Below are 57,528 nucleotides of genomic sequence, written 5' to 3' on the forward strand. Positions count from 1 at the left end.
GCTTCCGTGCCATCTTCTCGCACCTGGCGCTGGCCGACGAGCCACAGCATCCCGCCAATGACATGCAGCGCGACCGCTTCCTCGAATTCATCGCCACCGCCAAGGAGCACGGCCTGCAACCGGAGCTGGTGCACCTCGCCAATTCCGCTGCGGCACTGACCCGTCCGGACCTCGCCTTCGACATGGTGCGTCCCGGCATTGCGCTGTACGGGCTTTCACCCGTCCCCGAGATCTCCGACTTCGGCCTGCGCCCGGCCATGACCTTCCGGTCCCGCGTCGTCCTGGTCAAAGACGTCGCCGCCGGTGAGGGCGTCTCCTACGGGCATACCTGGATCGCCGACCGCGACACCACCGTCGCCCTCATCCCCGCCGGGTACGCCGACGGCGTCCCGCGCAATCTGAGCGGCCGCATCTCGGTGTGGGTGGGCGGCGCCCGCCGCCCGAACCGCGGCCGCATCTGCATGGATCAACTCGTCGTCGACCTCGGCGACAATGCGGCCGGCGTCCGCGAGGGCGACCTCGCCGTCCTCTTCGGTGAGGGCCCCGAGGTTCCGACCGCGCAGGAATGGGCAGAACTATTGGGCACGATCAACTACGAGATCGTGTGCGGACCACGCGGCCGCGTGACCCGCGACTACATCGGAGGCGGGCGATGACCGACAGCCGCGGGCATCGCATGCTCCCCACCGTCGAGGACACCGAAGCCCTCGGCCGCGAACTCGCCGACCAGTTGCAGGCCGGTGACCTGGTCATCCTGGACGGACCCCTGGGCGCCGGCAAGACCGCCCTCACCCGCGGCATCGCCTCCGGGCTCGGTGTCGAAGGACGGGTCAGCTCACCGACTTTCATCATCGCCCGGCAGCATCGCGCCGGTGAGCATCCGGGCGCGGTGGGCCTGGTGCACGTGGACGCTTACCGGCTCGGCGGCAACCTCGACGAACTCGACGCCCTCGACCTCGACACCGATTTCGATCACGCGGTCGTCGTCATCGAATGGGGTCTCGGTGTCGCCGAACGTCTGGCGGACCGCCACCTCCGCGTCCAGCTGCGCCGCGAACCCGAATCGGATGTGCGCACCGCGGACTGGGAGTGGGTCGCCGCCAACTAGCAGGTGAGGCGCTGCCCACAGGACGGGCAGCACGACATCGAGTGGCCTCGACCACCCGGTATTGTTGACTCAATCATGCTAATTCTGGCTGTCGACACCGCGACTCCGGCCGTTACGGCGGGACTGGTGGAACTGGAACCGGCGGACGCTGAGTCAACGGCACCCCGCATCACCACGATCACCTCCAAGGTGACCGTGGATGCTCGCGCGCACAACGAGGTGCTGACCCCGCAGATCCTGGCCTGCCTCGCCGAATCCGGCCGCTCCCGAACTGAAATCGACGCGGTCGTCGCGGGCGTCGGACCCGGACCGTTCACCGGGCTGCGCGTGGGCATGGCCACCGCCGCCGCATTCGGTGACGCCCTCGGCATTCCCGTGTACGGCGTCTGCAGCCTCGACGCGATCGCCGCCGACACCGAAAGCTATCTGCGCGACCGCACCGAACCGGTCGAGCTGCTCGTCGTCACCGACGCGCGCCGCCGCGAGGTGTACTGGGCGCGTTACAGCACCGTGGCCACGGCCACCACCATCGCGGACACCGTCAGCGGCTCCGGCGCCCACGCGCTCGTGCGTATCGACGGCCCCGAGGTGTGTAAGCCCGCCGATCTGGACCAGGGCACCGCCACCTACATCGCCGGGTCCGCCTCGCACGTCGACTATTTCGACCTGCCCGTGCTGCCCGTGGAAACCCCGTCCCCTGCCGGCCTGGTGCGCTGCGCCGCCGCCGAACTGCTCGCGGGCGCCGAACCACAGCCGCTGGTCCCGCTCTACCTGCGCCGCCCCGACGCGGTCGAGAAGAGCTACGCGCAGGTGGGCCGATGACCATCCGCATCGAACCGATGCGGCCGGCCGACGTCACGCGCTGCGCGGAACTCGAAAAGCTGCTCTTCCCCGAGGACGATCCCTGGCACGAGGTTTCGTTCCTCTCCGAACTCTCCGGACCGCACAACCGGTACATCACCGCGCGCGACAACGAGAACCGCATGCTCGGTTATGCCGGCATCGCCTTGCTAGGCGACGCCGCGAACCCGGAAGCCGAGATCCACACCATCGGCGTCGACCCGAGCTTCCATCGCGGCGGCATCGGCACCCTGCTGCTGGAAGCCCTGCTGCGCGAGGCCGGCCGGCGCGGCGGGCCGGTGTTCCTCGAGGTCCGCACCGACAACGCACCCGCCATCACGCTGTACGAGAAGCACGGCTTCCACATCATCGGCCTGCGCAAGAACTACTACCAGCCCAGCGGCGCCGACGCGTACACCATGCGGCGGCCCGCCATGGCCGGATTCCCGCAGCACACCGGCGGATCCGCGAGCGAATCCGCCGGCCACGGATCGGACGCCGGGTCGTCCAAGGACACCGAGGTCTTGTCATGATCGTCATGGGTATCGAAAGCTCCTGCGACGAAACAGGAGTCGGCATCGTCCGGTCACTGCCGGACGGGACCTACGAACTGCTCGCCGACGAGGTCGCCTCCAGCGTCGACCAGCACGCCCGCTTCGGCGGTGTGGTGCCGGAGATCGCGTCGCGCGCGCATCTCGAGGCCATCGTGCCCGCCATGCGAAGGGCCTTGGCGGCAGCGGGAATCAGCAAGCCGGACGCCCTCGCGGTCACCATCGGACCCGGCCTCGCTGGTGCGCTGCTGGTCGGCGTGGCCGCGGCGAAAGCCTATGCGGCGGCGTGGGACATCCCCTTCTACGCGCTGAATCACCTGGGCGGGCACGTCGCCGTCGACACCCTCGAGCACGGGCCGATGCCGCCGGCGGTGGCATTGCTGGTGTCCGGCGGGCACACCCATCTGCTGCAGGTCACCGATCTCGCGCAGCCCATCGTCGAACTCGGCAGCACCGTCGACGATGCCGCCGGTGAGGCGTTCGACAAGGTGGCCCGGCTGCTCGGCCTCGGCTATCCCGGCGGCCCGGTGCTGGACAACCTTGCGGCGGACGGCGATCCGAACGCCATCGCCTTCCCGCGCGGCATGACCGGTCCCCGCGACGCGCGCTACGACTTCTCCTTCTCCGGCCTCAAGACCGCGGTCGCCCGCTATGTCGAAGCGGCGCAACGCGAAGGCCGCGACCTCCCGATCCCGGATATCGCCGCGTCCTTCCAGGAGGCGGTCGCCGATGTGCTCACCATGAAGGCGGTGCGCGCGGCGCAGGACATCGGGGTCGACACCATCGTGCTGGGCGGCGGCGCCACCGCCAATTCCCGCATCCGCTCTCTCGCCGAGGAACGCTGCACCGCGGCCGGTCTCACCCTCCGCGTGCCGAAACCGCGCCTGTGCACCGACAACGGCGTCATGATCGCCACCCTCGGCGCGCATGTGATCGCGGGCGGCGCACGCCCTTCCGAACTCACCGTCGCCACCGACCCGGGCCTGCCCGTCTCCACCAGCCGGCTCTGAGCCGCGATTCCCGGTTTTCCGGGACGGGGTTCGGCCGGTCCGGAGTGGTGTGCTGGTCAGTCGGTCGGGTGCGCCATCGTCGTGGGGCCCGTGCCGGAACCGGAATTGTTGCGGGGCAGGGCCGAATTGGTGGTCCCGGGGGCGCTCGGATCGGGTTCCGTCGTCGGCGCCAGCGTGGAGCCCAGGAGCGGGCCCAGCAGCCGCGGCAGGTCCGCGGGGAAGGGGATCTGGGGTAGGTCCGGATCCGGGCGCAGCGGCGGCGCCTGCGGCGTGGTGGTGAGCGAGGTCTGCGGCACCGCGGAGGGCCCTGGCTGGCCGCTCTGCGGACCGGAGGAGGGCGAGACCGGGTTGTGGGTGGCGGTGGTGATTCCGCCCGGCAGCGGGACGACGGGAGCCGAAGTCATCGGTTGCTGGGTACCCGTGGTGCTGGGGGAGTAGTTGGTTTCCTGATGCGCCGGCACCAGTTCCTTCACGCCGTAACCGACGATCAGCCCGACCACCACGATCGCGCCCGCCAAAGTGCCCGCCAGCTTGGTGAAGGTACCGACCGGCGCATCCGAATTCAGGCTGATCACCGGGAACGCCGACTGCGACGGCGAATCCGCCACCAGCGCAGCGCCTTTCGCGATCGCCGCCTCCGGCTCCGGCACGGTGAAGACCGGCACGTCCAGCTGCCGCTCCAGCCCCACCACCACGGCCGGCACGTTCGCGCCGCCGCCGATGACGGCCACGGCCTCCGGGAACTTGGGCGAGCGCGCGAACACCCCGCGCGCGAACACCGCGAGTTCGCGCAGCAGATCCGAGATCAGCTCCTCGAAATCCACCCGGGTGAGTTTCAGCGGCTGCCCGGCCACATGGTCGATGGTGACCGCGGGCGCGATGGACAGATGCTCCTTGGCCGCGCGGCTGCGGTTGAGCAGCATGCCCCGGTTGGGCCGGGTGCCGCGGCGGGCCAGGTGGCAGTCCAGCAGATGCTGCAGGATCAGTTCGTCCACCGCGGTGCCGCTGATGGCGGTGGTGCGCTCGGAACGCAGCACGGTCTCGTCGGCGTGATCGGCGACCGTGACCGTGGTGCCGGTGGCGCCGATATCCAGCACGGCGACCGTGTCGTAACGGTCCAGCAGGCCGGTGTGCCGCAGAAAGGCAAGGGCCGCGGTGCTTTCCGGGATGAGACGCACATCGCGGCGTTGTCGGCCGATCGCGGACCGGATGATCTGGGCCTGTTCCCGGTCGCGGTAGGCGACCGCGATATCGGCGGGCGCGCCGGTTTCCGGATCGTGCCGGGCCGCCGCCATGGCCACCGGATGCGCGCCGTGCGGATGCACGATGTCGCGGGGAATCTGGGTGGTCATCAATTCGATGGAGGATGCCACGAGATCGCCGAGATCGGAGTGGGCCGTATCGGCGGTGACCACCCGGTAGTCGAAGTTCTGGGCGCCATTGGGCGCAGTGACGACCGTCGCCGAGCACACCACCTCGTTCCCGGCGGAGATGCCGAGGGATGTTCGCATGTTCACCTCCCTTCGAGCGGATGGTCCTGGTGGAGACGACCATCTCGAACGGACTGCGGAAGCGGCCATTGGGTTGTGGTCGATTCCGAGCTACGGATCCTGCCGGGCCCCTGTCCGATGGGGCATCGGGGCCGGCCACTGATCACTTGCGGTCTTGCTCTCTTCTCGAGACCGTGCGGCGGTGACCGCACAGAAAGCGGGGTGAAGCGTTTGTGTAACTGTCGACGGTGCACATGACGGGGCCGATGTGGTCCTGCCGCGTGGCCGTCGTCAATGGTGTCACAATCCGTTATCCGAACGTTACAGATTTTCGTATTTCTATGGAAGCCCTCAGATTCCCTGCCCGTTCGCTCGGCGAGTCGCGTTGTCCAGCGGCATTGCACCCCCAGCCAGCGCTGTTGCAGATGTAAGTGCATTCTGGGTAGCAGTGCCCGCCCTTGAGCGCTGGCACTCCCGTGTATAGAGTGCTAGTTGGCACTGGTTGTGTGCTCAGGTGCCAGCAATTGACTACTGAGCAGGGGTCCCGGCACCCGCGACGACGGGGCTCAGGAACAGGGTCGGCAAGACTGAAACCGTGAGCTCGGGGCAACCCGCCCCGGGCGAGAAGATCCCCTGAAAGTGGAGGGCTCAACGTGGCGAGCGTGAACATCAAGCCGCTCGAGGACAAGATCCTCGTCCAGGCCAACGAGGCCGAGACGACGACTGCCTCCGGCCTGGTCATCCCCGACACGGCGAAGGAGAAGCCCCAGGAGGGCACCGTCATCGCCGTGGGTCCGGGCCGGGTGGCCGAGGACGGCGAGAAGCGGATTCCGCTGGACGTCAAGGAAGGCGACGTCGTCATCTATAGCAAGTACGGCGGCACCGAGATCAAGTACAACGGCCAGGAGTACCTGATCCTGTCGGCCCGCGACCTGCTGGCTGTCGTAGCCAAGTAAGCCGTCAGGCAACGTGTTCCGCCCCGGTGTCGCGCCGCTGCTCATACAGCTGACCGACCCGGGGCGGAGTCCGTTCCGCCGCAACCACTTCAGGAGTAGGTAAATGCCAAAGCAGATCGAGTTCGACGAGAAGGCTCGCCGGGCCATGGAGCGCGGCGTCGACAAGCTCGCCGACGCCGTCAAGGTCACCCTCGGCCCGCGCGGCCGGCACGTGGTGCTGGCCAAGGCCTTCGGCGGCCCGACCGTCACCAACGACGGTGTCACCATCGCCCGCGAGATCGATCTCGAGGACCCGTTCGAGAACCTGGGCGCGCAGCTGGTCAAGAGCGTCGCCACCAAGACCAACGACGTCGCCGGCGACGGCACCACCACCGCCACCGTGCTGGCGCAGGCCCTCATCAAGGGCGGCCTGAAGAACATCGCCGCCGGCGCCAACCCGATGGTGCTGGGCAAGGGCATCAGCAAGGCCGCCGAGGCCGTCGCCGCCGCCCTGCACGCCGCCGCCACCCCCGTCAACGGCGAGAAGGCCATCGCGCAGGTCGCGACCGTGTCCTCGCGTGACGAGGAGATCGGCGCGCTCGTCGCCCAGGCGCTGACCAAGGTCGGCAAGGACGGCGTCGTCACCATCGAGGAGTCCTCGAGCCTGCAGACCGAGGTGGTCATCACCGAGGGCGTGCAGTTCGACAAGGGCTACCTGTCCCCGTACTTCGTCACCGACCAGGAGACCATGCAGGCCGTCCTGGAGGACGCCTGGATCCTGCTGAACCGGGACAAGATCAGCTCGCTGCCCGAACTGCTCCCGCTGCTGGAGAAGATCGCGGAATCCGGCAAGCCGGTCGTGATCATCGCCGAGGACGTCGACGGCGAAGCGCTCTCCACCCTGGTGGTCAACGCGCTGCGCAAGACCCTCAAGGTCGTCGCGGTCAAGGCGCCGTTCTTCGGCGACCGCCGCAAGGCGTTCCTGGACGATCTGGCCATCGTCACCGGCGGCACCGTGATCAACCCCGAGCTGGGCATCACCCTGCGCGAGGCCGGCGTGGACGTGCTGGGCAAGGCCCGTCGCGTGGTGGTCACCAAGGACGAGACCACCATCGTCGAGGGCGCCGGCACCCAGGACGCCATCGACGGCCGGGTCTCGCAGCTGCGCAAGGAGATCGAGAACACCGACTCCGACTGGGACCGCGAGAAGCTGGAAGAGCGGCTGGCCAAGCTGGCCGGCGGCGTCGCCGTCATCAAGGTCGGCGCGGCCACCGAGACCGAGCTCAAGGAGCGCAAGTACCGCGTCGAGGACGCGGTCGCTTCCGCCAAGGCCGCGGTCGCCGAGGGCATCGTCCCCGGTGGCGGCACCGCCCTGGTGCAGGCCGCGGCCACCCTGGTCGAGCTGCGCGACTCGCTGTCGGGCGACGAGGCCGTGGGCGTCGAGGTCGTGCGGCAGGCGCTGACCTCCCCGCTGTACTGGATCGCCTCCAACGCCGGCGTCGACGGCGCGGTCGTGGTCGCCAAGGTCACCGAGGGCAAGGACGGCTTCAACGCCGCCACCCTCACCTACGGTGACCTGGTCACCGAGGGCGTCATCGACCCGGTCAAGGTCACCCGCTCCGCGGTGGAGAACGCCACCTCCGTGGCCCGGATGGTGCTCACCACCGAGTCCGCCGTGGTCGACAAGCCCGCCCAGGAACCGGCCGGCCACGACCACCACGGCCACTCGCACTGAGCGATTCGGCTCGGCACGGCAGTTGGAACAGGCCCCCGGACAGCAACAGCTGTCCGGGGGCTTTGCCGTACGGGAGCGAAATGCGCTGTGCCCCGGATGGTTCCACTGCACCGGCTGCCCGGCTGGCTCGGCGATACGGCCGGGTCGCCCGGACGCGCGCGCACACGCTGGCCGGGAGCTCCCGGAGCGGAGATCGCGCAGACTCGTGTGGCCTCGGGTCAGGTCAGGCAGAGGCTGGTCAGGAGGGCTTCGGCTTCGGCGGGGTCGAGTTCGCGGACGAGGTCGGCGGAAGCCTGGAGGGCCTGGTGGGCGATGCCGTACATGTTGGCCGGATTCCAGTTGAAGTGAATGCCTTTGGGCTCCACGACCAGGACACGCCTGCCGTTGTGGAGGGGTAGTTCGAGGGGGGAGCCGGAGCCGGGCATGAAGAGGGCGCCGGGGAAGGTGAAGTTGAAGCGCTGGTGGTCGAGGAGGGCGCGGGCCTCGAATTCCTCTTGTGTCAGCGCGTGATTGCGGGCGTAGCGGACCACGGCCGGATCCACGGGCTCGGCGTCGAGGTAGCCGGGTCCGGTATGTCGCAGCAGCGCGTCCTGGATCAGGGCGTAGGCGTGGTAGAGGCGGTCGCGGACGCCGGTGAGGCGGAATTCGAAGGCGCGGCGGTTCTTCGGATCCAGTACCAGCAGTTCCAGATCGTCGTGCAGCGTGAAGATCTCGCGCAGGAACCAGGGCACCAGGTGCGCGTCCTCGAGGTCGTCGAGGCGCTCGATGATCTCCGGGTTTGCCCGCCACCGCTTGCGGGTCTCCTTGGAGCGGCTGAGCATGGTCATGGTCGCCATGAAGGTGAGTTGCCCTGCCGCGCGGACCAGTTCGTCCGGTTGCTCGGCCAGTGCGTCCAGCACCTCGCGGAACAGGTCCATGGTGGCGTCGATGGCGGCGCCCGGATCGGCCCCGTTCTCGACCAGCGTGCCGCACATGAGCGCGAGCACCGAGCTGTGGAACAGATCCCCGCCGGGCAGGAGATTGCGCAATTCGACCACGCCCGCGGTCATTTCGGCCACCGATTCCACGGCCAGCAGTTCGGATACCTCGGCCCCCGCCGCGGGCGGCAGGTACAGCCCGCGCCCGCCGGTGATCGCCTCCAACTCGTGCGGAGCCGTCGGCCCCTTCACGAACTCGCGCAGCGCTTGCAACGCCATGAGATCCTCGTTCCCCCAACCCAACCCGATCGCGTACGCAGACGGTAGCAGTCCGCCCCGACAAGGGGTCGACCGAAATATTGGGGGCTCGGCGCGCGAAACGCGAGAAGAATTTGGACGTTTGCGCCCAATCCGACGGAGCGAACTGGGCGGGCGTCCTGGATCGCGGGTATGCGAATCAGTCGTGAACTGCGCGGGTGCTACGTCCGTTTCCGGTGTGGAGCGGGGGACGGCTGTGGTGGATCGCTGTCGGCGGAGCCTGGTCTGCTGCTACGGCGGCGAGTATGCGATCGCGCAGTGCGGGCGGTGGCGCTGCGGCCACCGACGACGCGCACAGGGCGAGAGCTTCTCGGGTCTGCTGCACTTCCTGGGTGAAGTCCGCGCGCAGTACCGGGTCGCCGGTATCCAGTAGCTCTTGCACTGCGCGCTGATCTTCGTCGCCGATCGATCCGAGCGCGACACAGTGCGCGAGATCGATCTGGCTTTCGTTCATCTCACGTCACTCCCAAACTTTTCTTGAGTCGTGTCAGTCCATCACGTATACGGGACTTAACGGTAGGTAACCCTACGCCCAGGTAAGCCGCTACCTCGGCATACGTCCGCCCGCCGAAATAGGCGAGCGAGATCGCTTCCCGCTGAGTCTCGGTCAAGGTGGCCAGCCCCTGCAGCACCGCCTGCTGTTCCAGCCGTCGTCCGACTTCTTCGGTGACCTCATCGAATTCGTTACCGAGGGTGCTGGTTCCGTAGGCGACCTCGCGCTGAGCATGTGCCTGCTCGGCCCGGACCCGGTCGACCGCACGCCGATGGGCGAGCGTCATCAACCAGGTGACCGCCGACCCCTTGGCGGGGTCGAAATTGGCGGCCGTGCGCCATATCTGGAGGTAGACCTCCTGAGTGGTCTCCTCGGCATAGCCGGGATCATGTAGCACGCGTAGGACCAGGCCGAAGACCCGCGCACTGGTGCGGTCGTACAGTTCGGCGAAAGCCTGCTGATCCTGATCACCGCAGCGTTCGAGAAGTGCGGCGAGTTCGAGGCTTTCGGCTGCGCGCGCCGTCACTACAGAGTCCGCGCGCCCGTCCCGAGAACTCTGGAACGAGTCGCCCTCTGCAGCCGGCGGCCGCGCTGTCACAACGCTCCGTTCTGTGTCATCGGCCACGAGGGTAGCCTGCCGCTATAACCTCCTCTCGGTGGGGGGTATCGGCAAATCCGCTGTCGCACAATGTTTTTCCGTTTTGTACCGACACGCCGTAATCGTGACCTTGTGGACACGCCGTGACACGCCGGGGTTTTCGGGAAACGCCGTTCCGACGGACACAAGCTTCTGGCCATGTCGTGCGAAGCCTCATCAGGTGATGCCCGCGGGGCGCCGCGCATCGGTCGGTACACGCCACCGCGCATCGGTTCGGATCGTCGCGGTGGCGGGCGCGTACAGCGCTTACCAGCCACAACCGGCTCTCCGTCCAGCAGTGGCCGGTTGTTTGCTAGAGATTCGGCGCGCCGCGGCGCGCGGATGGGAGGAATTCTGAACTCACAGCACCGCGCCGCATCAGTGACATCGCAGGTAGACACCCGTCACGCAAGTGCGCGCGGGGCGGCACCGGCCGCCGCCCGGGATGCCCGGCAATGCCGGTTCCATCCCGTGAAGCCGCGATTCGTCCGCGGGCGGGCTAGGCCACCACCCGGCGCCGGCTGCGGCGCGCGTGCATCTCCCGCTCGGTCTCGGACATCCCGCCCCAGATTCCGTAGGGCTCGCTCACCTTGAGCGCGTGTGAGCGGCACTGCAACAGCACGGGGCACGACTTGCAGACCTCTTTGGCGCGTAGCTCGCGCTGGGCCCGTGCGCGGCCGCGCTCGCCGTCCGGGTGGAAGAAGACGGACGAGTCCTGTCCCCGGCAGGACCCGCGCATCTGCCAATCCCAGACATCGGCGTTCGGACCAGGGAGGTGGGTTGGCATAGGCATGGTGAACTCCTGGTGGTGCGAGCTCGTCGGCATTGTCGAGCGGTGCTGGTGGCATTCAGTGGGCCGCATCGCCGCGTGGCGATCGCACTCCGCAGGCTCCGCAATTTCGAGCGGCGCCAACGGTGGCGATGTCGTACGTTAGGTCGGAGAACGAAATCGAGTCAATAGTTTGTCCTCCCGCGATCCGAATGCCGATCCTTTAGAGAATTAACATTTCCTCTATTTACAAATCGGCTCGCCTATGGTGATACTGTTCGGTTGCCCAGCTGGTCGGCTCGCTCGCCGAGGCGGATCGGACTTGTCAAAGACCCTGGTGGGACTGCATTTTCCCGCACGAATGCGAGCAATCCAAGCTATGCACGCATCGCGATGTCAGTGATCTCAGCCATTGGACAACCCGCCGTGAGTAGGGTAGAGATGGCCGCATCGAGGCCGTCAGGTTAATAGCGCGAAACGCCATACGAATTCCTAACGGGCGTGCTGGGCGATAGCGAAGACAGATTTACGGAGTGGAAACACAAAGACACTTGCGAATGCTGAAGAGTTGCTAGGTATCCATGCTATGGCGCCCATCCGGCGCCCGCACCGTACTGGCTACAGTGCGGCGGTGCCTGTGCTCGAAGTGAACTCCGTGCTCTCCGCCGTCGCCTTCGGCAATGCCCCCGGCGATGCTGCCATCGGATTGCCGGCCGCCACCGACGCCACCGGATCCTGGCTGCGAGCAGTCGCACTGAGTGGCGTCGGGCACTATGCGGCAGCCCGCTCCGAGCTCCGCCGCGCCCGCCGCGGCACCACCGATCCGGCGCTGCTCTCGCTCGCCCACAGCACCGAGGGTTCCCTGCTCCGCCAGCTCGGCTGGCACGCGCACGCCGCCGTCGCCGACGGTCGCGCCGCCGCCCTGGTCCTGCCGCCGACTGCGGCGCCCGACTCCGCTCCCGCCTCGACCCCCGCGGAAATCCTTCGCGCCGAGGCCGTTTGCGACGCGTTGACCGGACTGGCCGCGGACGCGCTCGGCACGCTGCGCCCCGCGCTCGCCGCGCGACTGCTGCACCGTTGCCGCACGCACCTGGACATTCATCTCCGGGATGTCGAGTCCGCTTGGCGCCCGCGCATTCGATTGCACTGGGTGTCCGCTGAAACTGCGCTGTCGGCTCCCGGCGCGAATCTGATCTCCGCTCCGGCCGATTCGATCTCCGCCCGGGCCGCCCTCGATCCGGGGGCCGCCAACCGTGTTCCGGCGCAGCCTGATTCCGGACGGAATCATCCTGAAGTCGTACTACTTCAGGATGATCCTGCGCCGCTGCAGGAAGATCCGGCGCTCGCGCACGCCGCGGCGGCGCTGGCGCTCGCCGAAAGTTCGCCCTCCCAGCGGCATCGCGTCAAATCCCGGCTGCTGCTGGCCGCCGCGAGCGCCGCCGCGGGGGACCTCGACCGGTCCCGTGCACTGGCAACCGAAGTCGCCGCGCAATGCCGTGCGCTCGAACTGCTGCCGTTGCGGTGGGCTTGCGCCATGCTCCGCTCCGGCATCGATCCGGCAGGTGACGGCGCCGCCGAAGCCGCCGAGTGCGCTCGATTGCTGACGATGCGCGGCGGGCGATTGCGTTCTCCCGGCGACCTTCTGGCCCGACCCTGAACGTTCTCAGGGAAGTCCCTGAGTCCTCCCAGAGAGTGACCCCCGTATCGGGTGTCACAAATGTGATAGCCGCTATTGTTGGACCGTTCCGCCCCTCCGCGGAAGCACCGTCTCTCGCACCGCGGTGCCACTCGTAACGCCAGGAACAGCTCTGACGATGAACAACACGGGTGAGGAGTTGGATCCCGCCATCGTCGCTGCCGCAGCGCAGGGCGATCGGACTGCTCTAGCCCAGGTACTGGAGAGCATCCGCCCCCTTGTGGTGCGGTATTGCCGTGCGCGGATCGGATCGGCCGAACGGGGTCAGCTCTCCGCGGACGACGTCGCGCAGGAGGTTTGTCTGGCCGTCATGACAGCCCTGCCTCGGTATCAGGATCAGGGCAGACCGTTCATGGCTTTCGTGTACGGCATCGCTTCCCACAAAGTCGCCGACGCTCACAGAAATTCCGCCCGTAACAAGGCGGACGCCATGGCCGAAGTACCGGATGTCATATCCACCGACCAAGGGCCGGAGCAGCGAGCTCTCGAATCCGAAACGAGCCGGCAGATGAACGCTCTGCTGGCAACGCTTCCGGAGAAGCATCGGGAGATCCTCATCCTGCGCTTGGTCATGGGTTTGTCGGCCGAAGAAACCGCAACCGCTGTGGGCAGTACAGCGGGGGCTATACGAGTCGCCCAGCACAGGGCACTCGCGAAACTCAAGTCTCAAGTGGCGAGGGCAGGTGAAATGTATGGCTAGGGATGGCGAGCGCGGTCGGGGCGACTGGAAGGCGCGATCTGGATCGCAAAACAGCGGTCCCTATGCCGAGGCGTCCGGTGACACCGGGCCGGTGGACATCGCGGCGGTGCGCCGCGATGACGCGTTGATCGATGCGATTGCCGGTGACGGCCCCGTGCAGACGGGGACCACCGAGGAGTATCAGCTCGCGGCATTGCTCGCGAACTGGCGCGCGGAGATCATGGCCGAGCCGTTGCCGGCCGGACCGGACCTGGATGCCATTGTCGCAGCGGTCAATCAAGAGATAGGCGCCCGGCAAGCGCGTATCGGTGCGCAGTCCAGAGGGCGACTACGGCTGCTGCGTCCCATCGCCGGTGCGGCGGCCGCACTCGCGCTGGTCATCGGTGGCCTGACGGCCTTCTCGTACAACGCGAACCCCGGCGATCCCCTGTGGAAAGTCAAAGAGGTCGTGTTCAGCGAGCAGGCCCAGTCCACCATCGTGCAGAACGCGAGCAGCGATCTGCAGCAGGCCCAGCAGCTGGTGCAGGCCGGGAAGCCGGAGCAGGCCCAGGCGCTCATGGAGCGTGCGGCCAGCAACGCGGCCCAGGTCAACGACAGCGGTAAGAAGGACGACCTGCTGAACAAGTGGCAGCAGGTGCTGTCGCAGATTCAGACGGTCGCGCCGAGCGTGGCACAGCAACTTGCCACGATCGTCCCGACGACCACGCCGCCGGTGACCACCAACCCGCCCGTGACCACCCCGGTGGTCCCGACGACGGCGCCGAATCCGGGCGGCGAGATCACGCCGCCGAGCACCAGCATCAACCCGATGACGGTCGCGCCGGGTCCGGAGACGAATCCGTCCCAGGGCGGCGGGAATCCGAGCCTGCCGACCACGCCGCCGGTGAATACGCTGCCGGCGCAACCATCCTCGGAACCATCCGAGCCCGCCACGCAGCCCTCGGCCGGAGTGCCGACGACCGTCCCGGTGCAACCCTCCGCGGGTGCACCGGGCACGATCTCGAACCCCGGGTCGAACCCTGGCGGGTATGAACCCGGCTCGAATCCCGGTGGGCACGAGCCGGGCTCGAATCCGACGATCGAGAAGCCGCCGATCGCCGCCCCGCCGGCCGTGCCGACCACGATTCCCGTGGTGCCGCTGCCGGTTCCGGGCGGAATTCGCTGATCAACCCGAAAAGGGCCTGCATCCATGGGATGCAGGCCCTTTCTCGATGAGTCAGACGTCGAACCCGTCGAATCCGTCGCCGTGCAACGCCTCGTTCATGGAAGCGTCGGCGTAGCCCCGGCAGTAGTCCCAGGTGACGTACGCCTCGGGCGTCGGATCGTAGGCGGGCTCGTGCGGGCGCACCGTGCCGTCCACCAGTAGCTGGAGGAGGTTGGCGCGCAACATGTCCCAGTCGTGGTAGTGGTCCTGCCGACAGTCCTCGCAGCTGACCACTAGCCCGCGGATGCCGCGGTGAGCCAGCAATGCCTCGTAGACGGCGAGATCGGCGAGATCCTCTTCGACCGCTAGGCGCTCGTGAGGATCCAGCGGCTCCCCCGGCTCGATGGCATCGAGCGCGGCCGACGGGTCGGAGGGGTCTCCGGCGAACGGATCCGGCGGCAAGCCAGGTGGTAGATGGTCACGCACAGTCCCACGGTACGCAGAATCACCCCCTCCGCGCCAGCGCTGAAGCCTATTTGCCCTCACTTCGCTGGAAGACTTGTGGCATCCACCACAAGGTTCGCGGCCCGCCCCGGTCTGGACTGACGGAGCGGGGGAGCGAAGCGGAGGAGCGGAGGAGGGAAGAGCGGGGTTACGAGGGCCGCGAACAGCCCGGAGCGCAGCGGAGGGCAGTTAAACAGAGCAGCATGCGACCGATACCATGGTTCCTCAAAGGCCGGGTAGTAAACGCCGGCATCGCCATTCATCCAAGCGTCCACCGGTGCCCGGTCCGGTGGATGATGCCGAGGTCCAGGAGGGGTCGATCCGAATGAGCAGTCCCGTGACGGGCGAACGCAGTGATATCGCCGGACGCGCCGGCCGCCCCCATACGGGTGGAGATGATCCCGACAAGGTCGCCATGCTCGGCCTCACTTTCGACGATGTGCTGCTGTTGCCCGCCGCCTCCGATCTGATCCCGAGCTCGGTCGACACCTCCAGCAAGCTGACGCGCGACACCACGCTGCGCACCCCGCTGGTGAGTTCGGCCATGGACACCGTCACCGAGGCGCGCATGGCCATCTCCATGGCGCGCGCGGGCGGTATGGGTGTGCTGCACCGCAATCTGTCGGTGGCCGATCAGGCCGCGCAGGTGGAGACCGTGAAGCGGTCCGAGGCGGGCATGGTGACCGATCCGGTGACCTGTCGCCCGACCGACACGCTCGCCGAAGTCGACGCCATGTGCGCGCGGTTCCGCATCTCGGGCCTGCCCGTGGTGGACGAGACCGGCCGGCTGGTCGGCATCATCACCAACCGCGATATGCGCTTCGAGGTCGACCAGAACAGCCGCGTCGCCGAGATCATGACCAAGGCGCCGCTCATCACCGCCCAGGAGGGCGTGACGGCCGAGGCCGCGCTGGGCCTGCTGCGCCGGCACAAGGTGGAGAAGCTGCCGATCGTGGACGGCGACGGCAGACTTCGCGGTCTGATCACCGTCAAGGACTTCGTCAAGACCGAGCAGTACCCGAACGCCACCAAGGACCGCGACGGCCGCCTGCTGGTCGGCGCCGCGGTCGGCGTCGGCGAGGACGCGTGGTCGCGGGCCATGACCCTCACCGAGGCCGGCGTGGACGTGCTCGTCGTCGACACCGCGCACGGCCACCAGTCCGGTGTGCTGCAGATGGTTTCCAAGATCAAGGCCGAGGTCGGCGACCGCGTGCAGATCGTAGGCGGCAACATCGCCACCCGGGCCGGCGCGCTCGCGCTGGTCGAGGCGGGCGTGGACGCCGTCAAGGTGGGCGTCGGGCCCGGCTCGATCTGTACCACCCGCGTGGTCGCGGGCGTCGGCGCGCCGCAGATCACCGCCATCCTCGAGGCAGTCGCCGCGTGCAAGCCGCACGGCGTGCCGGTCATCGCCGACGGCGGCGTGCAGTACTCCGGTGATATCGCCAAGGCCATCGCCGCCGGCGCGTCCACCGTGATGCTCGGCTCGCTGCTGGCGGGCACCGCCGAATCCCCGGGTGAGCTGGTTCTGGTGGGCGGCAAGCAGTTCAAGAGCTACCGCGGCATGGGTTCGCTGGGCGCCATGCAGGGACGTGGCGAGGCCAAGTCCTACTCCAAGGACCGCTACTTCCAGGACGACGTGCTGTCCGAGAAGAAGCTGGTGCCCGAGGGCATCGAGGGCCGGGTGCCGTTCCGCGGACCGCTGGATCAGGTTGTCCACCAGCTGGTGGGCGGGCTGCGCGCGGCCATGGGTTACACCGGCGCGCAGACCATTCCGGATCTGCAGGCCGCGCAGTTCGTGCAGATCACGGCGGCGGGCCTGAAAGAGTCGCACCCGCACGACATCACCATGACCGTCGAAGCCCCCAACTACAACGCCCGTTCGTAGCCCGACGCCGTCGGTTCACGGAAAGTCCGCGGACCGGCTTTGTCATGTGCGGCAAACGAACCCGAAAGGACTGAACGATGCGCGATATGGTCGAGATCGGCATGGGCCGGACCGCCCGGCGCACCTATGAGCTGGACGATATCGACATCGTTCCGTCGCGGCGTACCCGCTCCTCCAAGCAGGTCTCGCTGGCGTGGCAGCTGGACGCCTACCGATTCGAGATCCCGTTCCTGGCGCACCCCACCGATGCCCTGGTTTCGCCGAAGTTCGCCATCGAGCTCGGCAAGGCCGGCGGCCTCGGCGTCATCAACGGTGAAGGCCTGTGGGCCCGGCACACCGATGTGGACGCCAAGATCCAGCAGCTCACCGAGGTCGCGGAGAAGGAAGGCACCGAGGCCGCCGTCGCGCTGCTGCAGGAGCTGCACGCCGCGCCCATGAAGGCGGACCTGCTGGCCGCCGCCGTCGGCGAGGTGCGGGCCGCCGGTGTCACCACCGCGGTGCGGGTCAGCCCGCAGAACGCGCGGGCGCTCACCCCGGCGCTCGTGCAGGCCGGGATCGACCTGCTGGTGGTGCACGGCACCATCATCTCCGCCGAGCATGTCGGCGGTGTTGTTTCGAGCGACCCGCAAGCGGTCGCTAGCGACGGTGAGCCGTTGAACCTCAAGACCTTCATCGCCGAACTGGATGTGCCCGTGGTCGCGGGCGGCGTGTCCGATCACCGGACCGCGCTGCACCTGATGCGCACCGGCGCGGCGGGCGTCATCGTCGGCTACGGCTCCATGCAGGGCGCGACCACCACCAACGAGGTGCTGGGCATCGGCGTGCCGATGGCCACCGCCATCGCGGATGCCGCCGCGGCGCGGCGCGATTACCTCGACGAGACCGGTGGCCGCTACGTGCACGTCATCGCGGACGGGGAGACCCTGACCTCCGGTCACATCGCCAAGGCCATCGCCTGCGGCGCGGACGCGGTCATGCTGGGCGTGCCGCTCGCCATGGCGGCGGAAACCCCTGGCAGCGGCTGGTATTGGCCCTCGGCCGCCGCGCACCCGTCGGTGCCGCGCGGCGCGGTGCTGCCGTACGCCATCGACGAGGAGCGCGTGCCGCTGGAGCAGGTCCTCAACGGGCCCTCCAACGATCCGTTCGGCTCGCTGAATCTGGTTGGCGGCCTCCGTCGTTCGATGGCCAAGGCCGGTTACAGCGACCTCAAGGAATTCCAGAAGGTCGGCCTGAACGTCAGGTAACTCACCGACCCTGAGGAGCTTTCGTCTCGCGCCCGCGTGTGTGCCCTAGTAGGGCGGATACACGGGCGCGAGTCGTTACAGCAGGCAGTGTGGCGCGTTGCAAACGTGCGGAACGTCGTTCTGCAAAAGCGACAACTGATTTCGTGCCGACCGGGGTAACTCCCCGGGGACGTCCGAAATTGGTTCGGCACTCAACCGCCGGTCCGCATGCAGTGATGTCAACGGCTCCCGAGCCGGGCGCTGATGTCACGGAGAGGCGGAGCAGCTTGGTCACGGAGGAATTCGCGTATGGCGGAGTTGACGGCTACCGGGTGGGTGAGGTTGACGGTGCGGCGGGCGCCTTCTACTTCGACGTAGCGGGCATCGGGGAGGCGGGCCGCCAGTTCGAGGGCGTGGGTGTGCGGGATGCCGCTCTGGGTGGGGTGGATTATCAGTGCGGGGCAGGTGATTTCGGATAGTCGATCGAGCAGCGAATCGCGTTCCAGCAGCGCGCCGGCGGCCACGGTCAGGGCGGCGGGGTCGCGGGTCAGCCAGTGCTTCGCCCAGACGCCGCGATACCAGTCGTCGTCGCCGATGAGGTTGCGGGCGAGATGGTCGGCCAGGGCGGGGCGGAGCGGTTCGTCGTGCCACTTGTCCAGGAAGCGGCGGGCATTCGCGAGTTCCTGGGCGGTGGGCTCCTGGGCCTCGGTGCTGATGAGGATGAGGGCGGCCACGCGTTCGGGGGCCAGCAGGGCGGTGCGCAGCGCGATGAACCCGCCCTGCGAAATTCCGCCCAGCACGGCGCGTTCCACGCACAGTTGATCCATGACGGTCAGGGCGTCCCGGGCGCAGGTCCAGTAGGTGAACGGCAGCCCCTCGTCACGGGTGTCGCCGTGTGCGCGCGCGTCCCAGGAGACCAGCCGGAACTCCGGCGTCAATGCCGCGTCCTGCGACGCGAACATCGTTCGGTCCATGAGGAATTCGTGCCCGAGCATCACTACCGAACCGTCGCCCCCGCTGTCCTGGTAATGGATCTCGGCATCGATCGCACGGGCGAATGGCACGGATAGAGGATAGCCATTGACTCTGACAAGCAGTGCGCCTTTCCTTCTCCGCGCCACAGCAGATGCCGGTGGACCTGCGCGGCCAGGACGGAGTGCCCTGGACCGGGAGGTCGGAGGGCCCTTGCGGGTGGTGTCGCCCGGGTCATGTGTGTCCTGTGTCGCTCCGTAGACTGTGCCGGTGGCAGAAACCCAGCGACCAGTCCTTGTTGTCGACTTCGGGGCGCAGTATGCGCAGCTGATCGCGCGCCGGGTGCGCGAGGCCAGCGTCTACTCCGAGGTGGTTCCGCACACCATCACGGTCGAGGAGATCGCCGAGAAGAAGCCCCTCGCGGTGATCCTTTCGGGCGGCCCGTCCAGCGTGTACGCCGACGGCGCACCGCAACTGGATGCGCGACTGTTCGATCTGGAACTGCCGGTCTTCGGCATCTGCTACGGCTTCCAGGCCATGGCGCAGGCGCTCGGCGGCACCGTGTCCCACACCGGGACTCGCGAATACGGCCGCACCGAACTGAGTGTCGACGGCGGCGTGCTGCACGGCGGGCTGCCCACCCGGCAGCCGGTGTGGATGAGCCACGGCGACGCGGTCACCGACGCGCCCGCCGGGTTCGAGGTCACCGCGACCTCCGCGGGCGCGCCCGTCGCCGCGTTCGAGGATCGCGCGCGCAAGCTGGCCGGCGTCCAGTACCACCCCGAAGTACTGCATTCGCCGCACGGACAGCAAGTGCTGAGCCGCTTCCTGCACGAGATCGCCGGGATTCCGGGCGCGTGGACGCCCGCCAACATCGCCGAGGCCCTCATCGCGCAGGTGAAGGAGCAGGTCGGCAGCGGGCACGCCATCTGCGGCCTGTCCGGCGGTGTCGACTCCGCTGTCGCGGCCGCGCTGGTGCAGCGCGCCATCGGCGACAAGCTGACCTGCGTGTTCGTCGACCACGGTCTGCTGCGGGCGGGCGAGCGGGAGCAGGTGCAGCGCGATTTCGTCGCCGCGACCGGCGCCAAGCTGGTGACCGTCGACGCGGTGGACAAGTTCCTGGGTGAGCTGAAGGGCGTCACCGATCCGGAGGAGAAGCGCAAGATCATCGGCCGGGAGTTCATCCGGTCGTTCGAGGACGCGGTCGCCGAGGTCGTGAAGTCGGAAGGCGAGACCGCGTCTTCGGGGAGCTCCGCTCCCAAGGTCGAATTCCTGGTCCAGGGCACGCTCTACCCCGATGTCGTCGAGTCCGGCGGCGGCGCCGGCACCGCGAACATCAAGTCGCACCACAATGTCGGCGGCCTGCCCGACGATCTGGAGTTCTCGCTCGTCGAGCCGCTGCGCCTGCTGTTCAAGGACGAGGTGCGGGCCGTCGGCCGCGAACTCGGCCTGCCCGAGGAAATCGTTGCGCGCCAGCCCTTCCCGGGGCCCGGCCTGGCCATCCGCATCATCGGTGAGGTGACGGCGGATCGGCTGGAGTTGCTGCGCCAGGCCGACGCCATCGCCCGCGAGGAGCTCACCGCGGCCGGTCTGGACAAGCAGATCTGGCAGTGCCCGGTGGTACTGCTGGCCGATGTCCGCAGCGTCGGCGTGCAGGGCGACGGGCGCACCTACGGTCACCCGATCGTGCTGCGGCCGGTGTCCAGCGAGGACGCCATGACCGCCGACTGGACCCGCCTGCCGTACGAGGTGCTGGAACGCATCTCGACCCGCATCACCAACGAGGTGGCGGACGTCAACCGCGTGGTGCTCGACGTGACGAGCAAGCCGCCGGGGACCATCGAATGGGAGTGACGAAAGGCGACAACTGATTTCGCGCGGATCCGGGTAACTCACCGGGTACCTCCGAAATCGGTTTGGCACCTGACCGCCTGTACGGGTGCAGAACGGTGAACGGCTCTCAGCCGCCCGCTGAAGTCGCGGAGAGGCGGAACAGGAAGGCCCCTCACCTTGCGGTGAGGGGCCTTCGGCCTTCTCCGAGGGCAGTTCATCGAAGGCCGGGTGGCGCTGCCTCGGCGAGGGTGAGGCAGCGCGGTGGTCAATCCCGGTTCTTACGCGGGGTCAGAACCAGAACGATACCGACCACGATGGCCGCGATGACCACAATCCAGCCTAGAGATACTCCGCCCGACACGGGCCAGTAATGCGGGCCGATGAAGGCCCACACACTCACACCCAGGCCGAGCAGTCCGGCCAGCAGCAACGAGAACGAGGGACGACGGGTCTTGTTGTTCTCAGCCACGTTTCACCTCCGCATTTCCCATTTGCACATCGACGGTCAGATTCAGGGCGGGACCGGTCGCCGGACCGGACCAACCGGTCAGGCAATTCGAATCGCCCATGCGCACGGTGCACTCGGTGTGCACCCGCAGATTGGGCGGCAGCACCACCCGGGCATCGCCCATCCGCACCTTGACCGTGGTCGCACGATCCTCGGTCAACTGCAGCTTGGACAGGTCGAGCGTGGCCGACCCCATGGTCACGTGATAGACGGGCTCCAGTTCGCTGCCGGTCAGCGCGGCCCACTGGTGATCACCCATGGCGCCCTTGTCGAACTGGATCGGGCCGATGAGCGAGGCCAGGATGACGAATCCGGCCAGCGGGGCCAGCAACACCATCAGACCGTGCCCGCGGCGCATGAAAGCGCCGATGACGAGGCCGATACCGAGCACCGCGAGTGCGGCCGCGCCGATGCGTCCGGGCGTCATCCAATCTATGCCCGAGGCGGCCATCGCGCCGGCCGCCGCGGCGGCCAGGATGGCCAGGCCGATCGTCACCGGGGTGAGCCGGGAGCGCGGTCGCGGGGGCAGTGTCTGCACCGGCGGCTGTTCCCGCACCGCCGTGCGAGGTTCCGGCAGGTCCCAGGCCAGCGGCGCGACTCCCAGCGGATCCCAGCCGGGCGGCGTGGGGCCGAACTCGGGTGAGATCGGGGCCGGGCCGTAGCCACCGAAGCTGCGGGGCGCGAGCGGGGAGGTCGGCGGAATGCGGTGCAGGACCGGGGGTTTGCTGTCGGCGGGCGGGGCATCCTGCGGGGTGTCCTGGCCCGAGCCGGCGGCGGACTGCGCGGCCTCAGCTACATCCAGCGTTCCCGAAGTGTCCTTGTCCAGGTCGGCAGGGGTGCCGGGTCCGCTCGCATTCTTGTGCAGCACAACCGTTTCGGCATCATCTTTCGCGGGATCGCCGTCGGCGCGCAGGTTGATGGTGGGTGCCTCGTCCGACGGGGCGGTCGTGTTCAACACCGCTGTCGCCGTGTCGGATTCCGGATCGGTGGCCGGAATACGTTGTGCGGTGAGAACTTCGGTGGGCGCCTCGTCGGCCAAGGGCTGTTGCGCCACGTTCGGGTCGGGCTCGTAATGGTCCGGAAGTTTGGTGTACGGCCCGTAGGTCTCGAAGGTGACGGCATTGCCCGGCACTCCGGTCCAGTACGGGTTGGTGGTGCCCGGGTATCCGGTATTGAGGAAACTGTCCGGCTCCGCCTGCTCCACATATCCCGCGGGCGGTACCGGTTGCCGCTGATAGAGCAGCCACCAGCCGCCCAGCATGAGCAGGAAGCTGATCACGCCGGACCCGCCGAGCCCGATCCCGACGGGTCCCATCGTGCTCACGGCGATCCCCAACGCCACCATGAGCACGATGGTCTTGGACGAGTTCTGCGAGCTCTGCCCCTTGCCGAACAGTGATTCGGCCGGCGAGTTCCGATCCCCGTTCTGGCTCAGCAGCAGCCAGCACAGCAGATACAGCACGATCCCGGCCCCGCCGAACAGCGCCGACACCACGAACGCCACCCGCACCAGCACCGGATCGACCCCGTACCGCCGCCCGAACCCGGCAGCGACCCCGGCCACCGGCCCGTGCTGCGGCATCCGCAACGGCCGCGTCCGCCAAATGTCGTGAATCTGATCGGAGAAGCCGGCCCGCCCGGCGCTCCTGGACCAGTCGCTCGTTCTCGTCATGCGTCCTATCGTGCTGTCCGATGCCGTTCAGGCACATCAGGGTTCACCCTGAACAAGCACCTGAACTTGGGGTTGTCCGGAGCTGCGGAGGTGATCGGATACCGGCTGGACGGTCTGTGCCGCCACGACCGATGGTAGGAGCCGGGGGAGTTTGGAATGGGGGTGTTTCCCGATGTCGCCTGTCGGGGGTGCGTGCCAGTATCGGAGGTATGTATCCGTCGCTGCCCTTGTTCGACCCTGCTCGCGGGGCCGTTGCCGATGTGCAGCCGCCCAAGTTGATGCGGCGGTCCGGGGGGCGGATTGTCGGTGGGGTCGCCGGGGGGATTTCGGATCATCTCGGAGTCGATGTCTTCAAGGTGCGGATGGCGTTCGTTTTGCTGTCTGCGCTGGCCGGGGCCGGGATCGTCGCCTATGGGATGTTGTGGATCTTCACGCCGGCCACGGGGGCGGCGGTGGCGCCTACGGCGGCGGAGCGGCGGCAGGCTGTCGGGCTGGCGTTGCTGGGGTTGTCGCTGTCGGTGGTGACGGCGTGGTTGTTCAATGGGACTGCCGCGCATGTGGTGGGGCCGATCATTGTGGTGGCGATCGGTGCGGCGCTGGTGTGGCGCGAATTCGATGCGGACGGGCCGAGATCCGTCATCGGGTTGCCGGCCAAGGCTTCGGTGGTGACGTGGGCGCGCATCGTGGGTGGGGCGACGCTGATCGTGGTGGGGCTCGGGGTGGTGGTGCTGGCTCGGATCAATCTGAGTTCGCTCGGGTCGGCGTTGCTGGCGGTGGCGGTCACGTTGATCGGGGCGGGGCTGCTGACTGTGCCGTTGTGGTTGCGTATGGTGCGGACGTTGAATGCCGAACGGGCGGCGCGGATTCGCAATGACGAGCGTGAGGAGATCGCCTCGCATCTGCACGATTCCGTGCTGCAGACGCTCGCGTTGATCCAGCGGCAGGCCGATGATCCGCAGGAAGTGGTGCGGCTGGCGCGCAGTCAGGAACGCGAGCTACGCAAGTGGCTGTTCGACGACACCGCGCCGGCGCAGTCCAGTCTCGCGGCCGCGCTGCGGACCATCGCGGGCGAGGTGGAGGATCAGCACGGGGTGAAGGTCACGCCGGTGACCGTGGGCGATGTGTCCATGGATCTCGACGAGAGCGGGATGGGGTTGCCCAAGGAGCATTTCACCGCGGTGCTGGGCGCGACACGGGAGGCGCTGGTCAATGCGGCCAAGCATGCCGAGGTGCCGTCCATCGACCTGTTCGCGGAGGTGGAGCCGCATCAGGTGAGCATCTTCGTGCGTGACCGCGGCAAGGGCTTCGACATGGATCAGGTCTCCTCCGACCGGCAGGGGCTCGCGAAATCCATTCGCGCGCGGATCGAGCGGCGCGGCGGGCGCGCGGAGATCAAATCCGCGCCGGGCCGGGGCACCGAGGTGCGAATCTTCATGCCGCGCAAGGACGGCGGCGACGAACGGCTCGTCGTGCAGCCGGAGGCCGCGGACAACGGAAACAGTCAGGACACTGTGGAAGGCGCCGCGCAGCGGTGAGCCCGATGAGGCAAGCTGTGTGGGGGGAGACCCAGGAATCTGGATCGGTGAGCGTCAGGTGAGGAGTCACAGGTGAGTGTCCGGGTGTTTCTGGTCGACGATCACGCCGTGTTCCGGTCCGGGGTACGGGCGGAACTGAGCCGGGAATCCGATATGGAAGTGGTCGGCGAGGCCGGCGGGGTGGCCGAGGCCATCGCCGGAATCAAGACGGCCAAACCGGATGTGGTGCTGCTCGACGTACACATGCCCGACGGGGGCGGCGTGGCCGTGCTGCAGGGCATCGATCCGGGCCCGGTATGCCTGGCGCTCAGCGTCTCCGACGCCGCCGAGGATGTGATCGCGGTGATCCGGGCGGGCGCGCGCGGGTATGTCACCAAGACGATCTCCGGTCCCGAACTCGCGGACGGCATCCGGCGGGTCTCGGGTGGGGACGCCGTATTCTCGCCGCGCCTGGCCGGTTTCGTGCTCGACTCGTTCACCGGCCGCTCCCCGGTGCCGGAACCGCCGCTGGATCCGGAACTCGACTCGCTCACCCCGCGCGAGCTGGAGGTGCTGCGCCTGCTGGCGCGCGGCTACACCTACCGGGAGATCGCGGAAACTCTCTTCATCTCGGTGAAAACCGTTGAGACGCATGCCTCCAACGTGCTGCGCAAAACCCAGCAGTCCAACCGCAATGCGCTCACCCGGTGGGCGCATCGCCGCCGCATCGACTGAGTACTACAGCACGACCACCAGCACGATGATGATCAGGATGCCGATGAGCAGCCCGATCGCCACCGCTAACGGCCCGGCATTGGGGCCCAGCGCGCTCAGGTCGAAGCCCTTCGACTTGGGTTGCGGGGCAGCCGGAGTCGCGGCGGGCTGCCGCGGCGGCCGGGGCAGCGGGCTGGAATGCGGACTGCGCAGGCCGGCCGCGGAATTGCGGGCCGCCCACGCCGGAATGGTGCCGTCCTCGGTGCGGACCGGGGCGCCGAGAATGTACGGCGCGGTGCCGGGACCGAAGACGGCGGTGAGGATTTCATTGCGCGCCTCGGTCATGGTGGGGCGGCGTTGCGGCGCCGGTTCCATCATGTGCAGCAGGGCCGCGGTGAGCGGTCCGCTGCGCTGCGGCGGAATGATCTGCGCCATGGCCGCGCGTTCCACGACCGCATCGCTGTCGTCGTCGAAACCGTAGGGCGGCTGGCCCTCGATGGCCGTGTACAGCGTTGCGCCGAGCGAGAATACGTCGCTGGCGGTGGTGGGGCGGGCGCCGCGCGCCACTTCCGGCGGCAGGTAGGCGGGGGTGCCGGTGATGACGTCACCGATCTCCTCGCTGGTGTCGTTGGCGCCGCTGGAGATGCCGAAGTCGCTGAGCTTCACCATGCCGACCTCGTCGCCGCGATCGGCGACCAGGATATTGCCGGGCTTGATATCGCGGTGCACGATGCCGGCGGAGTGCGCGGCCGCGAGCGCGTCCGCCACCTGCGCGCCGATCTGCGCGACCTCGATGGGGGAGAGCTGATCCACCAGCGCGAGCGCCTTGGCGACACTGCGGGAGGGCAGGTACTCCATGACGAGCCAGGGTTCACCCGCCTCCAGCACCACGTCGTAGACGGCGATGGCGTGCTCGTGCGAGAGCTTCGCGGCCACCCGGCCCTCGTGCATGATGCGGCTGCGGACCGCATTGGCCTCCTCATCACTGAGGCCCGCGGTGGAAAGCACCTGCTTGATGGCGACATCGCGCTTCAGCATGCGATCGTGCGCCAGCCATACGGCGCCCATGCCGCCACCGCCGAGCTTCGATTGCAGGCGGTAACGGCCGGCGACCAGGGAATCGGGGCCGAGAATGGGACGGGCGCGTTCGGTCACGGGTGCAGGGTAGCCGAAAACCGTGCTAACCGGCCTGCTTCGAAACCCGAGGTTTGCGCCACTGCCTCTTGACGCGCGCCCGGCCGCGAGTTCTACTGTGCATTGATCGAACATGCATTCGATCGAAATCGTTAGCTGAATCGGTGCTGATTGTGGTGCGCGGTCCGGAGCAAATGGGTGGAGTCATGCGCTCCCGGGAGTCGGGTCCTCCGTCGATGGGGAGAGGTGGTCGATAGATGGGTTCGGCGGTGGAAGCGAGACAACGGCAGCTGGCCGAACTGCGCAAGCGCATTGCCGCAGTTCCGGCGCGCGGCGCGGACACGCACGACCGGGCCCCGGTCGCGACGGAGAAACGGCGCGAGGCACTGCCGGTGCCGCCCGCGCTGGAGAGTCTGCTGCCGGACGGCGGATTGGCGAAGGGCTCGGTGGTGGCGTACCGGGGCGCGAGTTCGTTGCTCGCCGGTTTGCTGGCCTCGGTCACCGCCGCGGGCGGTCATGCCGCGGTGGTGGGACTGCCGCGGCTGGGCTTGCTGGCTGCTGCCGAAATGGGTGCTCGGCTGGACCGTTTGGCCGTGGTCGCCGAACCGGGCGACGACCCGTTGGAGATTGCCTCGGTTTTGCTGGATGGGTTGGATCTGGTGGTGCTGGATCTGGGTGGCGCGTCGATCCCCATGTCCCGCACCCGAATTCTCACCGCCAAGGCGCGCAGTAAGAACGCCACGCTCGTGGTCACCGGCGGGGCCTGGGCGGGGCCGGTGCTGCGGATCGACACGCGGGTCACCGGTTACAGCGGACTCGGGCGCGGGTGCGGGCGGCTCCGCGGCGTCCGCCTGAACGTCTCCGTGCACGGCCGTTCCGCGCAACCACGCACCGGGCACCTGGCCATGAGTCCCTGCAACGGCAGGGTCGAATGGGTGGATACGGAACCCGCCGTCGTCCAACCTCTTACGGCAGAGCCGCTACCCATCGACCGCCATGCCGCTTCCTGACCCTTCCGTCGTTCCCGGCCCTTCCGGTCATCCGAAGAGATGGGTGTGAAGGCTCGGCGGGTGCTGGCGGTGTGGTGCCTGGACTGGCCGGCGGTGGCGGCGGCCGCCGAGGCGGGGGCGCCGGCGACCCGGGCGGTCGCGGTGCTGGCGAACAACAAGGTGGCGGCCTGTAATGCGGTGGCGCGCGCGGAAGGGGTACGGCGTGGGCTGAGGAAGCGGGAGGCGCAGGGGCGGTGCCCCGAACTGCTGGTGGCGCAGGAGGATACGGACCGGGACGCGCGCTTGTTCGAGCCCGTGGTGGCGGCGGTGGACGGCACGGTGCCGGGAGTCGAAGTGCTGCGGCCGGGACTGCTGGTGCTGGGCGCGCGGGGCGCGGCCCGGTTCTTCGGATCGGAGGAAGCGGCGGCGGAGCGGCTGGTGGACGCGGTCGCGGCGGTCGGCGTGGAATGCCAGATCGGGATCGCGGACGAGCTGTCCACCGCGGTGCTGGCGGCGCGGCACGCCACCCTGGTGCCCGTCGGTAAGGGTGCGGAGTTCCTTGCCCCGCTGCCGATTTCCGAAATCGCGGGTGAGCCGGTGCTGGCGGCACCGGAACGCCGCGACCTGGTCGACCTGCTGCACCGGCTGGGCCTGCGCCGGATCGGCGATTTCGCGGCGCTGACCCCCGCCGAGGTGTCGTCCCGCTTCGGCTCGGATGCCATTGCCGCGCACCGTTGTGCGCGCGCCATCCCCGAACGCCCGCCCTCGGCCCGCCCCATCCCCCCGGACCTGACCGTCCAATACCGTTGCGACCCACCGATCGAACGCGTCGACGCCGCCGCCTTCGCCGGCCGCATGCTCGCCGCCCGCCTGCACGAGCAACTCGCCAACGCCGCCGTGGCCTGCACCCGCCTCGTCATCCACGCGGAAACCGAAGCGGGCGAACACCTCTCCCGCACCTGGCGCTGCGCCGAACCCCTCACCCCCGACAGCACCGCCGACCGCATCCGCTGGCAACTCGACGGCTGGCTCACCCGCCGCGCCCTCCACCGCCGCCCAGGCAATACTCGTCGCTCGGGCGTACCCGGACGAGGCATCGGAGGTCGGACTGCCGATCGGCCGCGAGGAGCACACGCGCCTGGTGACCGCTCCTGGCGAGAGCTCGGTCGCGCCGTCGAGGTGGGCGCGGATATCACTGCTGGGGAACAGGATCCGGAGGGCGAGTCGCGGGATATAGATGGCCGGGGCGGGCGGGCACTCGCGCCCAGCGGTCAGGCCGCCGAGTCGGGTCGTATGCCGGGTATAGGCGCGGATCTCCATGCGGGGGAATTGGATTCGGAGGATGGGGCGCCGGGTGGGCTCGGAGGCCCGATTACCTTGCTGCGGCTGGAACCCGTGGAAGTGGTGGCGGCGGGGGCGTTGCAGCTCGGGTTGTGGGGTGGGGTGGGGGAGGACGAGGAGCGGGCGCGGCGGGCACTGGCCCGGGTGCAGGGGTTGCTGGGTGGGGGTGCGGTGCGGATGGGGGTGTTGAGTGGGGGGCGGGGGCCGGCGGAGCGGGTCACCATGGTGGCGCTGGGGGACGAGCCGGTGCCGGCGGCGGATCCGGCGCAGCCGTGGCCGGGGCGGCTGCCGGAGCCGGCGCCGAGCGTGATTCTGGCCAATCGGCCGGAGGTGCGGTTGGAGGCGGCGGATGGGGAGCCCATTTGGGTGACCGATCGGGGGTTGTTCACTGCCGAGCCGGTGCGGTTGCACTGGGGGAGTCGCAGTTGGGATCTGGACGGGTGGGCGGGGCCCTGGCCGTTGGACGATCGGTGGTGGACGCACCGCTCCACCTCCCAGCGCTTGTTTCAGCACGGGTATGCCGCTCGGGCGCAGGTGCTGCTGCCGCCGGATGAGCAGCGCACCCTCCCGGCTCTGCTGTTGCTCGGGTACGACCGCACCTGGCATGTGGAGGGGCTGTACGAGTGAGAGCCTGCTGGTCACGGGCACTGCGCGGGCCGATTGCGGAGCTATGGCAGTGCACACAAAGTGCGGCGCGGGTCCGGCGGCGGTCCGTACGCTGGTTGATCGTGGAGTTGACGGTCAACCGGGTCGAGTTGGGCGACGTGCAGATCGCCTACCGGGATTCCGGGGCGGCGGCGGGTCATCCGCTCAGCGATGTCCCGGTGGTGCTGGTGCACGGGATGGGCGGGGACGGGCACACCTGGGATCGGCTGGCGGCGCAACTGGTGCAGCACGGGCGACGCGTGATCATTCCCGATCTGCGCGGGCACGGCCGCAGTGCGCATGCCGGCTCGTATCGGTTCCCGGAATTCGGGGCGGACACGCTGCGACTGTGTGAACGGCTCGGGGTGGAGCGGGTCGATCTCGTCGGGCATTCACTCGGTGGCTACGCCATTTCCTGGACCGCCATGGAACGGCCGGAACTGGTGCGGCGCTTGGTCATCGAGGAGCAGCCGCTGCCGCTGCGCTCCGGCGACGAGCAGATGACCTTCACCCGCCGCCTGCCCTCGGTGCCGGAACTGTGGCACGCGACCAGCAGCCTGATCCGGCATCCGCGCGCGGTCCTGGCCTTCGACCGGTCCATGACGGGCACGGCGCTGGAACAGTTCCGAAAGCCGTATCCCGAATGGTGGGCAGGCCTGTCCGAGATTACCGCGCCCACCCTCTTCCTGCGCGGCGGTCCCGGCGGCATGGTCGACCCGGACAAACTCGACCAAATGCGCGCCACCATCCCCGACTGCACGGTCCGCACCTTCACCTGCGGCCACAGCATCCACCGCGACCGCTACCGCGAATTCGAAGCCCAAGTCCTCCCTTTCCTCGGCCACTGAACCGCGAGCGGGCAATGGTTGCGGCATCGTGCGAGAGGCCGCCACCATGAGTGCCCGCTCGGTGGCGTAATCATCGTCGCCCGCTGGACGGCGCGATCATGGACGCTCGTTCGATGGCTACTCATGCGTTCGCGCGGCAGGTGGCGGGGGTTTGCGGGCGGGAATCTACAGTTGAGTCGTGTCCGCATCCGAGCGTCCCACGCTGTTGTTCCCCGACGAGCAGTCGTTCCGGGAATGGCTGACCGCCAACCATGCGGCGGTGGACGGGATCTGGCTGAAATTCGCCAAGAAGGGCTCGGGGCAGGTTTCGCTGGATTACGAGGGGGCGCTGCGGCAGGCCCTGTGTTTCGGGTGGATCGACGGGCAGTCCCGGCGCATCGACGACGACTTCTACCTGATGAGTTTCACGCCGCGGCGGCGGCGCAGTCAGTGGTCGCAGCGGAATGTGGGGATCGCGGGGGAGTTGATCGCGCAAGGGCTCATGCATCCGGCGGGGCAGGCGGAGATCGACGACGCCAAACAGGACGGGCGCTGGGACAATGCCGTGGGTGGTGACCTGCCGGAGGATTTCCTCGCCGCGCTGACCCGATACCCGGAGGCGGCGGCCTTCTTCGAGACGCTGCCCATGCAGTCCCGCATCGCGGTCGGCTACCACCTGGGCAGCGCGGCCCGCCCGGAGACGCGGGCGCGGCGCCTGGACCAGATCATTCGCAAGCTGATCGACGGGCAGCCGTTGTGACGAGGCTCGAAGTGCCGGTGAGATCGGCCGCGGTACGGGAGTTTTCGCTGTGACAGGGTTCGAGGGCATGCTGTGTTCGGCTGCCGCACAGGAGATTCCGCTACCCGGCAGCGCGACCCGCATCACCGGCTGGCTGTGCGTGGAACAGCCCGGCGCGTGGGGACGGGATGTGATCGGCGACGAGGTGCTGGGCGCCGAGATCACCGTCGAACTGGCCGCCCGCACCAAGGCCGCGCACGTGCGGCCCATGCTCATCCGGCGGCCCGGGCGCAATGAATTCGAGGGCGTGCGAACGATTCTCATCGCGAGCTCGCGCCCCGAGGGCTCCTGGTGCGAGCGGTTCGAGATCACCGACCTGAAGCAATTACTGGACCTGGACCTGCATCTACTGAACGGCCCGGCTCCGGGCATCGGTGAGCCGGTGACGGATCCGCTGGTCCTGGTGTGCGCGCACGGCAAACGCGACCAGTGCTGCGCCCTGCTCGGCCGCCCCATCGCCGCGGGCCTGGCCGCCGCCTACCCGGACGTGTGGGAGTGCTCCCACACCGGCGGCCACCGTTTCGCGCCCGCCGTGGTGCTCCTCCCCACCGGCCTGACCTACGGCCGCCTGGACCAGGATTCGGCCCTGACCATGCTGGACGCCGCCCGCCGCGGCGAGGTTTCCCTCACCGGCCTCCGTGGCCGCAGCTGCTACACACCGGTCGAGCAGGTCGCGGAAGTAGCCGTCCGCCAGCGCATCGCCGACGAATCCTTCACCGGCGAAAACCCGGCGCCCCGGAGCTTCGCCCCGGCCCCAGACACCGCCCCGCCGATCCCGGGCACAGCGACCGCGACAGGGACAAGTTTCCCGGCGACCGGGCCGGGATGGACTGTCGCCGCCGGCGATGCGGATTCGCATGCCCGCGTGGGTGATCTGGTGGTCGAGCCCGCGTCCGCCGCCGATGCGCCGATCCCCGGTGATCCGGCGACCTTCGCTGGTGCGGCGATCGTGACCCACCGGGACGGCCGCCGCTGGCTGGTCACCGCGCGCACGATCGCTTACGCGCCACGCCAGGCAAGCTGCGGCGCCGGACCCAAACCGGCTACCGCAGTAGTCGCCGACTCGGTCCGGCTGTTGGGCTGAGTTCGCCGGCGGGGCAGTATGACCGGCCCGTTCGTTCACGATTCCGCTGGCTCTGTGAGTAGTTCGGCATGGCTCCGAGCTGCGGGCCGGGCGCCGATCGGCCACGGTCGTAGTGGCCGATTCGGTTCGGCCGCTGCACCGAGCCCACTCGGCGAGGCAAGGCCCTGCCGGGTGGGCGATCCGGGGCGATTTCGGCTGGCGCCCAAGACTTCTTACCGAGCGGCTACCGGATTTGTTTGGTGTGCAGGGGCGTTGGTTCGGGAGTTGGGGCGGCGGAAGGCGCTGAGGAGGGTGAAGGCGAGGAGGAGGGCGGCGGGGCGGGCCGGCCAGTCGCCGAGGCGGGAGTAGAGGGTGGGGGTGGTGGGTTGGGGGAGGGCGGCCAGGGCGGAGTGGGTTGTTGCGATGTTGGTGGTGATGGAGGCGAGGGTTCGGCCTTGGGCGTCGCTGAGGACGAGGTCGCCCAGTTGGGCCGGGCGGGCGAGGGCGAGGCCGGATTCGACGGCGTGCAGGACTGCCATGCGGCTGTGCAGCCAGTGGTCGTCGCCGAAGTCCAGGGCGGGGACCAGGAGCATGGTGGCGCCGGCGGTGCGGTTGGCGCGCAGGAGGTCCGGGAAGTCGAGGTCGAAGCAGACGGCCAGGGCCCAGGAGGTGCCGGGGATCTGCTGGACGCCGGTGCCGGGGGTCAGGTCGGCTTCGAGGCCGGGGACCAGGTGGTGTTTGGCGTAGACGGTGCCGGTCGGGTAGTCGATGGCGACATTGGTGGTGGTGGCGCCGCGGGTGAGGAGCAGACCGGCGATCACGTGTACGCCGCGCCGCGTGGCTACCTCGGTGAGGGGGCCGGACAGGGCGGGCAGGGTGGAATCCGTTGCTCGCCAGGACTTCTCCGGTAGTACGACTATGCGTGCACCGCGGTCGGCGAGCCGGTCGACTTCGGCGACCACGCGGGTGATCATGTCCCGGCCGTCGGCCGAATCGACCGGTACATAGTCGTCGGGTTGCGCGACGGCGAGCACACCTACCTGCACCGGTGCTTCCCCGGCGGGTTGGGACAGCCGCCAGAAACCGAAACCGAATACGACGATCAGCACGATGAACGCGGCAGCGGCGCAACGGATTCGCGGCAGGCGGGGCGCGCCGGTGGCGAGCAGCACGGCCGCCGTGGCCGGCACCAGCATGACGAGGAACGAGACACCCAGCCACCCGGTCAATGACGCGACCTGGATCAGCGGCAGCACTTTCACCTGCGTGTAGGCCAGGCTCCACCACGCCCCGAACGGGGCTCGCAGGGAGATCAGATACTCCATCGTGACCCACCCCGCCGGTAGCGCGAGCACCGCGGCGGCGAGCCGGCCGCGACGAATCAGGATGCGGGTCAACGCGATCAGCGCCGCATACGTCGTGGCGGTGATCCCCAGCAGCACGACCGTCGCGAGCGGCGGTTGCTCCAATGTGCTGGTGAAGTAGGGGATATAGCCGTAGGCCCCGGCCGGCCAGGACACGAATCCGGCCGCGAAGGCCATCCATGCGGGAATCCGCGGCGCGACGAGCAGCACGGGCAGCGGCGCGAACATGACGACCACCGGCACCGGATGCAACCCCGTGCCGAGCCACCACAGCATCGTCGAAATCCCGGCCGCGGCAAGCGTAAACAGCAGCTGTTTCACCTGATCAATGCTGGTCACCGCGGTTGTCGCGCACATCGCCGACACGAGTGAACCGGCGGTCGCTCCCAGGGGCGAGGTGCTCAGTCGTCGCGGCCGGGCACCACCAGACCGGATTCGTAGGCGAAGACCACCGCTTGCACCCGGTCACGCAGGGCGAGCTTCGAAAGTATCGAGCTGACATGGGTTTTCACCGTGTGCTCGGTGACGGTGAGGGCGTCGGCGATCTCCGCATTGGATTGCCCGCGCGCCAGTTCCCGCAGCGTGACGCGTTCCCGATCGGTCAATTCGGTGAGCCGCCGCGTCAATTCCGGCCGCGAGCTGGACCGCTGCGAGAGCTGCGCGATGACCCGCCGCGTGACGGCGGGCGCGAGCAGTGCTTCCCCGGCCGCGACCACGCGGACGGCGGAGACGAGTTCCTCGCGGCGCGCATCCTTGAGCAGAAACCCGCTGGCCCCGGCGCGCAGCGCGGCATACACGTATTCGTCCGCGTCGAACATGGTCAGGACCAGCACTTTCGCGGCGGTGTCCGCGCAGATGCGGGCGGTGGCCGCCACCCCGTCCAGGCGTGGCATGCGGATGTCCATGACCACCACGTCGGGGGCCAGCGCGGCGGCCTGGCTGACGGCTTCGAGCCCGTCGGCGGCCTCGCCGACCACGGTGATGTCGGGCTGGGCGGAGAGGATCATGCCGAATCCGGCCCGGAACAGGTCCTGATCGTCGACGACGAGTACACGCATCACGGCTCCCGATCGAGCGGTAGTTCGGCGGCGACGGTGAACCCGGTCTCGGTGCGCCCGGCGTGCAGGCTGCCACCGCAGGCCGTGACCCGCTCCCGCATACCGGTCAGCCCCGATCCGGTGCGCCGGCCGGGTTCCGGGGCGCGGAGCCGGCGGCGCACGGCGGCGATCCCGTTGTCGCGCGCGGTGATTCCGTCCCCGGACGTCCCCGTCGTGGCGCCGTTGTCGCTGACCCGGACGGTCAGGTGGGATTCGGTCCAGTGCAGGGTGACGGCCACGTGGTCGGCGCGCGCGTGTTCGAGGGTGTTGGTGAGGGCCTGCTGGACGACGCGGTAGGCGGTGACGCCGGTCTCGCCGGATACCGTTCGGCGGTCGCCTTTTTCGTCGAGGGTGGCGGTGAGTCCGCCGCGTTCGCAGGTGTCGACGAGGTCCGGGATGGCGTCGAGGCCCGGCTGGTGGCGCGGGGCGCCCGCGTAGGTGCCGGCGAGGCTGTCGTGCGCGGTGGCGAGACCCTCGGGTCCGGTGGCCAGGCCGTCGCGCATGGCGGCGAGGCTGAGGCGGAGTTCGTGGACGGCGCTGCGGCCGGTGTCGGCGATGCCGGCGAAGGTGGCGTCGGCGCGATCCGGGTCGGTGCGGGTGAGCAGGGGGCCGGTTTCGGCCTGCACGATGATCAAACCCAGTGAGTGCGTGACGATGTCGTGCACGTCGCGGGCGATGCGCACCCGTTCACGCGCCACCGCGGCCACCCGTTCCTCGTCGAGGCGCAGGGCGCGTTCGCTCAGCAGATCGATCTGGGTGCGCCGCGCGCGCACGACGGTGCCGAGCGTCCACGCGGTCAGGAAGGACAGTGCCGCATAGGCATACGATTCCGGCGGTTCACCCGGCAGCACGAGTGACACCAGAATGCCCAGTACTCCGGCGATCATGGCGACCACCCGGACGGCCGGGCCGCCGTAGGCCGCGATCGTGTACGCGCACACCACCGTTCCGTAGGGCAGCGGCGGCAGTGCGTGCGTGCAGGCCAGCACGATGATCCCGGAGCCGACCGCCCACAGCGTGGTCAGCGGGGCGCGCCGACGCCAGAACAGCGGGACCGAGGCCAGCAGGGCCAGGCCGAGCACCCACCAGGGCCGTCGTTCCGCGAGTTCCGGTCCGACGGTGGCGATGGTGACCAGGATCGTTATGCCGGCGTCGCTCACCCACGCCGGTGGTCTCCACGTCCGCTCCGGCAGCCTTCCCAGCAACCCCTCGATGATGTGAAAGCCCGGAGTGGCAGCGCGAGTACCCATAACGCTTCGAGTTTCCCCCGGGCAGGCCCCGCCCGTCCTCCCGCCCGAGGATGATTCCGCCCTCATCCCTGGGAGTGGCTCGCTGGAGGGGGCCTACCAGTAGGTGCCGGGGACCAGGCGGGCGGCGCGGCGGAGGACGGTGCCGGTGGCGCGGACCGCGGGCGGGACCGGGCGGCGGCGCCGTTGCGGCGTGACGGGTTCCGGGTCGTCGGCGGGGGTGTCGGTGTCGGTGGGGGTTTCGCCCTTGGCGGCGGCGGAGTCGCCGATGGCGCGGTAGTAGCGGTGCAGGACACGTTCTTTCACGCCGGGCGCGAAGAGGGTGCCGTATTCGGCGAGGGTGCCGAGGGGGACGTCGATGCGGCGGGGGCGTTCGGTGAGCGCGCGCACGATGGTCGCGGCGGCCCATTCGGGGGATTGGGCGGAGGTGCCCTGGTCGCCGGAGGGGGTGATCATCGGGGTGCTCACCAGGGGCATGTGGATGGTGGTGAAAGTGATGTTGTCGGCGCGCATTTCGGCGGCGGTGACCTCGGCGAACTTGTCGAGGGCCGCCTTGGAGGCCAGGTAGGCGGCGAAGCGCGGGGTGGCCACCTGCACGCCGGCGCTCGAAATGTTCACGATGTGACCGTCTTTGCGTTCCCGCATCTGCGGCAGCAGCGCGAGGGTCATGCGGACGGCGCCGAAGTAGTTGACGGCCATGGTGCGCTCGAAGTCGTGCATGCGGTCGGTGGAGCGGTGCACGGCGCGGCGGATGGAGCGGCCGGCATTGTTGACCAGCATGTCGACGTGCCCGTGGGTGTCGAGGATGGTCTTGACGGTGTGGTCGACCGATTCGGCGTCGGTGACATCGCACTGGTAGGCGAAGGCGGTACCGCCGGCGGCGTTGATCTCGTCGACCACGCCGGACAGTTCGTCGCCGCGGCGGGCGAGCAGGAACAGGACCGCGCCTTTTTCCGCGGCGGCGACGGCGGCCGCGCGGCCGATACCGGAGGAAGCGCCGGTGATGAGGACGTGTTTGCCGGTCAGGTCGCGACGGGCGCGCCGACGGGCGAGGTAACCGTTGTCGACGGAATGATCGGGCCCACCCGCCGCCCGACCGCCGCCCCCCATCGAATCGCTACGCGATACCGCATCCATTGCTGCTCCCTTGCAGATCGAATTGCCTCGAACTTACTCCAAAGTAAGTTCCAGCGCCACGAAGGAGTGCCCCGCGACACGTCAACCGCTGTAGAGACTGCTCGGTATCGAATGTATGTTCGATACCGGAACTGGTCGGTCGGCGGAGGAGGTGGGCATGGGCTGGCACAACGGACCCCCGACATGGGCGGAAATGGAACGCGTCCTGTCCGGCCGCCCCGACCGGCAGCGACCCGAAATCGACGCCGACGGCGGCGACGGCCCGGCCTGGTCTCGCAAACGCGAGAAGTATGAAGCGGGCGAACTCCGCCGCCCCGACGGACCGGTCGTCCCGTACGCCGAACTGCACACCCACTCCGCCTACAGCTTCCTCGACGGCGCGAGCCAGCCCGAAGAACTCGTCGAGGAAGCCGTCCGGCTCGGCCTCGAAGCCCTCGCCCTCACCGACCACGACGGCTTCTACGGCGTCGTGCGCTTCTCCGAAGCCGCCCGCGAATGGGGCATGCCCACCATCTTCGGCGCGGAACTCTCCCTCGGCACCGCCGCCCGCCCCGGCGCCCACCTCGCCCCCCGCGGCGCGCGGCGCGGAAAGACCGGTGAGCCAGGCGATTCCGCGCCCCGCACCGGCGCCCCCGACCCGGCGGGACCACACCTGCTGGTGCTCGCCCGCGGACAGGAGGGCTACCGGCGGCTGTCCCGGGAGATGGCGGCCGCGCACATGGCGGCGGGCGAGAAAGGCATCCTGCGCTACGACCTCGACCGGCTCACGGAAGCCGCCGGCGGCGAGTGGCACATTCTGACCGGCTGCCGGAAAGGCACTGTGCGACAAGCCCTGCAACAGGGCGATACCGCGGCCGAGACCGAATTGCGGGAACTGGTGGAACGATTCGGCCGCGGCAATGTCAGCGTGGAACTCACCCACCACGGCGTGCCCGAGGACGACGAACGCAATGCCCGGCTCATCCAGCTCGCCGACCGGATCGGCCTGCCCGTACTCGCCACCACCGGAGCGCATTTCGCCGCACCCCCGCAACGCCGCCGGGCCATGGCGCTGGCCGCCGTGCGCGCGCGTTCCAGCCTCGACGATATGGCCGGCTGGCTCGCCCCCACCGGCGGCGCGCACCTGCGTTCCGGCGCGGAGATGGCGCGCCTGTTCGCGGCCTGCCCGGAAGCGGTGTCGAATGCCGTTGCCCTGGCCCGCGAATGCGCCTTCGACCTACGGCTGATCGCCCCGAAACTACCGCCCTACGAGGTGCCGGAAGGCCACGACGAGAACAGCTGGCTGCGGGAACTCACCCTGCGCGGCGCCGCCCGGCGCTACGGCGAGCGTGCCGGGAATCCGCAGGCGTACCAGCAGCTGGAGCACGAACTGCGGGTCATCCGGGAACTGAAGTTCCCGGGCTACTTCCTGGTCGTGCACGACATCGTGAGCTTCTGCCACGACAACGACATCCTCTGCCAGGGCCGGGGTTCCGCCGCCAATTCCGCGGTCTGCTACGCCATCGGCATCACCAATGTGGATCCCGTCGCCAACAAGCTGCTGTTCGAACGCTTCCTGTCGCCGGAGCGGGACGGGCCGCCCGATATCGACGTGGACATCGAATCCGATCGCCGCGAGGAGGCCATTCAGCATGTCTACGCCAAATACGGGCGGGAGTACGCGGCGCAGGTCGCCAATGTGATCACCTATCGCGGCCGGTCCGCGGTGCGGGATGCGGCACGCGCCCTGGGCTTCTCGGTCGGGCAGCAGGACGCGTGGAGCAAACAGGTGAGCCGGTGGACCGGGGTCGCGCAGGAAGAACACACCGAGATCCCGGCGGACGTGCTGGCGCTGGCCGGCGAATTGGAGGGCCTGCCACGGCATCTCGGTATCCACTCCGGCGGCATGGTGATCTGTGATCGGCCCATCGCCGACGTGTGCCCGACCGAATGGGCGCGCATGGCCGACCGCAGTGTGCTGCAGTGGGACAAGGACGATTGCGCCGCGGCGGGATTGGTGAAATTCGACCTGCTCGGGCTCGGCATGCTGTCCGCCCTGCACTACATGATCGATCTGGTGCGTGAGCACAAGGGCACGACGGTCGAACTGCATCGGCTGGACCTCGCCGAGGAGGGCGTGTACGACATGCTGTGCCGCGCCGACTCGGTCGGCGTGTTCCAGGTGGAATCGCGGGCGCAGATGGCGACCCTGCCGCGGTTGAAACCACGCAATTTCTACGATCTGGTCGTGGAGGTGGCGCTCATCCGGCCCGGGCCCATCCAGGGCGGGTCGGTGCACCCGTACATCCGGCGCCGCAACGAGCAGGAGAAGGTCGAATACGACCATGAGGCGCTGCGGGATTCGCTCTCTCGCACGCTCGGCATCCCGCTGTTCCAGGAACAACTCATGCAGATGGCGGTGGATGTCGCGGGCTTCACCGCCGCCGAAGCTGATCAACTGCGCCGCGCCATGGGGTCCAAACGCTCACCGGAGAAGATGGAACGGCTACGCGACCGCTTCTATCAGGGCATGCGGGATCTGCACGGCATCACCGGGGAAATCGCCGACCGCATCTACGAGAAGGTGTGCGCGTTCGCGAATTTCGGGTTCCCGGAAAGCCATTCGCAGAGTTTCGCCTCGCTCGTGTTCTATTCGGCGTGGTTCAAACTGCATCATCCGGCGGCGTTCTGCGCGGGACTGCTGCGCGCCCAGCCCATGGGGTTCTACTCGCCGCAATCCCTGGTCGCCGATGCGCGCCGGCACGGGGTGGCGGTGCACGGGCCCGATATCAACCACAGCCTCGCCGAGGCGACCCTCGAAGGCGCGGGCATGCAGGTGCGGCTGGGGCTGGCCGCGGTGCGGCACATCGGCACCGAACTGGCCGAGCAGATCGTGACCGCGCGGGCGGGCGGGCCGTACACCTCGTTCCTGGATCTCACCGGGCGGGTGGAATTGACCGTGCCGCAGGCGGAAGCGCTGGCCACCGCGGGTGCGCTGGGCAGTCTCGGCGTCACCCGGCGGCAGGCGCTGTGGGCGGCCGGCGCCGCGGCGGGGGAGCGGCCGGACCGGCTGCCCGGCACCGGCGCGGCCACCGCCGCGCCCACCCTGCCGGGTATGAGCGAACTGGAGCTGGCGGCCGCCGATGTGTGGGCGACCGGCGTGTCCCCGGGTAGCTATCCCACCGAATTCCTGCGCGAGCGCCTCGACGCCCTCGGTGTGGTGCCGGCTGCGCGCCTGCTCGACATCCGCGACGGCGCAAGGGTTCTGGTCGGTGGCGCGGTCACGCACCGGCAGCGGCCCGCCACCGCCGGCGGCGTCACCTTCCTCAACCTCGAGGACGAGACCGGCATGGTGAACGTCGTCTGCTCGGTCGGCCTCTGGGCCCGCTACCGCCGCCTCGCCCAATCCGCCCCGGCCCTCCTCGTCCGCGGCCGCATCCAGAATGCCGAGGGCGCAGTCACAATCGTCGCCGAACACCTCCAGCGCATGGACCTCCGCATCACCGCCCGCTCCCGCGACTTCCGCTGACCCGCCCGCCGCGAAGAAGCGGCCCAACCGAAATGGTGTGGCTCCCCGCAAATGCGGGGAGCCACAGCACGCCCGGTGGAGATTGTTGCCGCTGCCGCCCACGCTGCGGCGGCAGGTCTGAAGACGGTGGCGGCGGGTCCGGGAGACAGCGGCGGCGCCCTGCTTTCGCGGGGCGCCGCCGTGAATTGTGTTGCGGGGGCTAGAAGCTGCCGTCTCCGCCGCCACCGGAGTAATCGCCTCCGCCGCCACCGAAATCGCCACCGCCACCGAAGTCGGAACCGCCGCCGAAGTCGGAACCGCCGCTGCCGAAGTCGGTGTCGCCACCGCCGCCGCCCCACTGCTGCTGGCCCTGGTCGCCGCCCCACTGCTGGTTCGGGTCGTAGCCGTAGTTGGTGTCGTCGCGGCGCTCTTCGCGTTCGCCTTCCATGCGGCCGAGTTCGTAGCCGAGCAGGCCGCCGCCGACCGCGCCACCCACTGCGCCGAGACCGGCTGCGGCGCCGGGGCTCATGCCGGGGCGCGGAGCGTAGCCGCCCGGACCGTAGTTGGGGTCGTAGCCGGGTGCTCCGTAGCCGGGTCCGCCGGGACCGCCGTATCCGGGGCCGTAGCCGCCGGGACCACCGAAACCACCCGGGCCGCGAGGACCGCGGCGACGGCGGATCAGCGAGACCACGAGGGCCACGATGCCGACGATCACGATGATCGGGCAGAGCAGGCCCAGCCAGCCGAAGCCGCCGTGGCTCTTCTTGGGTGCGGCCGCGGGCGCGGGGGCGCCGGCGCGGCTGGGCGCGGGCTGGTCCGCGGCGGTCTTCAAGGCGTTCAGGGAGGCGACGGTCGCGCCCGTGTAATCGTTGTTGCCGAAGGAGTTCTTGAAGGCCGTCAGGGCCGGGTTCGCGTCACGGATGTGCGAATCGGTGCCGGTCCGGACGGAGAAGAAGTGCGACTTGGTGTTGATGGCCAGCACCACGTCGGTCGTGCTCTTCACGTGGCTCTGGGCCTCCGCGTCGAACTTGGCCCGATTGTCGGAGAACTTCTCGGTGGTGAAGATCTGCACCGGATCCGGCAGCTGGTTCGCCGCATCGGTGACCTTGGTCTGGTCGAGTACGTGCGAGTCGTCCTTGATGGTGACCGGACCGGCCGCAGCCGTCCCCGTCGCCAGCAGGATCACCCCCAGCACGGCCGCTAGCAGTAGTAGAAAACGCTTGGCCATCTCCGTCTTTCCTTCCAGGTCAGCCTGCTCGCCCGAGCGTACGGGAAAACTACACCGCGCCTGGGAAACCCAGTTGCCGCCAGGCTTCGTAGACGGCTACGGCGGCGGCGTTGGAGAGGTTCATGGAGCGGCGGCCCGGGAGCATGGGGATGCGGAGTTGGGCGGTGACGCGGGGATCGTCCAGGACTTCGGCGGGGAGGCCGGTGGGTTCGGGGCCGAAGAGCAGGACATCGCCCTTGCGGAAGGCGATCTCGGTGTTGTGCGTGGTCGCGGCGGCGGCGAAGGCGAAGACCCGCTCGGGCTGGATGGCCTCCCAGGCGGCCGCGAGCGAGCTGTGCACGGTGACCACCGCCAGATCGTGATAGTCGAGCCCGGCCCGGCGTAGCTTCGGCTCGGATAGGTCGAAGCCGAGGGGCTCGATCAGGTGTAGCTCACAACCGGTACCGGCGGCCAGTCGAATGGCATTGCCGGTGTTGGGCGGGATACGAGGTTCGAAGAACACCAGATGGAACACGCGCTACAGCATCCCAGAACGTAAGCTCGGGGCCGTGACTGGAGCCCATACCGCGCCCGAGAGCCGCAGTAGTCGTTTCTGGGCCTCCGTGCGCGAGAACCTGCCCATGCTGCTGGTCGCCGCGGTGCTGGTGGTGGCCGTGGTGCTGTTGTCCGCGGACCGGTGGCGGCGCGGGACCTACGTGTTCGGCGGTGCGGCACTGGTGGCCGCGGCCCTGCGCCTGGTGCTGCCGGCCGACCGGGTGGGTCTGCTGGCGGTGCGGAGCAAGCCTTTCGACGTGGGCTGGCTGACCGTGACGGGTGTGGCGATCATCGTGCTGGCGGCCACCATCAGTCCGCTCGGCGTCACCTAGAGCCTGCCGGGATTCGGGGCTGCGGCCGGAACCGCAGCCGCAATTCGGCGGGTGATCGGGGCTGGTCAGACCGAGGTGAGGCGGCGGCAGAGCTCGCGGCGGAGCACCTCTTGGTCGGGAAGTCGGTTCAGTACACGGAGTACGGCCGGGCGTAATTCGCGTTGTTCCTCGTCGTTGAGCAGGTCGACGAGAGTGCGAAGATCCAGGTCATCGAAGGCTGCCATGCATGACACGATAATCGGTCGCGGCGGATCGCAGAAGGATCTCTACGGGACGGTTACGGCGGATTCATGCGCGCGAAACCGGCAGTCCTTCAGGACAATTCGAACGAAACAGACTCGACACGTGACGTTAGCGCGCACCCTCTATGGGGGAGCGTGCGCGCATATTCGAAGAAAACCCTAATTATTCGCGCGGCACATGTCAGTGACCCGGCTCACTCGCGCGCGGAACGCGCCGCCCGGGCCAGATCCATGGCCTCGGTCATGAGCTTGCCGACCGCCTCGGTCTCGGTGAGGAAACCGTCGTGCCCATCGCGCGAGCGCACGATCTCCAGGCCCTTACAGCCCGGCAGCAACTCGGCCAGCTCCTGCTGCGTGCGCAGCGGGTACAGCCGATCCGAATCCACGCCGCCGATCACGCACGGCACCGGCGTCGCGCCCAGCGCCGCCTCGATACCGCCCCGGCCGCGGCCCACGTCGTGCCGGTTCATGGCCTCGGTGAGCAGCACGTAGGTGGCCGGATCGAACCGTGCCACCAGCTTGTCGGCCTGATACTCCAGATACGACTGCACCGCGTAACGGCCACCCGCCCAAGGGTTCTCGTCCCCCTGCGCGTGATTCTCGAAACGATGATCCAGCTCGAACTCGGTGCGGTAGGTCAGATGCGCGATGCGCCGCGCGATGCCCATGCCGGCGACCGGGATGCGGCCGCTGCCATGGTAGTTGCCGCCCTGCCAGTCCGGATCCGCCTGGATGGCGGCGATCTGGGTGGTCTGGGTGCCGATCTGATCCGCGGTGGCGCGCGCGCCGACCGCGAGAACCAGTGCGGCGCCGACCCTTTCGGGGTTGCCGACCATCCATTCCAGCACCCGCATACCGCCCATGGACCCGCCGACCACCGCGGCCAGCCGGTCGATGCCGAGCAGGTCGAACAGCTTCACCTCGGCGGCCACCTGGTCGCGGATGGAGATCTCGGGAAACCGTGCGCCCCAGGGCTTTCCGTCCGCGGCCAGCGACGCCGGCCCGGTGGAACCCTTGCAACCGCCGAGCACATTGGTGGCGATGACACACCATTCGCGGGTGTCCACCGGCGCTTCCCGCCCGACGATGCCGTCCCACCAGCCCGGTGAGACGTGATGTACATCGGCAGGGCCCACCACATGCGAGTCACCGGTCAGCGCATGCTCCACGAGCACCACGTTGTCGGCGTTCGCGGAGAGTTCGCCCCACCGTTGCACGGCCAGCATCGCGTCGGGGATGACATCGCCGTTCTCCAGCCGGACATCCCCGATCGCAATGCTGCCGAGCGTCCCATCGGGCGGCGGAAGCAGGACTTCCGCCGCATGCCGGGAGGTGCTCGAGGTGGTGTTCACGGTCAACTTGCCGCCGCCGTCAGCCCGGCCCGCAGGTCCGCCAGGATGTCGTCGATGCCCTCGATACCGACGGCCAGACGCACCAGACCAGGCGTGACACCGGAAGCGAGCTGCTCCTCGGGGGTCAGCTGGGAATGCGTGGTGGAGGCCGGGTGGATCACGAGCGAGCGCACATCCCCGATGTTAGCGACGTGGCTGTGCAGGGTCAGGGCGTCCACGAACTTCTTGCCCGCATCGATGCCGCCGGCCAGCTCGAACGACACGATGGCGCCGACACCCTTGGGGGCCAGTTGTTTGCCGCGCTCGAACCAGGGGGAGTCCGGGAGTCCCGCGTAATACACCGTGGTCACGCCCGGCTGCCCGGTCAGGAATTCGGCGACCGCCTGCGCGTTGGCGACGTGCCGCTCGACCCGCAGGCTCAGCGTCTCGATGCCCTGCGCGATGAGGAAGGCATTGAACGGCGCCACGGCCGAACCCAGATCGCGCAGCAACTGCACGCGCGCCTTGAGCGCGTAGGCCGGTGCGCCCAGATCCGCGAACACCACGCCGTGGTAGCTCGGATCCGGGGTGGTGAAGCCGGGGTACTTCGATTCGCCCGCAGCGTCTTTCACGGTCCAGTCGAAGGTGCCGCCGTCCACGATCACGCCCGCGACGGCCGAGCCGTGGCCGCCCAGGTACTTGGTGGCCGAGTGCACGACGATGTCCGCGCCGTGCCGCAGCGGGTTCAGCAGGTAGGGGGTCGCGACCGTGTTGTCCACGATCAGCGGCACGCCCGCGGCGTGCGCGACGGCCGAGATGCCCGGCAGATCGAAGATCGAGCTGCTCGGGTTGGCGACCGTCTCACCGTAGAAGGCCTTGGTGTTCGGGCGGACCGCTGCCTTCCACTGCTCCAGATCGTCGGGATCCTCGACGAAGGAGACCTCGATGCCCAGCTTGGGCAGCGAATAGTGGAAGAGGTTGTAGGTGCCGCCGTACAGGTGCGGGCTGGAGACGATGTGATCGCCCGCCCCCGCGAGGTTCAGGATGGCGAAGGTCTCCGCGGCCTGGCCGGAGGACAGCAGCAGCGCCGCCACACCGCCTTCCAGGGCCGCGATGCGCTGTTCCACCACATCCTGGGTGGGGTTCATGATGCGGGTGTAGATATTGCCAGGCTCGGCGAGCCCGAACAGCGCCGCGGCATGGTCGGTGTCGCGGAAGGCGTACGAGGTGGTCTGGTAGATCGGCAGCGCGCGGGCGCCGGTCGCTGCGTCGGGGGCCTGGCCGACGTGGATCTGCTTGGTCTCGAAGGACCACTGGGCCGGGTCGATCGCCTCGGGCGAAGGGGTCGCGGGCGCGGTCGAGTCACTCATGTTCAACTCCGGGAGAACAAGGTCGCCGAATGGCGGAAGTCTGACGTTATCGGAAGACGGATCGGCTTCGACAACAACACATTTCGGGAACCTCCTACAGTGCGCTTGCGCTCGGCCCTCGAGCGCCCGGTCCTCACCCGGAGCACCCCACCGCAGCTGGAGGGTTGCCGATCAGCGAGCCGGGGCTTCGCGCTGATGCTCTTGACCTGATGCGAGATTCTAGCGGGCGGTCGCTCCGGTTTCCGCAGTGGGGCTTGCCACATTCGATTTGCAGCAGCAACGCCGGAATTCGTTGTATGCGGCGCGAACATTGTCGGCCAGCATGCGCGCGGTCGAGGCGGTGGTGCAGTCCGGGAACTCGGACTCGGCGTCGAATTCGCACTCCATGCCGACCCGCACGATGCCGTGCCAGGTGGCGGCGATGATGCGGACCGTCAGGTGGTCCTGGGGCAGGTGCAGGCGTTCGGCGAGCACCTCGGTCATGGCGCGGGTCTTGGTGTCGGCCGATTCCATACTGAGGGCGCGGACCGCGGTGCTGTCGCGGCTGATGCGCTGCATTTGCTGGAACCAGCGGAAGGGCACCGGCTCGTCGGCCTCGATGACGCGGTCCACGATGACGAGGAAGGCGGCGAACAACGCCTCCATTTCGTCGCCGCTGTCGGGCTGGGCGCGCAGCTCGTCGGCAAGTGCCTGTCCCCAGCCTTCGATGGGGGCGATGACGATCGCCTCCTTGCTGTCGAAGTACCGGTTCACGGTGCGGGGGGAGACATCGGCGGCGTCGGCGATCTGCTCGACCGTGGTGGCGTCGAAACCCTGCTCGTCACAGAGCTGTAGCGCGACGTCGATGATCCGTGTCCGGGTCTGCTGCTTCTTGCGTTCGCGCAACCCGGAGCTGCGGCGATGCAGCAAGCCGGCACTTGACAAATTGGCGGACATGGTTCCCATGGTATCGCCACCGGGGCGGATCGCGTCGCCGTATGACAACTGTCGCAGTCAGACATTTTTCGCTTGACGTCAATTGTCGGTGGGGGTCAGTATGGTTTGCAGCGTCCCGGACCGTCCCCCCGAGGAGATGACATGACAGCCTCGCAAGAAGCCTTAGACATAGACGAAAGATCAACCGGCGCAAAGGATTCCCGCCGCTGGTTCGCGCTCGGCGTGATCGCCATGGCGCAGCTCATGGTGGTGCTGGACGCCACGATCGTCACCATCGCCATGCCCTTCGCGCAGAAGGACCTGCACATCAGCGACGGCGACAAGCAGTGGATGCTGACCGCCTACACGCTGATCTTCGGCGGTCTGCTGCTGCTCGGCGGCCGGCTGGCCGACTACCTGGGCCGGCGCCGCATCCTGATGATCGGCCTGGTCGGCTTCGCCGGGGCGTCGGCGCTGGCCGGGCTCGCGCAGAGCTCGACCGAACTCTTCGCGGGCCGTGCGCTGCAGGGCGCCTTCGGTGCGCTGCTGGCCCCCGCGGCCTTGTCGCTGGTGTCGGTGACCTTCACCGAAGCCAAGGAACGCGCCCGCGCCTTCGGTGTGTTCGCCGGTGTGTCGGCGGGTGGCGCGGCCATCGGCCTGATCGCGGGCGGCGCGCTCACCGAATTCGCGAACTGGCGCTGGTCGCTGCTGGTGAACACGCCCATCGCGCTGCTGGCGCTGATCGGCGCCTTCGCCTTCGTGATCAAGGATGTGCCGGCGCCGCGGACCGGCGGGTACGACCTGCCGGGTGCGGTCACGGTGACGCTGGGCCTGATCGCCATCGTGTACGGCTTCAGCCGGGCGGCTTCCGACGGCTGGACCGCTTCCACCACGCTGGGACTGCTCATCGCGGGTGTGGCATTGCTGGTGGCGTTCGTGGCCATCGAGCGACGCTCCGCGAATCCGCTGCTGCCGCTGCGCATTCCGGGGGAGATCAACCGCGGCGGGTCGTATCTGGTGGCGTTGCTGGTGCCGATCGCCATGTTCGCCATGTTCCTGAACCTGAGCTTCTACCTGCAGATCACGCAGCACTACTCGGCGTTGAAGGCCGGTGTGTCGTTCCTGCCGTTCCCGGCGGGGATCGCGATCTCGGCGGGTGTCGCCTCGGCGCTGCTGCCGAAGATCGGGCCGCGGCCGCTGATGCTGGCCGGTTCGATCCTGGGCGCGGCGGGCCTGCTGTGGCTGTCCCGGCTGGAGTTCGGTGACAGCTATGCCAGCAGTCTGCTGCCGGCGATGCTGCTGATCGCGCTGGGCATGGGTGGCCTGTTCGTCTCCATGCAGACCACGGCCCTGCATCAGGTCGAGGCCGAGGATTCGGGGGTGGCCAGTGCGCTGCTGAACGCGGCGCAGCAGGTCGGCGGTTCCATCGGCACGGCGCTGCTGACCACCATCTCGGTGCAGGTGGCCGACCGGTACGCCCGCAACAACCCGGCCGTCGATCACCTGATGGAACGGGCCGCCATCCACTCCTACGACATCGCGTTCCTCATCGGCGCAGGCTTCTTCCTGCTCTGCATCCCGATCGTGGCCTTCATGATCAGGGACAAGCCGCAGAACCTCCTCGAGGGGTCCGAGGTCGTCCACGTGGGAGTCTGACCGCTTGCGGAAACGAGCCCGTCCGAAACAGCTACTTGCTGCTTCGGACGGGTTTCCGCATGCTGGAGGGTGCTCAGGGTCACAGAAAACGCTACTGATCGGTAATCGGCGTGAATCCCGCACAGCGGGGGCCGCCCGCGCGGTGAGATCGATAGCAGCAGTACGCTTGTCTTGCTTGACGCCACAGCGTGCGTGGACCTGGCACCACAGGCCCCGTGCCGAGCGCCATGCGTATACGTTGTCTGTTGAACAGCTGGGGTCCGCTACAAGCGGTGCTCACCGGCCGTGCAATGGGAGCACCACCTTCCTAGGAGGACACGAAGATCCATGTCCAAGATCAAGGTTGAAGGGACCGTCGTCGAACTCGATGGCGACGAGATGACCCGGATCATCTGGCAGTTCATCAAGGACAAGCTGATCAACCCGTATCTCGATGTGAACCTCGAGTATTACGACCTCGGCATCGAGTACCGCGACAAGACCGATGATCAGGTCACGATCGATGCGGCGAACGCGATCAAGAAGCACGGTGTGGGCGTCAAGTGCGCCACCATCACCCCCGATGAGGCCCGAGTCGAGGAATTCGACCTCAAGAAGATGTGGCGGTCGCCGAACGGCACCATCCGCAACATTCTGGGTGGCACCATCTTCCGCGCGCCGATCATCATCTCGAACGTGCCGCGTCTGGTTCCGGGTTGGACCAAGCCGATCATCATCGGCCGTCACGCCTTCGGCGACCAGTACCGCGCCACCGATTTCAAGGTGCATCAGGCGGGTACCGTCACCCTGACCTTCACGCCGGAGGACGGCTCCGAGCCGATCCAGCACGAGGTCGTCCGCATGCCGGAAGACGGCGGCGTGATCATGGGTATGTACAACTTCCAGGACTCGATCCGGGACTTCGCGCGGGCCTCGCTGAACTACGGCCTGCAGCAGAACTACCCGGTGTACCTGTCGACCAAGAACACCATCCTGAAGGCCTACGACGGTATGTTCAAGGACACCTTCCAGGAGGTGTACGAGAACGAGTTCAAGGGCCAGTTCGACGCGGCGGGTCTCACCTACGAGCACCGGCTGATCGACGATATGGTCGCCTCCGCGCTCAAGTGGGAGGGCGGCTACGTCTGGGCGTGCAAGAACTACGACGGTGACGTGCAGTCGGACACGGTCGCGCAGGGCTTCGGCTCGCTGGGCCTGATGACCTCCGTGCTGCTGACCCCGGACGGCCGGACCTGCGAGGCCGAGGCCGCGCACGGCACGGTGACCCGGCACTACCGCCAGTACCAGCAGGGCAAGCCCACTTCCACGAACCCGATCGCCTCGATCTTCGCGTGGACCCGTGGCATCGCGCACCGCGGCAAGCTGGACAACACCCCCGAGGTCATCGGTTTCGCGCAGACCCTCGAGGATGTGGTCATCAAGACCGTCGAGAGCGGTCAGATGACGAAGGACCTGGCGCTGCTCGTCGGCGGCGATCAGGGCTACCTGACGACCGAGGAGTTCCTCGGCGTGCTCGACGCCAACCTGGCGCGCGAACTGCGCTGAGTCCCGACCGAACGGGACGTGCCCGGGCTGTTGGCACGTACCGTGACGCCGGATCAGCGCACGACGCGAATGCGGCGATGATGGCGGCCGGGACCGATCGTCCCGGCCGAGACCATCCGCCGCCACCTTTCCGGGCACCTGCCCCCACTGTCCTCAGTGGTGAGCGGGTGCCCGAATTGCGTTTCCGGGGTGCGGTGAGTGAGATCACCGGCGCGGCCGCAGGATGGAAGTTCTTGCAGGACAAGGCCTTCGGATTTCCGGGCGGCCCGCCCCGGCGCGGGGTGAGTGAGATCACCGCCGCAAAGGGTTTCGGGAGCATTCGCTGCGGTGTTGCGATTGACCGTGGCCGAATCCGTATCCCAGCCCGTCGTGGCCGAGTCCCCATCCGCCGCCACCCTGCCCGCCCCCGTTCCGTCGTCCGCCGTCGCCGAGCCGCGGACGACCTGGCACGTGCCGGCCATGCTGGCGCTGGCGCTGGGCGGGTTCGGTATCGGCACCACGGAATTCGTGACCATGGGGTTGTTGCCGAACATCGCGTCGGCCATGAAGGTGTCGGAACCCACGGCGGGGCATGCGGTTTCCGCGTACGCGCTGGGTGTGGTCGTGGGTGCGCCGGTGATCTCGGCGCTGTGCGCGCGGATGCCGCGCAAGCGGCTGCTGCTCGTGCTGATGGCGGCGTTCGCGCTGGGCAATGCCGCGAGTGTGGTGGCGCCGACCTTCGCGACCTTGACGCTCGCGCGGTTCGTGTCGGGCCTGCCGCACGGCGCGTATTTCGGGGTTGCCTCGCTGGCGGCGGCGTCGCTGGCGCCGGTGGGTCAGCGGGCGAAAGCGGTTGCCGCGGTTATGCTGGGTCTGAGCGCCGCCAATGTCGTCGGCGTTCCCGCAGCCACCTGGCTGGGCCAGAATCTCGGCTGGCGGGACGCTTTCATCGTGGTGGCGGTCATCGGATTCGCGACGGTGGCGGCCATATATCGATTCGTGCCGGAATTGCACGGCATCAAACTCACCGATCCCCGTACGGAATTGAGTGCGTTGCGCCGGCCGCAAGTCGTGCTCACGCTGCTGGTCGGTGCGGTCGGATTCGGTGGCATGTTCGCCGTTTATACCTATATAACTACGACACTCACCGATGTGGCGGGTTTGCCGGTCGGCCTGGTGCCGATCGTGCTGATGTTGTTCGGCCTGGGAATGGTCGCGGGCAATATTGCCGGTGGTGTGCTCGCGGATCGTGGGGTGGATCGCGCGATTTTCGTTTCCATGCTGTCGATGGTGGTGATTCTCGCCTGTTTCGTTGCGGCCGCGCACAATCCGTACACCGCGGCGCTGGGCGCTTTCCTGGTGGGCGCATCGGGTGCGTCGCTGGCCCCGGCCCTGCAGACGCGGTTGATGGATGTGGCGCACGATGCGCAGACGCTGGCGGCGGCGCTCAATCACGCGGCCTTGAATATCGCGAATGCGGGCGGCGCTTTCCTGGGTGGCCTGGTGATTGCCCGGGGTATGGGATTCACTGCCCCCGCCGCGGTCGGGGCGGGTCTCGCGGTGATCGGCACGGTACTGTTCACGCTGACCGTGTTCTTCTCTCGCACGAGGAATGGCACGTAGGAACGGCGGTAAAGTACCTCTTGTGTACGAAAGGATTCCGTCATGCGTGCTGTTCGTTTCGGCGTTCTCGCCGCCGGCCTGCTGATCGGTCTCGCGGTTCCCGCTGTCGCCTCGGCCGGTCCCGGTGACAACAACGGCCCGATCTCCTGTAGTGACATGAACGGCTGTGCGGCGCAGTGCCGGCAGCAGATCGGCAGCCCCTCGGTCCGGCTGGAGAACTGCGTGAGCAATGCCGACGGCTGGTATTGCACGGCGTGCGAGGACAACTCGGAGCAGTAGCAGATTACATACACTACTGTATGTAAGTGTACTATGCGGGAATGACCCGGACCGCTACCCCGAAGCAGCCTCGGCGCACCCAGGAGCAACGCAGCAGTGAAATGCGCGTGCGGCTGCTGGACGCGACCATCGAGTGCCTGGTCGAGTACGGGTACGCGGGTACCACCACGCCGCGGGTCGCGGAGCTCGCGGGGGTGACCCGCGGTGCGCAGGTGCATCACTTCGGATCGAAGACGGATCTCGTGGTCGCGGCGGTGAGTCATCTGGCGCAACGCCGCACCGAGGCTGCCATGAAGGAGATCTCGCGCATGCGGGCGGGCGACGACCCGCTCGGCACGGCGCTCGAAGGCCTGTGGGAGCTGCACCAGGGGCCGTTGTTCATCGCGGCCATCGAATTGTGGGTGGCGGCTCGCACCGATCCGGCACTCGCGGTCGAGGTGGAGAAGGTCGAGCCGTACGTGAACAATGCGGTGCTGCTGGCGGTGGCACAGCTGGTGCCGAACGAGATGCACCGCAAGAACGTTCGCGATTTCGCCTATACCGCCATGGATACCCTGCGGGGGATCCTGGTGACCAACTTCGTCTCGCCCGATCCGGATCGCGGGCATCGCCGCTGGTTGCGGGCCTCCGCGCAGCTGCGCCTGGCGGCCGCGGCGGTCATGCCCGATCTGGATGCCGACGGCCTGTAGCCCGACCTCCGAACGCCCGTTGCGAACTGTTCGCAACGGGCGCTCACTCGTATTCCGGCGGGTTTTCGACCGGCACCGCGGTATGTCCGCGCGCACGATTCCCACCTGTTGATCTTGTGCATTCCGGCCAGACTTCACCGCACCCCCTTGCTCATTTACATACGGCTTTGTATGTTTGTTTCGTTCCCCTATGTGAGGAGTTCGATGACGAACAAGGTCTACGTCGTCGGCGTCGGCATGACGAAGTTCGAGAAGCCGGGGCGGCGCAAGAACGAGGACGGCAGTGCCTGGGACTACCCGGACATGGCCCGGGAGTCGGGGACCAAAGCCCTCGCGGATGCCGGAATCGATTACCGGGAAGTCGAGCAGGCGTACGTCGGCTACGTCTACGGCGAATCCACCTCCGGCCAGCGCGCGGTGTACGAGCTGGGCACGACCGGCATCCCGGTCCTGAACGTCAACAACAACTGCTCCACCGGATCCACCGCGCTCTACCTTGCGGCACAGGCGATCCGGGGCGGGCTGGCGGACTGCACCCTCGCCCTCGGGTTCGAGAAGATGCAGCCGGGCTCGCTGGGTTCCACCTGGGACGACCGCGAGCAGCCCATGGCCCGGCACATCATGGCGCTCGCCGAGATCTCCGAGGTGCTGTTCCCGGTGGCGCCGTGGATGTTCGGCGCGGCCGGCCGTGAGCACATGAAGAAGTACGGCACCACCGCCGAGCATTTCGCCAAGATCGGCTACAAGAACCACAAGCACTCGGTGAACAATCCGTACTCGCAGTTCCAGGACGAGTACTCGCTCGAGGACATCCTGGCCTCGCGGATGATCTACGACCCGCTCACCAAGCTGCAGTGCTCGCCCACCTCCGACGGTTCGGGCGCGGTCATCCTGGCCTCCGCGGACTTCGTGGACCGCCACGATCTGTCGCGGCAGGCGGTGGAGATCGTCGGGCAGGCCATGACCACCGATTACGGTTCCACCTTCGACGGGTCGGCCAAGAACCTCATCGGCTACGACATGAATGTGCAAGCCGCGCGCAAGGTTTACGACCAGGCCGGGCTCGGGCCCGAGGACTTCCAGGTCATCGAACTGCACGACTGCTTCTCCGCCAACGAGCTGCTGACCTACGAGGCGCTCGGGCTCTGCGCCGAGGGCGAGGCCGCGAAGCTCATCGACGAGAACCAGACCACCTACGGCGGCAAGTGGGTCGTGAACCCGTCCGGCGGGCTCATCTCCAAGGGACATCCCTTGGGTGCAACAGGTTTGGCGCAGTGCAGTGAGCTCACCTGGCAGCTGCGCGGCACCGCCGACAAGCGGCAGGTCGGCAATGTCACCGCTGCCCTGCAGCACAACATCGGACTCGGCGGCGCGGCCGTCATCACCGCCTACCAGCGCGCCGAGCGCTGAGCCACCTCAACTTCCGTAATTGCCCGCAATCCTGGCTGGGCCGGGATTGCGGGAGGTAAAGGAGCAATTCTCATGGGACACATCGAAGCCAGCAAAGATCTCAACGCGACCCCTGAGGGGCTGTGGGTTGTCGTCTCCGACCCGCAGACTTGGGACAAGTGGTTCTCCATTCACGAGCGCTGGATGGAGGAGCCGCCGGCCGTGCTGGCTCCGGGCGCCAAGCTGACCGCGAAGATCATGATGCTGGGCATGGCGAACAAGATCGAGTGGGTGGTCGAGTCCGTCGAAACGCCGAACAAGCTGGTGCTCAGCGGAACCGGCATGGCGGGTGTGAAGGTGCGGTTCTCCTTCGAGATCACTCCCGAGGGCAATGGCTCCAAGTTCTCCGTCTCCGGTGATTTCGAGGGCGCGCTGATCAAGGGCGCGCTGGGCAAGGCGGTCGAGAAGGATGGCCTCACTCAGCTGGACAAGACTCTCGCCGCGCTCGACGCTCTCGCCACGGCGGCAAGCCGGTGAGTGGACAAGGCGATATGGCTTCGACGGCAGTCGAATTCGACAAGTCCGGTCTGGATACCTGGTCGGACGAGGAGTCGTTCGAGGTCCTGCGGGAGCGGATCGCCGAATATGCCGCCGCCACCAACGATCCCATCGCAGCGCACCTGAAAGGTGAGGTGGCGCCGCCGGTGTTCGCCATCGTCCCGGTCTTCGAGGCCATGATGATGCCGGTCATCGACGTGGCGCCGATGGACATCTTCGGCCGGGTGGTGCACGGGGAGCAGGACTTCCACTTCCACCGGCCGATCCGGCCCGGCGACAAGCTGGTGGCGCGCGCCAAGGCCATCGGGTTCGAGGGCAAGGACAACGGGTCCACCATCACCATCCTCATCGAAACCCGCGCCGAGGACGGGGAACTGGTCAACGAGCAGTACCTGACCGCGTTCTTCCGGAATGTGAATGCCGGCCCACAGGTCGGCGAGAACGCCCCGGCGCACCGGTTCGATGCCGCGCTGGCCGAGCAGCCGCCGCTGGCCACCGCCACCGCCCACGTGGACGCCGACCAGACCTACCGGTACTCCCCGGCCTCGGGTGATCCGGTGCCGCTGCACCTGGATGACCAGGTCGCGAAGGATGCCGGGCTGCCCGGGATCATCGCGCACGGCCTGTGCACCATGGCCATGTCCTCCTGGGGTGTCCTGCAGCAGGTCGCGGGTTCGGATGTGAGCAAGCTGCGCCGCTATGCCGTGCGCTTCTCCAAGATGGTCTTCCCGAATGACGATCTGGAGACGCAGATCTGGAAGGTCGGCTCCGAGAACGGGATCACGACCTATGCCTTCCGCACTGTCCGTGGTGACGACGTCGTCCTCGGTGACGGCCTCGCCGAGATCGCCGATTAACTTCAGCTAGGAGACATTTCATGGGTGCACTCGACGGTCGGGTTGCCATCATCACCGGTGCCGGGCGTGGCATCGGCCGGGAACATGCGCTGCTGTTCGCCCGCGAAGGAGCGGCGGTCGTGGTGAACGACCTCGGCGGCAGCAATGCCGGTGAGGGCGCGGACACCGGTCCGGCGCAGGAGGTCGTGAACGAGATCATCGCCGCAGGGGGGCGGGCGATCGCGAACACCGACAGCGTGGCGGACTGGGAGGGCGCGAAGAGCCTGGTGGCGCAGGCGGTTTCGGAGTTCGGGCGGCTCGATGTCGTGGTCAACAATGCGGGCATCCTGCGGGACGCGTTCATCGCGGGCATCGACGAACAGCAGTGGGACGCGGTCATCGCCGTGCACCTCAAGGGGCACGCGGCAGTGCTGCATCACGCGTCGGCGTACTGGAAGGACCAGTCCAAGGCGGGCAACCAGCCGGTCGCCGCGGTGATCAATACGGCGTCGGCGTCGGGCACCACGGTGCCGAACGCGGGGCAGGCGAACTACGGCGCCGCCAAGGCCGCCATCGCCGCGCTCACCCTGGTGGCGGCGGATGAGCTGGCCCGCTACGGGGTGCGCGTGAACGCCATCGCGCCCATCGCGCGGACCCGGCTCACGCTGGCCACGCCGGGCATGGGCGAGATGATGGCGGCGCAGCAGGCGGGGCTGGAAGAGGGCGAGTTCGATGCCTTCAGCCCGGCGAACATCTCCCCGCTGGTGGCGTATCTGGCCACCGAGAAGTGCCCGATCACCGGCAAGGTGTTCGCGGTGCAGGGCGGGGCCATCTCGGAGCTGGCCGGCTGGCACGACGTCAAGACCATCGAGACCGAAGGGCCGTGGCTGATCGACGATATCGGCGCGCGCCTGCCCTGAACCCCGCATCCCCTGGGAGAACAACGATGTTCGAATGGTCCGAGACCGATGAGCTGATCCGCGGCGCGGTCCGCGGTTTCATCGACAAGGAGATCCGCCCGCACCTGGACGAGCTGGACAGCGGCGAACTGCTGCCGTACCCGATCATCCGGAAACTGTTCAGCGAGTTCGGGATCGACGCCCTCGGCGAGGAGTCGATCACCAAACTGCTGGCGCGGCAACGCAAGCGGGAGGAAGCGCTCGCGGCGGGGGAGCCGCTGCCGGAGAAGAAGGAACGCTCCGGCGACGGGGACGGCGGCCCGTTCTCCGGTCAGGAATCGCTGATGGCGGTGCTGGTCAGCGAACTGTCCGGGGTGTGCATGGGCCTGGTCACCGCCATGGGCGTGAGCATCGGTCTCGGGGCCACCACCATTCTGTCGCGCGGCACGCTGGCGCAGAAGGAACGCTGGCTGCCCGATATCGTGACCATGAAAAAGGTTGCGGCATGGGCGATCACGGAACCTGACTCGGGTTCCGACGCGTTCGGCGGCATGAAGACCTATGTGCGCCGCGACGGTGAGGACTACATCCTCAACGGGCAGAAGACCTTCATCACCAACGGTCCCTACGCCGACACCATCGTCGTCTACGCCAAGCTCGACGAGGGCGCCGAGGTGGCCAAGCGGGATCGCAAGGTGCTGACCTTCGTGCTGGACAAGGGCATGGAGGGCTTCACCCAGGGCAAGCCGTTCAAGAAGATGGGCCTGCACGCCTCACCCACCGGTGAACTGTTCTTCGACAATGTCCGGCTGTCCAAGGACCGGCTGCTCGGCGAGACCGAGGAGCACAAGGGCGGCGACGGACGGGAAAGCGCCCGTTCGAGTTTCACCGCCGAACGCATCGGCGTGGCGTTCATGGCGCTGGGCATCGTCAACGAATGTCACCGGCTTTGCGTGGATTACGCCAAGCAGCGCAAGCTGTGGGGTCAGGAGATCGGCCGCTTCCAGCTCATCCAGCTCAAGCTGGCCAAGATGGAGGTCGCCCGCATCAACGTCCGGAACATGGTGTTCATGGCCCTGGACCGCTCCCGCGCCGGCAAGCCGCCGACGCTCGCCGAGGCCTCCGCCATGAAGCTCTACTGCTCGGAGACCGCCACCGATGTCGCCATGGACGCCGTCCAATTGTTCGGCGGCAACGGCTACATGTCCGAGTACCACGTCGAGCAACTGGCTCGTGACGCCAAGTCCCTCATGATCTACGCGGGCTCCAACGAGATTCAGATAACCCACGTGGCCAAGGGCCTGCTCGGCCAGTGAACGAGTGCGCATAATGCTGCCCGCAGCAGGTTCATTCGGCTCGCCGGATGGTCGACCCTTGGGAGGAATGGAATGACCGAAGCAGCAGTGATTTCCGGCAAGGTCGTGGTGATCACGGGCGGGGCGCGGGGCATCGGGCTCGCTACCGCGCGGGGGTTGCGCGATCTGGGGGCTCGGGTGGCCATCGGGGATGTGGACGAGCCGACGGTGAAGGAGTCCGGGGCGGGGCTCGGGCTGGATGTGTACGGGAAGCTGGATGTCACGGATCCGGAGTCGTTCTCGGCCTTTCTGGATGAGGTGGAGCGGCAGCTCGGGCCGATCGATGTGCTGATCAACAATGCCGGGATCATGCCGGCCGGCGCGTTCGTGGACGAACCGGATCGGGTGACGCGGCGGATCCTCGATATCAATGTGTACGGGGTGCTGCTGGGGAGCAAGCTCGCGGCGCAGCGCATGGTGCCGCGCGGGCGTGGGCACGTGGTGAACATCGCCTCGCTGGCGGCGGAGAC

53 protein-coding genes and 1 riboswitch (2 of these 54 only partly in view) are annotated in these 57,528 nt (G+C 68.2%); of the genes, 33 read left to right on the top strand and 20 right to left on the bottom strand.

Annotated elements, in window-relative coordinates; all coding sequences use genetic code 11:
• The 5 genes from alr to tsaD all read left to right on the top strand — a co-directional run.
• Positions 1-656 carry the 3' portion of an alanine racemase gene (alr, locus tag ACH438_RS18515; protein ID WP_397006667.1) on the top strand. Its footprint begins 499 nt before the window's first position, so 656 of the gene's 1,155 nt are visible here — the last part of the coding sequence; the start codon falls outside the window, past its left edge; its stop codon occupies positions 654-656.
• A complete protein-coding gene (tsaE, locus tag ACH438_RS18520) occupies positions 653-1,108 on the top strand; it encodes a tRNA (adenosine(37)-N6)-threonylcarbamoyltransferase complex ATPase subunit type 1 TsaE (protein WP_397006669.1) in 456 nt (151 codons plus the stop codon). Before alr ends, tsaE begins: the two co-directional genes overlap by 4 nt.
• Before the next feature lie 75 nt (positions 1,109-1,183).
• Positions 1,184-1,930 (top strand): tRNA (adenosine(37)-N6)-threonylcarbamoyltransferase complex dimerization subunit type 1 TsaB, encoded by a 747-nt coding sequence (gene tsaB, locus ACH438_RS18525; protein ID WP_397006672.1) that lies wholly within the window; start codon positions 1,184-1,186, stop codon positions 1,928-1,930.
• On the top strand, positions 1,927-2,481 hold the full coding sequence (rimI, locus tag ACH438_RS18530; RefSeq protein WP_397006674.1) for a ribosomal protein S18-alanine N-acetyltransferase: 555 nt from the start codon (positions 1,927-1,929) through the stop codon (positions 2,479-2,481). Before tsaB ends, rimI begins: the two co-directional genes overlap by 4 nt.
• Positions 2,478-3,509: a tRNA (adenosine(37)-N6)-threonylcarbamoyltransferase complex transferase subunit TsaD gene (gene tsaD / locus ACH438_RS18535; protein WP_397006676.1), complete on the top strand. Its 1,032-nt coding sequence runs from the start codon at positions 2,478-2,480 to the stop codon at positions 3,507-3,509. Before rimI ends, tsaD begins: the two co-directional genes overlap by 4 nt.
• 56 nt (positions 3,510-3,565) lie before the next feature.
• Here tsaD and ACH438_RS18540 read toward each other — a convergent pair whose 3' ends face one another.
• Positions 3,566-5,020, bottom strand: coding sequence for an Hsp70 family protein (locus tag ACH438_RS18540; protein WP_397006678.1), 1,455 nt, complete (start codon positions 5,018-5,020; stop codon positions 3,566-3,568).
• A 632-nt stretch (positions 5,021-5,652) separates the two neighbouring features.
• Here ACH438_RS18540 and groES point away from each other — a divergent pair.
• Both groES and groL read left to right on the top strand, forming a co-directional pair.
• A complete protein-coding gene (gene groES, locus ACH438_RS18545) occupies positions 5,653-5,955 on the top strand; it encodes a co-chaperone GroES (protein ID WP_397006680.1) in 303 nt (100 codons plus the stop codon).
• A gap of 103 nt (positions 5,956-6,058) precedes the next feature.
• Entirely contained in the window at positions 6,059-7,669 is a 1,611-nt protein-coding gene (gene groL, locus ACH438_RS18550) for a chaperonin GroEL (RefSeq protein WP_397006682.1), read from the top strand.
• A gap of 218 nt (positions 7,670-7,887) precedes the next feature.
• On the opposite strand, the gene ACH438_RS18555 is transcribed toward groL, so the two are convergent.
• The 4 genes from ACH438_RS18555 to ACH438_RS18570 form a co-directional block, all read right to left on the bottom strand.
• Entirely contained in the window at positions 7,888-8,865 is a 978-nt protein-coding gene (locus tag ACH438_RS18555; RefSeq protein ID WP_397006684.1) for a hypothetical protein, read from the bottom strand.
• Between the two features lie 178 nt (positions 8,866-9,043).
• Complete coding sequence (locus ACH438_RS18560; protein WP_397006686.1) at positions 9,044-9,358, bottom strand: hypothetical protein; 315 nt, start codon at positions 9,356-9,358, stop codon at positions 9,044-9,046.
• Position 9,359: 1 nt separating this feature from the next.
• Positions 9,360-9,923 carry a sigma-70 family RNA polymerase sigma factor gene (locus ACH438_RS18565; protein ID WP_397006688.1) on the bottom strand — a complete coding sequence of 188 codons (564 nt, stop codon included), beginning with the start codon at positions 9,921-9,923 and terminating at the stop codon, positions 9,360-9,362.
• A 610-nt stretch (positions 9,924-10,533) separates the two neighbouring features.
• Complete coding sequence (locus ACH438_RS18570) at positions 10,534-10,827, bottom strand: WhiB family transcriptional regulator (protein WP_397006690.1); 294 nt, start codon at positions 10,825-10,827, stop codon at positions 10,534-10,536.
• Positions 10,828-11,434: 607 nt separating this feature from the next.
• On the opposite strand from ACH438_RS18570, the gene ACH438_RS18575 reads away from it, so the two are divergent.
• The 3 genes from ACH438_RS18575 (at position 11,435) to ACH438_RS18585 (ending at position 14,364) form a co-directional block, all read left to right on the top strand.
• Positions 11,435-12,460, top strand: a complete 1,026-nt coding sequence (locus ACH438_RS18575; RefSeq protein ID WP_397006692.1) for a hypothetical protein — start codon at positions 11,435-11,437, stop codon at positions 12,458-12,460.
• Between the two features lie 157 nt (positions 12,461-12,617).
• The gene (locus ACH438_RS18580; protein WP_397006694.1) at positions 12,618-13,199 is read left to right on the top strand and encodes a sigma-70 family RNA polymerase sigma factor; all 582 of its coding nucleotides are present in this window, start codon (positions 12,618-12,620) and stop codon (positions 13,197-13,199) included.
• Positions 13,192-14,364 (top strand): anti-sigma-D factor RsdA, encoded by a 1,173-nt coding sequence (locus tag ACH438_RS18585; RefSeq protein ID WP_397006696.1) that lies wholly within the window; start codon positions 13,192-13,194, stop codon positions 14,362-14,364. Before ACH438_RS18580 ends, ACH438_RS18585 begins: the two co-directional genes overlap by 8 nt.
• 51 nt (positions 14,365-14,415) lie before the next feature.
• Here the strand turns inward: ACH438_RS18585 and ACH438_RS18590 are convergent, their stop codons facing one another.
• The gene (locus tag ACH438_RS18590) at positions 14,416-14,829 is read right to left on the bottom strand and encodes a DUF5319 domain-containing protein (protein ID WP_029923780.1); all 414 of its coding nucleotides are present in this window, start codon (positions 14,827-14,829) and stop codon (positions 14,416-14,418) included.
• A 343-nt stretch (positions 14,830-15,172) separates the two neighbouring features.
• On the opposite strand from ACH438_RS18590, the gene guaB reads away from it, so the two are divergent.
• Positions 15,173-16,732 carry an IMP dehydrogenase gene (gene guaB, locus ACH438_RS18595; protein WP_397006699.1) on the top strand — a complete coding sequence of 520 codons (1,560 nt, stop codon included), beginning with the start codon at positions 15,173-15,175 and terminating at the stop codon, positions 16,730-16,732.
• A 77-nt stretch (positions 16,733-16,809) separates the two neighbouring features.
• Positions 16,810-17,976 (top strand): GuaB3 family IMP dehydrogenase-related protein, encoded by a 1,167-nt coding sequence (locus ACH438_RS18600; RefSeq protein WP_397006701.1) that lies wholly within the window; start codon positions 16,810-16,812, stop codon positions 17,974-17,976.
• 218 nt (positions 17,977-18,194) lie between these two features.
• Here ACH438_RS18600 and ACH438_RS18605 read toward each other — a convergent pair whose 3' ends face one another.
• Positions 18,195-19,019 carry an alpha/beta fold hydrolase gene (locus ACH438_RS18605; protein WP_397006703.1) on the bottom strand — a complete coding sequence of 275 codons (825 nt, stop codon included), beginning with the start codon at positions 19,017-19,019 and terminating at the stop codon, positions 18,195-18,197.
• Positions 19,020-19,191: 172 nt separating this feature from the next.
• On the opposite strand from ACH438_RS18605, the gene guaA reads away from it, so the two are divergent.
• Positions 19,192-20,781: a glutamine-hydrolyzing GMP synthase gene (gene guaA / locus ACH438_RS18610; protein ID WP_397006705.1), complete on the top strand. Its 1,590-nt coding sequence runs from the start codon at positions 19,192-19,194 to the stop codon at positions 20,779-20,781.
• 244 nt (positions 20,782-21,025) lie between these two features.
• On the opposite strand, the gene ACH438_RS18615 is transcribed toward guaA, so the two are convergent.
• Positions 21,026-21,229: a hypothetical protein gene (locus ACH438_RS18615; protein WP_397006707.1), complete on the bottom strand. Its 204-nt coding sequence runs from the start codon at positions 21,227-21,229 to the stop codon at positions 21,026-21,028.
• Complete coding sequence (locus ACH438_RS18620; RefSeq protein WP_397006710.1) at positions 21,222-22,940, bottom strand: PspC domain-containing protein; 1,719 nt, start codon at positions 22,938-22,940, stop codon at positions 21,222-21,224. Before ACH438_RS18620 ends, ACH438_RS18615 begins: the two co-directional genes overlap by 8 nt.
• Before the next feature lie 209 nt (positions 22,941-23,149).
• On the opposite strand from ACH438_RS18620, the gene ACH438_RS18625 reads away from it, so the two are divergent.
• The gene (locus tag ACH438_RS18625) at positions 23,150-24,475 is read left to right on the top strand and encodes a PspC domain-containing protein (RefSeq protein ID WP_397006712.1); all 1,326 of its coding nucleotides are present in this window, start codon (positions 23,150-23,152) and stop codon (positions 24,473-24,475) included.
• Positions 24,476-24,547: 72 nt separating this feature from the next.
• Positions 24,548-25,189, top strand: coding sequence for a response regulator (locus tag ACH438_RS18630; protein ID WP_397006714.1), 642 nt, complete (start codon positions 24,548-24,550; stop codon positions 25,187-25,189).
• A 3-nt stretch (positions 25,190-25,192) separates the two neighbouring features.
• Here ACH438_RS18630 and ACH438_RS18635 read toward each other — a convergent pair whose 3' ends face one another.
• Complete coding sequence (locus tag ACH438_RS18635; protein ID WP_397006716.1) at positions 25,193-26,323, bottom strand: serine/threonine-protein kinase; 1,131 nt, start codon at positions 26,321-26,323, stop codon at positions 25,193-25,195.
• Between the two features lie 236 nt (positions 26,324-26,559).
• On the opposite strand from ACH438_RS18635, the gene ACH438_RS18640 reads away from it, so the two are divergent.
• From ACH438_RS18640 to ACH438_RS18660, 5 genes are all read left to right on the top strand, one after another.
• Entirely contained in the window at positions 26,560-27,312 is a 753-nt protein-coding gene (locus tag ACH438_RS18640) for a hypothetical protein (protein WP_397006718.1), read from the top strand.
• Between the two features lie 39 nt (positions 27,313-27,351).
• Complete coding sequence (locus tag ACH438_RS18645) at positions 27,352-29,259, top strand: DNA polymerase Y family protein (protein WP_397006720.1); 1,908 nt, start codon at positions 27,352-27,354, stop codon at positions 29,257-29,259.
• 101 nt (positions 29,260-29,360) lie between these two features.
• Positions 29,361-30,125, top strand: coding sequence for an alpha/beta fold hydrolase (locus ACH438_RS18650; RefSeq protein WP_397006722.1), 765 nt, complete (start codon positions 29,361-29,363; stop codon positions 30,123-30,125).
• Positions 30,126-30,303: 178 nt separating this feature from the next.
• Positions 30,304-30,864, top strand: a complete 561-nt coding sequence (locus ACH438_RS18655; protein ID WP_397006724.1) for a YdeI family protein — start codon at positions 30,304-30,306, stop codon at positions 30,862-30,864.
• Between the two features lie 49 nt (positions 30,865-30,913).
• Positions 30,914-31,987 carry a sucrase ferredoxin gene (locus tag ACH438_RS18660; RefSeq protein WP_397006726.1) on the top strand — a complete coding sequence of 358 codons (1,074 nt, stop codon included), beginning with the start codon at positions 30,914-30,916 and terminating at the stop codon, positions 31,985-31,987.
• A gap of 212 nt (positions 31,988-32,199) precedes the next feature.
• Here ACH438_RS18660 and ACH438_RS18665 read toward each other — a convergent pair whose 3' ends face one another.
• From ACH438_RS18665 to ACH438_RS18680, 4 genes are all read right to left on the bottom strand, one after another.
• Positions 32,200-33,651, bottom strand: a complete 1,452-nt coding sequence (locus ACH438_RS18665) for a nitrilase-related carbon-nitrogen hydrolase (RefSeq protein WP_397006728.1) — start codon at positions 33,649-33,651, stop codon at positions 32,200-32,202.
• Positions 33,652-33,731: 80 nt separating this feature from the next.
• The gene (locus tag ACH438_RS18670; RefSeq protein WP_397006730.1) at positions 33,732-34,388 is read right to left on the bottom strand and encodes a response regulator; all 657 of its coding nucleotides are present in this window, start codon (positions 34,386-34,388) and stop codon (positions 33,732-33,734) included.
• Entirely contained in the window at positions 34,388-35,587 is a 1,200-nt protein-coding gene (locus ACH438_RS18675) for a sensor histidine kinase (protein ID WP_397006732.1), read from the bottom strand. Before ACH438_RS18675 ends, ACH438_RS18670 begins: the two co-directional genes overlap by 1 nt.
• A 183-nt stretch (positions 35,588-35,770) precedes the next feature.
• The gene (locus ACH438_RS18680) at positions 35,771-36,811 is read right to left on the bottom strand and encodes an SDR family NAD(P)-dependent oxidoreductase (RefSeq protein WP_397006735.1); all 1,041 of its coding nucleotides are present in this window, start codon (positions 36,809-36,811) and stop codon (positions 35,771-35,773) included.
• Between the two features lie 157 nt (positions 36,812-36,968).
• Between ACH438_RS18680 and ACH438_RS18685 the strand changes: the two genes are divergently transcribed.
• Positions 36,969-40,319, top strand: a complete 3,351-nt coding sequence (locus ACH438_RS18685) for an error-prone DNA polymerase (RefSeq protein ID WP_397006737.1) — start codon at positions 36,969-36,971, stop codon at positions 40,317-40,319.
• Positions 40,320-40,518: 199 nt separating this feature from the next.
• Here ACH438_RS18685 and ACH438_RS18690 read toward each other — a convergent pair whose 3' ends face one another.
• Together ACH438_RS18690 and ACH438_RS18695 are read right to left on the bottom strand one after the other, a co-directional pair.
• Positions 40,519-41,526: a hypothetical protein gene (locus ACH438_RS18690; protein ID WP_397006739.1), complete on the bottom strand. Its 1,008-nt coding sequence runs from the start codon at positions 41,524-41,526 to the stop codon at positions 40,519-40,521.
• 49 nt (positions 41,527-41,575) lie between these two features.
• Positions 41,576-42,040, bottom strand: coding sequence for a tRNA (cytidine(34)-2'-O)-methyltransferase (locus tag ACH438_RS18695; protein WP_397006741.1), 465 nt, complete (start codon positions 42,038-42,040; stop codon positions 41,576-41,578).
• 106 nt (positions 42,041-42,146) lie between these two features.
• On the opposite strand from ACH438_RS18695, the gene ACH438_RS18700 reads away from it, so the two are divergent.
• Positions 42,147-42,392, top strand: coding sequence for a DUF3017 domain-containing protein (locus ACH438_RS18700; protein ID WP_397007131.1), 246 nt, complete (start codon positions 42,147-42,149; stop codon positions 42,390-42,392).
• Between the two features lie 65 nt (positions 42,393-42,457).
• Here ACH438_RS18700 and ACH438_RS18705 read toward each other — a convergent pair whose 3' ends face one another.
• The 4 genes from ACH438_RS18705 to ACH438_RS18720 all read right to left on the bottom strand — a co-directional run bounded on the left by ACH438_RS18705 (position 42,458) and on the right by ACH438_RS18720 (position 46,271).
• Complete coding sequence (locus ACH438_RS18705; protein WP_397006743.1) at positions 42,458-42,616, bottom strand: hypothetical protein; 159 nt, start codon at positions 42,614-42,616, stop codon at positions 42,458-42,460.
• A gap of 212 nt (positions 42,617-42,828) precedes the next feature.
• Positions 42,829-43,992 (bottom strand): homoserine O-acetyltransferase, encoded by a 1,164-nt coding sequence (locus ACH438_RS18710; RefSeq protein ID WP_397006745.1) that lies wholly within the window; start codon positions 43,990-43,992, stop codon positions 42,829-42,831.
• Entirely contained in the window at positions 43,989-45,335 is a 1,347-nt protein-coding gene (locus ACH438_RS18715; RefSeq protein WP_397006747.1) for a bifunctional o-acetylhomoserine/o-acetylserine sulfhydrylase, read from the bottom strand. The genes ACH438_RS18710 and ACH438_RS18715 overlap by 4 nt, the downstream gene beginning before the upstream one ends.
• Positions 45,336-45,431: 96 nt before the next feature.
• Positions 45,432-45,542: riboswitch (SAM riboswitch) on the bottom strand.
• A gap of 12 nt (positions 45,543-45,554) precedes the next feature.
• Entirely contained in the window at positions 45,555-46,271 is a 717-nt protein-coding gene (locus ACH438_RS18720; protein WP_397006749.1) for a TetR/AcrR family transcriptional regulator, read from the bottom strand.
• A gap of 141 nt (positions 46,272-46,412) precedes the next feature.
• Between ACH438_RS18720 and ACH438_RS18725 the strand changes: the two genes are divergently transcribed.
• The 11 genes from ACH438_RS18725 to ACH438_RS18775 form a co-directional block, all read left to right on the top strand.
• The gene (locus ACH438_RS18725) at positions 46,413-47,906 is read left to right on the top strand and encodes an MFS transporter (RefSeq protein ID WP_397006751.1); all 1,494 of its coding nucleotides are present in this window, start codon (positions 46,413-46,415) and stop codon (positions 47,904-47,906) included.
• 327 nt (positions 47,907-48,233) lie between these two features.
• Positions 48,234-49,451 (top strand): NADP-dependent isocitrate dehydrogenase, encoded by a 1,218-nt coding sequence (locus ACH438_RS18730; RefSeq protein WP_397006753.1) that lies wholly within the window; start codon positions 48,234-48,236, stop codon positions 49,449-49,451.
• Positions 49,452-49,847: 396 nt separating this feature from the next.
• The gene (locus ACH438_RS18735; RefSeq protein ID WP_397007133.1) at positions 49,848-51,053 is read left to right on the top strand and encodes an MFS transporter; all 1,206 of its coding nucleotides are present in this window, start codon (positions 49,848-49,850) and stop codon (positions 51,051-51,053) included.
• Between the two features lie 42 nt (positions 51,054-51,095).
• Positions 51,096-51,332, top strand: coding sequence for a hypothetical protein (locus ACH438_RS18740; RefSeq protein WP_397006755.1), 237 nt, complete (start codon positions 51,096-51,098; stop codon positions 51,330-51,332).
• 41 nt (positions 51,333-51,373) lie between these two features.
• Entirely contained in the window at positions 51,374-52,021 is a 648-nt protein-coding gene (locus ACH438_RS18745) for a TetR/AcrR family transcriptional regulator (RefSeq protein WP_397006757.1), read from the top strand.
• 204 nt (positions 52,022-52,225) lie between these two features.
• Positions 52,226-53,431, top strand: a complete 1,206-nt coding sequence (locus tag ACH438_RS18750) for a lipid-transfer protein (protein ID WP_397006759.1) — start codon at positions 52,226-52,228, stop codon at positions 53,429-53,431.
• 72 nt (positions 53,432-53,503) lie between these two features.
• Positions 53,504-53,947, top strand: coding sequence for an SRPBCC family protein (locus ACH438_RS18755; protein ID WP_397006761.1), 444 nt, complete (start codon positions 53,504-53,506; stop codon positions 53,945-53,947).
• A 14-nt stretch (positions 53,948-53,961) separates the two neighbouring features.
• Positions 53,962-54,825 (top strand): MaoC/PaaZ C-terminal domain-containing protein, encoded by an 864-nt coding sequence (locus ACH438_RS18760; protein ID WP_397006763.1) that lies wholly within the window; start codon positions 53,962-53,964, stop codon positions 54,823-54,825.
• Positions 54,826-54,845: 20 nt separating this feature from the next.
• A complete protein-coding gene (locus ACH438_RS18765; RefSeq protein ID WP_397006765.1) occupies positions 54,846-55,724 on the top strand; it encodes an SDR family oxidoreductase in 879 nt (292 codons plus the stop codon).
• Positions 55,725-55,750: 26 nt separating this feature from the next.
• On the top strand, positions 55,751-57,019 hold the full coding sequence (locus tag ACH438_RS18770) for an acyl-CoA dehydrogenase family protein (RefSeq protein ID WP_397006767.1): 1,269 nt from the start codon (positions 55,751-55,753) through the stop codon (positions 57,017-57,019).
• Between the two features lie 72 nt (positions 57,020-57,091).
• Positions 57,092-57,528: the 5' portion of an SDR family oxidoreductase gene (locus ACH438_RS18775; protein WP_397006769.1), read on the top strand. Its footprint extends 403 nt past the window's final position; 437 of the gene's 840 nt are visible here — the first part of the coding sequence; it begins with the start codon at positions 57,092-57,094; its stop codon lies beyond the right edge, outside the window.

The organism is Nocardia sp. NPDC020380 (genome assembly GCF_044386975.1).
Taxonomy (GTDB): domain Bacteria; phylum Actinomycetota; class Actinomycetes; order Mycobacteriales; family Mycobacteriaceae; genus Nocardia.

Coding starts and splice junctions, on each gene's coding strand:
- ACH438_RS18685 (WP_397006737.1), top strand. CDS start 36,969: ATGGGCTGGCACAACGGACCCCCGACATGGGCGGAAATGGAACGCGTC.
- ACH438_RS18625 (WP_397006712.1), top strand. CDS start 23,150: ATGTATCCGTCGCTGCCCTTGTTCGACCCTGCTCGCGGGGCCGTTGCC.
- ACH438_RS18540 (WP_397006678.1), bottom strand. CDS start 5,020: ATGCGAACATCCCTCGGCATCTCCGCCGGGAACGAGGTGGTGTGCTCG.
- ACH438_RS18740 (WP_397006755.1), top strand. CDS start 51,096: ATGCGTGCTGTTCGTTTCGGCGTTCTCGCCGCCGGCCTGCTGATCGGT.
- ACH438_RS18645 (WP_397006720.1), top strand. CDS start 27,352: ATGGGTGTGAAGGCTCGGCGGGTGCTGGCGGTGTGGTGCCTGGACTGG.
- groL (WP_397006682.1), top strand. CDS start 6,059: ATGCCAAAGCAGATCGAGTTCGACGAGAAGGCTCGCCGGGCCATGGAG.
- ACH438_RS18755 (WP_397006761.1), top strand. CDS start 53,504: ATGGGACACATCGAAGCCAGCAAAGATCTCAACGCGACCCCTGAGGGG.
- ACH438_RS18580 (WP_397006694.1), top strand. CDS start 12,618: ATGAACAACACGGGTGAGGAGTTGGATCCCGCCATCGTCGCTGCCGCA.
- ACH438_RS18670 (WP_397006730.1), bottom strand. CDS start 34,388: ATGCGTGTACTCGTCGTCGACGATCAGGACCTGTTCCGGGCCGGATTC.
- ACH438_RS18690 (WP_397006739.1), bottom strand. CDS start 41,526: ATGGCCAAGCGTTTTCTACTACTGCTAGCGGCCGTGCTGGGGGTGATC.
- ACH438_RS18555 (WP_397006684.1), bottom strand. CDS start 8,865: ATGGCGTTGCAAGCGCTGCGCGAGTTCGTGAAGGGGCCGACGGCTCCG.
- ACH438_RS18620 (WP_397006710.1), bottom strand. CDS start 22,940: ATGACGAGAACGAGCGACTGGTCCAGGAGCGCCGGGCGGGCCGGCTTC.
- ACH438_RS18680 (WP_397006735.1), bottom strand. CDS start 36,811: ATGGATGCGGTATCGCGTAGCGATTCGATGGGGGGCGGCGGTCGGGCG.
- ACH438_RS18715 (WP_397006747.1), bottom strand. CDS start 45,335: ATGAGTGACTCGACCGCGCCCGCGACCCCTTCGCCCGAGGCGATCGAC.
- ACH438_RS18700 (WP_397007131.1), top strand. CDS start 42,147: ATGCTGCTGGTCGCCGCGGTGCTGGTGGTGGCCGTGGTGCTGTTGTCC.
- ACH438_RS18745 (WP_397006757.1), top strand. CDS start 51,374: ATGACCCGGACCGCTACCCCGAAGCAGCCTCGGCGCACCCAGGAGCAA.
- ACH438_RS18570 (WP_397006690.1), bottom strand. CDS start 10,827: ATGCCTATGCCAACCCACCTCCCTGGTCCGAACGCCGATGTCTGGGAT.
- ACH438_RS18640 (WP_397006718.1), top strand. CDS start 26,560: ATGGGTTCGGCGGTGGAAGCGAGACAACGGCAGCTGGCCGAACTGCGC.
- ACH438_RS18770 (WP_397006767.1), top strand. CDS start 55,751: ATGTTCGAATGGTCCGAGACCGATGAGCTGATCCGCGGCGCGGTCCGC.
- ACH438_RS18765 (WP_397006765.1), top strand. CDS start 54,846: ATGGGTGCACTCGACGGTCGGGTTGCCATCATCACCGGTGCCGGGCGT.
- ACH438_RS18585 (WP_397006696.1), top strand. CDS start 13,192: ATGGCTAGGGATGGCGAGCGCGGTCGGGGCGACTGGAAGGCGCGATCT.
- rimI (WP_397006674.1), top strand. CDS start 1,927: ATGACCATCCGCATCGAACCGATGCGGCCGGCCGACGTCACGCGCTGC.
- ACH438_RS18560 (WP_397006686.1), bottom strand. CDS start 9,358: ATGAACGAAAGCCAGATCGATCTCGCGCACTGTGTCGCGCTCGGATCG.
- ACH438_RS18760 (WP_397006763.1), top strand. CDS start 53,962: ATGGCTTCGACGGCAGTCGAATTCGACAAGTCCGGTCTGGATACCTGG.
- ACH438_RS18725 (WP_397006751.1), top strand. CDS start 46,413: ATGACAGCCTCGCAAGAAGCCTTAGACATAGACGAAAGATCAACCGGC.
- ACH438_RS18750 (WP_397006759.1), top strand. CDS start 52,226: ATGACGAACAAGGTCTACGTCGTCGGCGTCGGCATGACGAAGTTCGAG.
- guaB (WP_397006699.1), top strand. CDS start 15,173: ATGAGCAGTCCCGTGACGGGCGAACGCAGTGATATCGCCGGACGCGCC.
- tsaB (WP_397006672.1), top strand. CDS start 1,184: ATGCTAATTCTGGCTGTCGACACCGCGACTCCGGCCGTTACGGCGGGA.
- ACH438_RS18730 (WP_397006753.1), top strand. CDS start 48,234: ATGTCCAAGATCAAGGTTGAAGGGACCGTCGTCGAACTCGATGGCGAC.
- tsaE (WP_397006669.1), top strand. CDS start 653: ATGACCGACAGCCGCGGGCATCGCATGCTCCCCACCGTCGAGGACACC.
- ACH438_RS18720 (WP_397006749.1), bottom strand. CDS start 46,271: ATGTCCGCCAATTTGTCAAGTGCCGGCTTGCTGCATCGCCGCAGCTCC.
- ACH438_RS18600 (WP_397006701.1), top strand. CDS start 16,810: ATGCGCGATATGGTCGAGATCGGCATGGGCCGGACCGCCCGGCGCACC.
- tsaD (WP_397006676.1), top strand. CDS start 2,478: ATGATCGTCATGGGTATCGAAAGCTCCTGCGACGAAACAGGAGTCGGC.
- ACH438_RS18705 (WP_397006743.1), bottom strand. CDS start 42,616: ATGGCAGCCTTCGATGACCTGGATCTTCGCACTCTCGTCGACCTGCTC.